General features: G+C 65.0%; 52 protein-coding genes and 1 other RNA gene (1 of these 53 running past the window's edge). 35 read left to right on the forward strand and 18 right to left on the reverse strand.

The window, feature by feature from the left end:
* Nucleotides 1-986 (reverse strand): serine/threonine-protein kinase (locus RMP10_RS05195; protein WP_310569338.1); only part of this gene is annotated, 986 nt, incomplete at its 3' end.
* A 95-nt stretch (nt 987-1,081) separates the two neighbouring features.
* Here RMP10_RS05195 and rpsO point away from each other — a divergent pair.
* The 18 genes from rpsO (at nt 1,082) to RMP10_RS05285 (ending at nt 23,294) form a co-directional block, all read left to right on the forward strand.
* Complete coding sequence (gene rpsO / locus RMP10_RS05200; RefSeq protein WP_345785775.1) at nt 1,082-1,351, forward strand: 30S ribosomal protein S15; 270 nt, start codon at nt 1,082-1,084, stop codon at nt 1,349-1,351.
* Nucleotides 1,352-1,429: 78 nt separating this feature from the next.
* Nucleotides 1,430-3,625, forward strand: a complete 2,196-nt coding sequence (locus tag RMP10_RS05205) for a polyribonucleotide nucleotidyltransferase (protein ID WP_310569340.1) — start codon at nt 1,430-1,432, stop codon at nt 3,623-3,625.
* Complete coding sequence (locus RMP10_RS05210) at nt 3,603-4,889, forward strand: pitrilysin family protein (RefSeq protein WP_310569341.1); 1,287 nt, start codon at nt 3,603-3,605, stop codon at nt 4,887-4,889. The genes RMP10_RS05205 and RMP10_RS05210 overlap by 23 nt, the downstream gene beginning before the upstream one ends.
* A gap of 28 nt (nt 4,890-4,917) precedes the next feature.
* Nucleotides 4,918-6,033 (forward strand): alanine dehydrogenase, encoded by a 1,116-nt coding sequence (gene ald / locus RMP10_RS05215; RefSeq protein ID WP_309669312.1) that lies wholly within the window; start codon nt 4,918-4,920, stop codon nt 6,031-6,033.
* 199 nt (nt 6,034-6,232) lie between these two features.
* Entirely contained in the window at nt 6,233-7,270 is a 1,038-nt protein-coding gene (locus tag RMP10_RS05220) for a rod shape-determining protein (protein ID WP_171224384.1), read from the forward strand.
* A gap of 7 nt (nt 7,271-7,277) precedes the next feature.
* Nucleotides 7,278-8,423 carry a rod shape-determining protein MreC gene (gene mreC / locus RMP10_RS05225; RefSeq protein WP_310569342.1) on the forward strand — a complete coding sequence of 382 codons (1,146 nt, stop codon included), beginning with the start codon at nt 7,278-7,280 and terminating at the stop codon, nt 8,421-8,423.
* Between the two features lie 25 nt (nt 8,424-8,448).
* The gene (gene mreD, locus RMP10_RS05230; protein WP_310569343.1) at nt 8,449-8,961 is read left to right on the forward strand and encodes a rod shape-determining protein MreD; all 513 of its coding nucleotides are present in this window, start codon (nt 8,449-8,451) and stop codon (nt 8,959-8,961) included.
* A 4-nt stretch (nt 8,962-8,965) separates the two neighbouring features.
* On the forward strand, nt 8,966-10,726 hold the full coding sequence (mrdA, locus tag RMP10_RS05235) for a penicillin-binding protein 2 (protein ID WP_310569344.1): 1,761 nt from the start codon (nt 8,966-8,968) through the stop codon (nt 10,724-10,726).
* 12 nt (nt 10,727-10,738) lie between these two features.
* On the forward strand, nt 10,739-12,004 hold the full coding sequence (rodA, locus tag RMP10_RS05240; protein WP_309669228.1) for a rod shape-determining protein RodA: 1,266 nt from the start codon (nt 10,739-10,741) through the stop codon (nt 12,002-12,004).
* Nucleotides 12,005-12,077: 73 nt separating this feature from the next.
* Nucleotides 12,078-12,944, forward strand: coding sequence for an acetyl-CoA carboxylase, carboxyltransferase subunit beta (gene accD, locus RMP10_RS05245; protein ID WP_309669229.1), 867 nt, complete (start codon nt 12,078-12,080; stop codon nt 12,942-12,944).
* 50 nt (nt 12,945-12,994) lie between these two features.
* Entirely contained in the window at nt 12,995-14,278 is a 1,284-nt protein-coding gene (locus tag RMP10_RS05250) for a folylpolyglutamate synthase/dihydrofolate synthase family protein (protein WP_310569345.1), read from the forward strand.
* A 9-nt stretch (nt 14,279-14,287) separates the two neighbouring features.
* Entirely contained in the window at nt 14,288-15,604 is a 1,317-nt protein-coding gene (hisS, locus tag RMP10_RS05255; protein WP_310569346.1) for a histidine--tRNA ligase, read from the forward strand.
* On the forward strand, nt 15,597-17,066 hold the full coding sequence (gene proS, locus RMP10_RS05260) for a proline--tRNA ligase (protein ID WP_310569347.1): 1,470 nt from the start codon (nt 15,597-15,599) through the stop codon (nt 17,064-17,066). The genes hisS and proS overlap by 8 nt, the downstream gene beginning before the upstream one ends.
* Nucleotides 17,048-18,358, forward strand: coding sequence for a diaminopimelate decarboxylase (gene lysA / locus RMP10_RS05265; RefSeq protein WP_310569348.1), 1,311 nt, complete (start codon nt 17,048-17,050; stop codon nt 18,356-18,358). The genes proS and lysA overlap by 19 nt, the downstream gene beginning before the upstream one ends.
* On the forward strand, nt 18,358-18,870 hold the full coding sequence (locus tag RMP10_RS05270) for a metallophosphoesterase (RefSeq protein WP_309669234.1): 513 nt from the start codon (nt 18,358-18,360) through the stop codon (nt 18,868-18,870). The genes lysA and RMP10_RS05270 overlap by 1 nt, the downstream gene beginning before the upstream one ends.
* Nucleotides 18,870-20,411: a glutamine-hydrolyzing GMP synthase gene (guaA, locus tag RMP10_RS05275; protein ID WP_310569349.1), complete on the forward strand. Its 1,542-nt coding sequence runs from the start codon at nt 18,870-18,872 to the stop codon at nt 20,409-20,411. The genes RMP10_RS05270 and guaA overlap by 1 nt, the downstream gene beginning before the upstream one ends.
* Before the next feature lie 4 nt (nt 20,412-20,415).
* Nucleotides 20,416-21,930 (forward strand): amidohydrolase family protein, encoded by a 1,515-nt coding sequence (locus RMP10_RS05280; protein ID WP_310569350.1) that lies wholly within the window; start codon nt 20,416-20,418, stop codon nt 21,928-21,930.
* A 47-nt stretch (nt 21,931-21,977) separates the two neighbouring features.
* Nucleotides 21,978-23,294: an MATE family efflux transporter gene (locus tag RMP10_RS05285; RefSeq protein ID WP_310569351.1), complete on the forward strand. Its 1,317-nt coding sequence runs from the start codon at nt 21,978-21,980 to the stop codon at nt 23,292-23,294.
* A 22-nt stretch (nt 23,295-23,316) separates the two neighbouring features.
* On the opposite strand, the gene RMP10_RS05290 is transcribed toward RMP10_RS05285, so the two are convergent.
* Nucleotides 23,317-23,769, reverse strand: coding sequence for a PTS sugar transporter subunit IIA (locus RMP10_RS05290; RefSeq protein ID WP_310569352.1), 453 nt, complete (start codon nt 23,767-23,769; stop codon nt 23,317-23,319).
* Between the two features lie 81 nt (nt 23,770-23,850).
* On the opposite strand from RMP10_RS05290, the gene dusB reads away from it, so the two are divergent.
* On the forward strand, nt 23,851-24,900 hold the full coding sequence (gene dusB / locus RMP10_RS05295) for a tRNA dihydrouridine synthase DusB (protein ID WP_310569353.1): 1,050 nt from the start codon (nt 23,851-23,853) through the stop codon (nt 24,898-24,900).
* Between the two features lie 84 nt (nt 24,901-24,984).
* Nucleotides 24,985-25,341, forward strand: a transfer-messenger RNA (tmRNA) gene (gene ssrA / locus RMP10_RS05300).
* Between the two features lie 36 nt (nt 25,342-25,377).
* On the opposite strand, the gene RMP10_RS05305 is transcribed toward ssrA, so the two are convergent.
* From RMP10_RS05305 to truA, 12 genes are read right to left on the reverse strand one after another with little or no spacing between them, the layout of a single operon-like run.
* Complete coding sequence (locus RMP10_RS05305; RefSeq protein ID WP_310569354.1) at nt 25,378-26,703, reverse strand: NAD(P)-binding domain-containing protein; 1,326 nt, start codon at nt 26,701-26,703, stop codon at nt 25,378-25,380.
* 2 nt (nt 26,704-26,705) lie between these two features.
* Nucleotides 26,706-29,366, reverse strand: a complete 2,661-nt coding sequence (gene ppdK, locus RMP10_RS05310; RefSeq protein WP_310569355.1) for a pyruvate, phosphate dikinase — start codon at nt 29,364-29,366, stop codon at nt 26,706-26,708.
* Nucleotides 29,367-29,398: 32 nt separating this feature from the next.
* Nucleotides 29,399-30,802: an amidophosphoribosyltransferase gene (purF, locus tag RMP10_RS05315; RefSeq protein WP_309669839.1), complete on the reverse strand. Its 1,404-nt coding sequence runs from the start codon at nt 30,800-30,802 to the stop codon at nt 29,399-29,401.
* Nucleotides 30,803-30,816: 14 nt separating this feature from the next.
* The gene (purL, locus tag RMP10_RS05320; RefSeq protein WP_310569356.1) at nt 30,817-33,144 is read right to left on the reverse strand and encodes a phosphoribosylformylglycinamidine synthase subunit PurL; all 2,328 of its coding nucleotides are present in this window, start codon (nt 33,142-33,144) and stop codon (nt 30,817-30,819) included.
* On the reverse strand, nt 33,141-33,845 hold the full coding sequence (gene purQ / locus RMP10_RS05325; RefSeq protein WP_310569357.1) for a phosphoribosylformylglycinamidine synthase subunit PurQ: 705 nt from the start codon (nt 33,843-33,845) through the stop codon (nt 33,141-33,143). Before purQ ends, purL begins: the two co-directional genes overlap by 4 nt.
* Entirely contained in the window at nt 33,842-34,099 is a 258-nt protein-coding gene (purS, locus tag RMP10_RS05330) for a phosphoribosylformylglycinamidine synthase subunit PurS (RefSeq protein ID WP_309669836.1), read from the reverse strand. The genes purQ and purS overlap by 4 nt, the downstream gene beginning before the upstream one ends.
* On the reverse strand, nt 34,096-35,007 hold the full coding sequence (gene pssA, locus RMP10_RS05335; protein WP_310569358.1) for a CDP-diacylglycerol--serine O-phosphatidyltransferase: 912 nt from the start codon (nt 35,005-35,007) through the stop codon (nt 34,096-34,098). The genes purS and pssA overlap by 4 nt, the downstream gene beginning before the upstream one ends.
* Entirely contained in the window at nt 35,004-35,180 is a 177-nt protein-coding gene (locus RMP10_RS05340) for a hypothetical protein (RefSeq protein ID WP_310569359.1), read from the reverse strand. The genes pssA and RMP10_RS05340 overlap by 4 nt, the downstream gene beginning before the upstream one ends.
* Nucleotides 35,180-36,136: a phosphoribosylaminoimidazolesuccinocarboxamide synthase gene (locus tag RMP10_RS05345; protein WP_310569360.1), complete on the reverse strand. Its 957-nt coding sequence runs from the start codon at nt 36,134-36,136 to the stop codon at nt 35,180-35,182. Before RMP10_RS05345 ends, RMP10_RS05340 begins: the two co-directional genes overlap by 1 nt.
* Nucleotides 36,133-37,572, reverse strand: a complete 1,440-nt coding sequence (gene purB, locus RMP10_RS05350; protein ID WP_310569361.1) for an adenylosuccinate lyase — start codon at nt 37,570-37,572, stop codon at nt 36,133-36,135. The genes RMP10_RS05345 and purB overlap by 4 nt, the downstream gene beginning before the upstream one ends.
* Before the next feature lie 4 nt (nt 37,573-37,576).
* Nucleotides 37,577-39,004: a trypsin-like peptidase domain-containing protein gene (locus tag RMP10_RS05355; RefSeq protein ID WP_310569362.1), complete on the reverse strand. Its 1,428-nt coding sequence runs from the start codon at nt 39,002-39,004 to the stop codon at nt 37,577-37,579.
* Nucleotides 39,005-39,020: 16 nt separating this feature from the next.
* Nucleotides 39,021-39,818 carry a tRNA pseudouridine(38-40) synthase TruA gene (truA, locus tag RMP10_RS05360; protein WP_310569363.1) on the reverse strand — a complete coding sequence of 266 codons (798 nt, stop codon included), beginning with the start codon at nt 39,816-39,818 and terminating at the stop codon, nt 39,021-39,023.
* 84 nt (nt 39,819-39,902) lie between these two features.
* Here truA and RMP10_RS05365 point away from each other — a divergent pair, with 84 nt between their 5' ends.
* Nucleotides 39,903-41,213 (forward strand): GAF domain-containing protein, encoded by a 1,311-nt coding sequence (locus RMP10_RS05365; protein ID WP_310569364.1) that lies wholly within the window; start codon nt 39,903-39,905, stop codon nt 41,211-41,213.
* Nucleotides 41,203-42,240 carry an anthranilate phosphoribosyltransferase gene (gene trpD, locus RMP10_RS05370; protein ID WP_310569365.1) on the forward strand — a complete coding sequence of 346 codons (1,038 nt, stop codon included), beginning with the start codon at nt 41,203-41,205 and terminating at the stop codon, nt 42,238-42,240. The genes RMP10_RS05365 and trpD overlap by 11 nt, the downstream gene beginning before the upstream one ends.
* A 13-nt stretch (nt 42,241-42,253) precedes the next feature.
* Here the strand turns inward: trpD and RMP10_RS05375 are convergent, their stop codons facing one another.
* A complete protein-coding gene (locus tag RMP10_RS05375; RefSeq protein ID WP_310569366.1) occupies nt 42,254-42,412 on the reverse strand; it encodes a S24 family peptidase in 159 nt (52 codons plus the stop codon).
* Nucleotides 42,413-42,417: 5 nt separating this feature from the next.
* A complete protein-coding gene (lexA, locus tag RMP10_RS05380; protein ID WP_310569367.1) occupies nt 42,418-42,861 on the reverse strand; it encodes a transcriptional repressor LexA in 444 nt (147 codons plus the stop codon).
* A gap of 89 nt (nt 42,862-42,950) precedes the next feature.
* Between lexA and RMP10_RS05385 the strand changes: the two genes are divergently transcribed.
* Genes RMP10_RS05385 through RMP10_RS05420 form a run of 8 tightly spaced genes read left to right on the forward strand, consistent with a single transcriptional unit; the run spans nt 42,951 to nt 50,709 of the window.
* Nucleotides 42,951-43,793, forward strand: coding sequence for an indole-3-glycerol phosphate synthase TrpC (locus RMP10_RS05385; protein WP_310569368.1), 843 nt, complete (start codon nt 42,951-42,953; stop codon nt 43,791-43,793).
* Nucleotides 43,790-44,491 (forward strand): phosphoribosylanthranilate isomerase, encoded by a 702-nt coding sequence (locus RMP10_RS05390; RefSeq protein ID WP_310569369.1) that lies wholly within the window; start codon nt 43,790-43,792, stop codon nt 44,489-44,491. The genes RMP10_RS05385 and RMP10_RS05390 overlap by 4 nt, the downstream gene beginning before the upstream one ends.
* Nucleotides 44,488-45,696: a tryptophan synthase subunit beta gene (gene trpB / locus RMP10_RS05395; protein ID WP_309669824.1), complete on the forward strand. Its 1,209-nt coding sequence runs from the start codon at nt 44,488-44,490 to the stop codon at nt 45,694-45,696. Before RMP10_RS05390 ends, trpB begins: the two co-directional genes overlap by 4 nt.
* On the forward strand, nt 45,693-47,393 hold the full coding sequence (locus tag RMP10_RS05400; protein WP_310569370.1) for a HEAT repeat domain-containing protein: 1,701 nt from the start codon (nt 45,693-45,695) through the stop codon (nt 47,391-47,393). Before trpB ends, RMP10_RS05400 begins: the two co-directional genes overlap by 4 nt.
* Nucleotides 47,390-48,850 (forward strand): HD domain-containing phosphohydrolase, encoded by a 1,461-nt coding sequence (locus RMP10_RS05405; RefSeq protein ID WP_310569371.1) that lies wholly within the window; start codon nt 47,390-47,392, stop codon nt 48,848-48,850. Before RMP10_RS05400 ends, RMP10_RS05405 begins: the two co-directional genes overlap by 4 nt.
* The gene (gene trpA, locus RMP10_RS05410) at nt 48,834-49,640 is read left to right on the forward strand and encodes a tryptophan synthase subunit alpha (RefSeq protein WP_310569372.1); all 807 of its coding nucleotides are present in this window, start codon (nt 48,834-48,836) and stop codon (nt 49,638-49,640) included. Before RMP10_RS05405 ends, trpA begins: the two co-directional genes overlap by 17 nt.
* A gap of 8 nt (nt 49,641-49,648) precedes the next feature.
* Nucleotides 49,649-50,209, forward strand: a complete 561-nt coding sequence (locus RMP10_RS05415; protein WP_310569373.1) for a hypothetical protein — start codon at nt 49,649-49,651, stop codon at nt 50,207-50,209.
* Nucleotides 50,206-50,709, forward strand: coding sequence for a LytR C-terminal domain-containing protein (locus RMP10_RS05420; protein ID WP_310569374.1), 504 nt, complete (start codon nt 50,206-50,208; stop codon nt 50,707-50,709). The genes RMP10_RS05415 and RMP10_RS05420 overlap by 4 nt, the downstream gene beginning before the upstream one ends.
* On the opposite strand, the gene rlmN is transcribed toward RMP10_RS05420, so the two are convergent.
* A complete protein-coding gene (rlmN, locus tag RMP10_RS05425) occupies nt 50,638-51,732 on the reverse strand; it encodes a 23S rRNA (adenine(2503)-C(2))-methyltransferase RlmN (protein WP_310569375.1) in 1,095 nt (364 codons plus the stop codon). The genes RMP10_RS05420 and rlmN overlap by 72 nt on opposite strands.
* Nucleotides 51,729-52,628, reverse strand: a complete 900-nt coding sequence (locus RMP10_RS05430) for a hypothetical protein (protein WP_310569376.1) — start codon at nt 52,626-52,628, stop codon at nt 51,729-51,731. The genes rlmN and RMP10_RS05430 overlap by 4 nt, the downstream gene beginning before the upstream one ends.
* Before the next feature lie 154 nt (nt 52,629-52,782).
* Between RMP10_RS05430 and aspS the strand changes: the two genes are divergently transcribed.
* The 5 genes in view from aspS to RMP10_RS05455 are tightly spaced (each overlapping or abutting the next) and all read left to right on the forward strand, a layout consistent with a single transcriptional unit that may run on beyond the window.
* Nucleotides 52,783-54,585: an aspartate--tRNA ligase gene (gene aspS / locus RMP10_RS05435; RefSeq protein WP_310569377.1), complete on the forward strand. Its 1,803-nt coding sequence runs from the start codon at nt 52,783-52,785 to the stop codon at nt 54,583-54,585.
* A complete protein-coding gene (locus RMP10_RS05440) occupies nt 54,582-55,553 on the forward strand; it encodes a PhoH family protein (RefSeq protein WP_310569378.1) in 972 nt (323 codons plus the stop codon). The genes aspS and RMP10_RS05440 overlap by 4 nt, the downstream gene beginning before the upstream one ends.
* The gene (gene ybeY, locus RMP10_RS05445) at nt 55,550-56,020 is read left to right on the forward strand and encodes an rRNA maturation RNase YbeY (protein ID WP_309669814.1); all 471 of its coding nucleotides are present in this window, start codon (nt 55,550-55,552) and stop codon (nt 56,018-56,020) included. The genes RMP10_RS05440 and ybeY overlap by 4 nt, the downstream gene beginning before the upstream one ends.
* Nucleotides 56,017-57,291: a hemolysin family protein gene (locus RMP10_RS05450; RefSeq protein ID WP_310569379.1), complete on the forward strand. Its 1,275-nt coding sequence runs from the start codon at nt 56,017-56,019 to the stop codon at nt 57,289-57,291. The genes ybeY and RMP10_RS05450 overlap by 4 nt, the downstream gene beginning before the upstream one ends.
* Nucleotides 57,291-57,671, forward strand: partial view of a CBS domain-containing protein gene (locus tag RMP10_RS05455; RefSeq protein ID WP_310569380.1) — the 5' portion only. It continues 567 nt past the right edge of the window; the window shows 381 of its 948 coding nt (coding positions 1-381); the start codon lies at nt 57,291-57,293; its stop codon lies off the right edge, out of view. Before RMP10_RS05450 ends, RMP10_RS05455 begins: the two co-directional genes overlap by 1 nt.

Raw genomic sequence — 57,671 nt, forward strand, 5'->3', positions numbered from 1 at the left:
CCCCTGGTGGGGGCGCTCCCGCGCCGCACAAACCCCGCCCCCCGGCGCCCCCCCACGCGGCCCCCCGCCCCGCGGGCCGCGCGGCGCTGGGCCCCGCCCACGGCGGGAAAGGCGTCGACCGTATGCGAGCCCGGATGCGGAGTGAATCCGTTGCGCACGGGAGCGCCGGGCAGGGCGCCCAACGCATCGAGCAACTGCGTAGCCGAATGGTATCGCTGCTCGGGTTGCTTGGCGAGCAAGCGGAGAATGACCGCTTCGAACTCCGGGCTCAGTTCCGGCGCGAACGTACGCGGCGGTGCCGGCGCCGTTTCGATGTGGTGCTTGGCGACGGCGTACCAATCATCACCCTCGAAAGGCAGGTGTCCTGTGGCGGCGCGATACAGCGTGACGCCGAGGGCGTAGAGATCACTGCGACCGTCGATTTCCTGGCCACGCGCCTGTTCCGGACTGAAATAATGAGGCGTGCCCATTACCTGGTTCGTCGCGCTCAGCGAGGCGGCACCGGCGAGCGCCCGGGCGAGGCCGAAATCGGCGACGACGGCTTCTCCCTCTGAGCCAAGCAAAATATTGTCGGGCTTGATATCGCGGTGGATGACGCCGCCGGCATGCGCGATCGAGAGCGCGGCGGCGACATCAGTTCCGATGCGGAGACACTCGGCTTCCGGCAACCGGCCAGCCAGCGCGAGTCGGCGTCCGAGGGTAAGCGGGTGGAGATCCATGGCCACGAACACCACGCCGTCGACCTGCCCGACGTCGCGAACCGTGACGATATTGCGGTGGCGGAGACGGGCGGCCGTGGCCGCTTCTCGACGAAAACGGGTTTCAGCAACGTCTTGTCCCGAAAATTCCGGACGCAGAATTTTGAGGGCGACCGGGATCTCCAGATCCTGGTCTATCGCCTCGTATACCCACGAAAAGGCCCCCGAGCCGAGCAGTCGGGTGACCTGATATTTGCTGATTATTTGCCCCAAATAGCGGTCAGGCACGTCGAGGTCCTTTACAGGCGGGGCAAGGTGGACTAAGCTTTTGTGCTTCCTACTATTGCGCGCACAAAAGGCTGCGCACGACACGCGCTGAGAATATTACGACGATGGCGTTCGATAAGGCACTCACGATCGACAAGTACCGGTCCCACGATGTGGACACCGGATCGACCCGGGTTCAGGTTGCCATCCTCACGGATCGCATCAACTACCTCACGGGACACTTTCGTACGCACGCGAAGGACCATCATGGTCGCCGCGGGCTACTCAAGATGGTGGGCAAGCGTCGCCGCCTGCTCGACTATCTGAAGCGTACGGACGTGCAGCAGTATCGCACGCTCGTGCAGGACCTTGGTCTCCGATACTAAGTCGGACCACGCCATGTCGTCGCGCGGGGGCAGTCATGCCTCCCGCGCGATTTGCGTTCTCATGAGGCTATTCAGCAGATGATGCATCGAATCGAGCGGACGTTCGCCGGTCGCCCCCTGGTCATCGAGACCGGTCGGATGGCGAAGCAGGCGGCGGGTTCCGCGATCGTACAATTCGGCGAGACGATGGTTCTCGCCGCCGTTACCGTGAGCGAGAACCAGAGTCCGCTCCCCTTCTTCCCCTTGACGGTTGAGTACAAGGAGAAGACCTACGCCGCCGGCAAGATCCCGGGCGGATTCATCAAGCGCGAAGGGCGTCCCCACGATCACGAGATCCTGGCGTGCCGCATCATCGACCGCTCGATCCGCCCGCTGTTCCCGGAAGGCTTCAAGAATGAAGTGCAGGTCTTCGTCTACGTCATCTCCGCCGACCAGGAGAACGACGCCGACGTGCTGGCGCTGCTCGCCACGTCGTTTGCGCTGAACGCCTCGAAGATCCCGTTCATGGGTCCGATCGGCGGCGTGCGCGTGGGTCGCGTGCAGGGACATTGGGTGCTCAATCCGACGTTCCAGCAACTGGCCTTCTCCGACATGGAGCTGATCGTCGCCGGTTCGCAGGACTCCATCGTGATGGTCGAAGGCGGCGCGCTCGAAGTGTCGGAATCCGACGTGCTCGAGTCGCTGCGCCTCTCGCATGATGGCATCCGCGAGCTGATCGCGATGCAGAACGAACTGCTGGCTAAGGTGCAGGTGCCGAAGATGGCGTGGACGAAGACGGAGTCACCCGATGCCGTCATCACCCGCACGAAGGCGCATGCGTCGGGTCGCGTTCGCGAAGCGCTGAATCAGAAGGACAAGCACACGCGCATCGAAGCGATCGAGAAGGTCAAGAAGGAAGCCGCCGCCGAACTGCTCCTCGAGTTCCCCGACAACGCGAAGGACATTCACAATGTCCTCGGCGATGTCGAGTACAACGAACTGCGTGCGCAGGTGCTGAGCACCAATCTGCGCGTCGACGGCCGCAAGCCCGACGAAGTGCGTGGCATCAGCATCGACAACAGCGTGCTGCCTCGTGCCCACGGCTCGTCGCTCTTCACGCGTGGCCAGACGCAGGCGCTCGTCGCCGCGACACTTGGCACCGCGAAAGATGCGCAGCGTCTCGATACGATCAACGAAGCGGGCGAGACCACGCGCTCCTTCATGCTGCACTACAACTTCCCGCCGTTCTCGACCGGTGAAGTGCGTCCGATGCGTGGCACCAGCCGCCGCGAAATCGGCCATGGCAACCTGGCCGAACGCGCCCTGCAAGGCGTGCTGCCCGACTTCGCCAACTTCCCGTACACGATCCGTATCGTGTCGGAAGTGCTCGAGTCGAATGGCTCGTCCTCGATGGCCTCGGTCTGCGGCGGCTCGCTCGCCCTGTTCGATGCCGGCGTGCCCATGAAGGCCGCCGTCGCCGGTGTGGCGATGGGTCTCATCAAGGAAGGCGATAAGTACGCGATCCTGACCGACATCCTCGGCACCGAAGATCATCTCGGCGACATGGATTTCAAGGTCGCCGGTACCAAGGACGGCATCACGTCGATCCAGATGGACATCAAGATCGAGGGGCTCGACCTCAAGATCATGGAAGAGGCGCTGCTGCAGGCCAAGGAAGGCCGCCTGCACATCCTCGCCGAGATGGACAAGGCGCTTGCCGCGCCGCGTGGTGATCTCTCGAAGTACGCGCCGCGGATCGTGACGGTGCAGATCCCGGTCGATAAGATCGGCGAGCTCATTGGACCGAAGGGCAAGAATATCCGTGGCATTCAGGAAGAGACGGGTGCCGAGCTCACGGTCGACGACGATGGTACGGTGACGATTGCCGCCGTCGGTGCCGAATCGATGGAGCGCGCGCGCAAGATGGTGGAAGGCATGACCGCCGAGGCGGTGGTGGGCGAGACGTACGAGGGCACGGTCAAGACCGTGACGGCGTTCGGCGCGTTCATCGAAATCATGCCGGGCACCGAAGCGCTCCTGCACGTCTCCGAGATGAAGTGGGAACGCGTGGAGAAGCCGGAAGACGTGGTCAAGAAGGGCGATCGCGTCACGGTCAAGCTGGTCGATCGCGACGAGCGTGGACGTCTCCGTTTGTCCATGAAGGCGCTCCTCCCGCGCCCCGAAGGCATGCCGGAAGAGACGCCGGGCGAACGCCCGCCGCGTCGTGAAGACAGCGGTGATCGCGGCGGACGCAGCGGCGGACGGAGTGGTGGTGGCGGTCGCGATCGGCGCTAATACGTCGGGCGCGCAGGCGCCCACGTTGCACCGCACGGATCTGCCCAATGGACTGACCGTGCTCTCGGAATCCGTTCCGGGAGCGCGGTCGGTTGCTTTCGGGGCATGGGTCCGCGCCGCAACGCTGCATGAACGTCCCGAACAGATGGGCGTATCGCATCTGCTCGAACACATGGTGTTCAAGGGCACGCGCACGCGCAGTGCCCAGCAGATCGCACTCGCGCTCGAAACCTTGGGTGGTTCGCTCGATGCGTACACCGAGCGTGAACACACGTCGTATCAGGCCCGCGTGCTCGATGAACATCTTCCGGAGGCCGCTTCGGTCATCGGGGAGCTGATCTTCGAGCCGTTGTTGCGTCAGGCCGATCTGGCCCTCGAGCGTAAGGTGATTCTCGAGGAGATCAGCATGGTCGACGACACGCCGGACGACATCATCTTCGACGTGCACAATCGTGCGGTCTGGGGTGATCACCCGCATGGCTTCCCGATTCTCGGGACCCGTGCCACGGTGAAGGCGCTGTCGGTGGCCGATCTGCACGATCTGCACGAGCGTGCGTACCATCCCGGCCGTCTCGTGGTCGCGGCGTCGGGCCGCGTGGAGCACGACCAACTCCTCGAGGTACTGCAGGGCACGGGGTGGAGCACACGGGAACGCGGTGACATGACGCCGTTTCCGCTCGATCCAGTCGAGGCAGCCGGCCCTCACGCCGAGCATGTGTCGCGCAAGGATATTGCGCAGACGCACATCGTGCTTGGTGGGCAGGGCATCGCCTTTGGTGACCACCGTCGGTACGCGTTCGCGCTGCTCGATATGCTCATCGGCGGCGGCATGAGCTCGCGCCTCTTTCAAAAGGTGCGCGAAGAATTGGGGCTCGCCTACAGTGTGCAAACGTTCAGCAGCTCGTACGCCGACACCGGCGCGCACGGTGTGTACCTCGCCAGCGCGCCGGAGACGGCGCAGGAAGCGCTGGATGCCGTCCGTGATGTGCTGCGCGACGTCGCCGTGAACGGTCTGTCTGAGGATGATCTCGCGGCCGGCAAGCGTCAACTGCGCGGACAGCTCGTAATGTCCATGGAGGGCGTGTCGTCGCGCATGTATCGGGCGGCGCTTACCGCGTTATACGGAGAACCGTACCGCAGCATCGACGAGCTGAAGGCGCTCGTCGATGCCATCGACCTGGAACTGGTGCGTGACGTCGCGCGCGAGTTCTTCGATCCCGATCGACAGATTCTCGTCAGCCTCGGCCCCAAGGCCGTTCGCTGACGCCTCACCTTTACCGGAAATCGCGACTATGCGCATCGGTGTACCCAAAGAGATCAAGACCAACGAAAATCGGGTGGCTCTCGTCCCGGCCGGCGTTGAAGCGCTGACGGCGTCTGGCCATCAGGTATTCATCGAATCGGGCGCCGGCATCGGCAGCGGCTTCGACGACGACACCTATCGCGCCGTTGGCGCCGAGATCGTTCCCGACGCTGCGACGGCGTGGGGCAATGCGGAACTGCTGCTGAAGGTGAAGGAGCCGATCGAGCAGGAGTGGGGTTTCCTTCGTCGCGATCTGACCCTGTTCACGTACTTCCACTTCGCGGCCGACGAAAAGCTTACCAACGCGCATTTGGCCAGCGGTGCGACCTGCATCGCGTATGAGACGGTCGAACTGCCGAACCGGGATCTGCCGCTGCTGATCCCGATGTCGGAAGTGGCCGGTCGAATGGCGGTGCAGGAAGGAGCGAAGTACCTGGAGAAGCTGTACGGAGGGCGTGGCGTGCTGTTGGGTGGCGTTCCGGGCGTGGCGCCGGCCAAAGTCGTGATTCTGGGCGGCGGCATCGTGGGTGTGAATGCGGCCAAGATGGCGGCCGGGCTCGGTGCCAAGGTCGTGGTACTCGACTTGTCGCTCGAACGTCTCCGTTACCTCTCGGACGTGATGCCGGCCAACGTGCAGCTGGTGCACTCCAACCGTCACAATATTCTCGAGCAGATCAGCACCTGTGATCTGGTCATCGGTGGCGTGTTGATTCCCGGAGCGAAGGCGCCCAAGCTCGTGCGTCGCGAGGATCTGGCTCGCATGCGTCCAGGCGCGGTCATTGTCGACGTGGCTGTCGACCAGGGCGGCTGTGTCGAGACCATCCACCCGACCACGCACGAGAACCCGACCTACACGGTGGATGGAATCATTCACTACGGGGTAGCGAACATGCCGGGCGCGGTGCCGCGCACGTCGACGCTGGCCCTGACGAATGCCACGCTCCCCTACACGCTGTTGCTCGCCAACAAGGGCTGGAAGAAGGCGCTCCGCGAGAATGGTGCCCTCCTCAAGGGGCTCAACATGACCGACGGCAAGCTCACGTATCAGGGTGTGTCCGATGCCTTTGGCATGGAGTTCACGGACCCGGCGACGTTCGTCGCCTGAGGCGGCCCGTCGGACCAGCAGAGGCCACCGGGACCAGCGTCCGGTGGCCTCTCGTCGTTTCCATCCCGGATCGCGTAACGTGTGCTAGGTCACGCTGCCGCAACAGCTTGTAACTGCTCTGGCCGACACGTACCTTACCGATCACTGCTGCCGCAGCATGCCCTTTCCCGGCGCTCCGCGCCGTCGAGCACATACCTGGATGTTCTGGCCCTTTAATAAGTCCAACTCGTTCTTCCCGGCGAATGCCATCGCAGTCGATCTCGGCACCGCCAACACCCTGATTTACGTGAAGGGCGAGGGGATCGTGCTGAACGAGCCCTCCGTCGTCGCGCTCGATCGCGAGACGAAGAAGCTCAAGGGCGTCGGTCTGGAAGCGAAGCGCATGCTTGGTCGCACGCCCGACGGCATCATGGCCGTCCGGCCGATGAAGGACGGCGTCATCGCCGACTTCGACGTGACCGAGAAGATGCTGCGCTATTTCCTCACGCTCGTGATCGACAAGCACGTGTTCAAGGTGAAGCCACGCGTGATCGTCTGTGTGCCGTCCGGCATTACCGAAGTGGAGAAGCGCGCGGTGCGCGACTCGGCGCTGGGTGCGGGCGCGAAGGAAGTTTTCATGGTTACGGAACCGATGGCTGCGGCCATCGGTGTTGGACTGCCCGTAGAATCACCGACCGGCAACATGGTGATCGACATCGGCGGGGGCACGACGGAAATCGCCGTGATCGCGCTGTCCGGCATCGTGAGCGACACGTCGATTCGCACCGGTGGTGACGAGCTCGATATCAGCATCGTGCAGTTCATGCGCAAGAATTACAACCTGCTGATCGGCGAGCCTACCGCCGAGCAGATCAAGATTCAGATTGGTTCGGCGTATCCCGTCGGTGACGAACGCGAGATGGAAGTGAAGGGTCGCGACCTGGTGTCGGGTATTCCGAAAACGGTGCGTGTACACTCGAGCGAAATTCGCGAAGCGATTCAGGAACCGATTCAACAAATCGTCGACGCCGTGCGTCGCGCGCTGGAGATCACGCCGCCCGAACTCGCGTCGGACATCGTCGATCGCGGTATCGTGATGACCGGTGGCGGTGCGCTGATTCGCGGGCTCGATGTGCTGCTCAGTCAGGAAACGGGCTTGCCGATTCACGTCGACGAAGATCCGCTGACGTGTGTGGTACGCGGTACTGGCAAGATCCTCGATGACGAGGAGAAGTACTGGTCCGTCCTCACGACCTGATCGCGCGGTGGCCCGAAGCGTCCGATCCGATGGGCGACTCGACACCGGCTTCGCGCTGGTGTGTGTCGTGTTGGCTGTCTTGGCGCTGATCCTTCCGCGTCGCACGCGTGAAGGATTCGCCGCTACGCTGCGCACGACGGTGCTGTCGCCGCTCGTTGCGCTAGAAGGGCGTGCGTCATCGGTACGGGCGGCGATCGTCGCGCGCAACGACGTGTTGGTCACGCGCGGACAGGTGGCCACGCAGGCGTTGCAGGTACAGGCCGTGGCCGATGAGAACCTGACGCTGCGCAAGTTGCTCGGCCTCTCGGCGCGCTTGCAGGATGGATTCGTGCCGGCCGAGTTGCTGCCGCCGCGCGGCGCTGGCGATGAATTCACCATCGCGCTGGCCACCGGATCCGATGCCGGTGTGCAGCCGTTCCTTCCCGTCGTGACGGCGGATGGACTCGTCGGCATGGTGCAGAGTGTGGATCGCGCCACGAGCTTCGCGATCACGTGGGCGCATCCCGACTTTCGCGTGAGCGCGATGAGCGTGGACGAAGGTGCATTCGGTATCGTGCAGCCGCATCTCGGCGCCGGCGCCGAGCGCTGGTTGCTCGAGATGCGTGGTGTGCCGTTTCGCGCGAAGCTCGAACCGGGCACGTTGATCGTGAGTTCGGGGTTGGGTGCGACGTATCCGCGCGGCATTCCCGTGGGCACGGTGCTCGGCGAGCTCTCCACGCCCGAAAAGTGGGCGCGCACGTATCTCGTGAAGCCGTCGGTGCTGCCGGAAGCGATCGGTCCGGTACTCGTGCTCTTGTCGTCGCGGGCACAACGCGGCGTGAACGGCGTGTGGACCACCGTGAACGCGGCCGACAGTGCGGCGCGCGCGGTGGCGGCTGCTGGTGACTCGCTGGCCAGAGCGGCGGCGCTCGACGAGCTGGCGGCGCGACGTGCCGCGCTCGACGCGGCCGCCGATACGCTCACTGATTCGACGCTGGCATTTGTGGCGAGCACTCGGGGCACGGTGGCGGACAGCGTGCGCGCGGACAGTCTGCGCATGCGCGTGCGCGCAGACAGCCTTGCTCGAGCGCGCGCGCGACCAGACACTACAAAGCCCCGTGTGGTGGCGCCGCCTCCGGCACCCCGCGCTGGCCCTCCACCGGCGGGTCGGTGATGGGGCTGGCGACATGGAACTGCGCATGAGTCGCCCGCAGCAACAGACGCCGGGAATAGGCAGCGCGATTCGCGCCTGGCTGGGTTTCGCGATTCTGCTGACGGCGCATTTTGCCGTGCGCCCGCTGTTCAACGGTCGCGCGAACGTCGATTTCATCATTATCGCCATTCTGTTCTCGGCCGTGCGCATGCGCCCGGGGTTGGCTGCGCTCACGGGGTTCCTGACCGGTCTCGCGGTTGACGCGCTGGCACCGGGATCATTCGGCGCGTCGGCGCTCGTACTGACCCTCGTGGCGTTCGGCGCGTCGTGGCTCAAGGCGGTGTTCTTCGCCGACCACGTGGCGCTCACGGGACTGTTCGTCTTCGCCGGCAAGTGGCTGTTCGACATCGCGATGACGTTGCTTACGGGCGGGGCGTCCGGCGCATCGCTCGTCGTGACGTTGTTGTTGTGGTCGCCGCTGTCGGCCGCGCTGACCGCGCTCCTGGCGGTGTTGTTGCTCACGGTGTTTCGTCCGCTGTATCGACCGCACACCACGTGATGTTGTGAGCTACCATCCGAATGCGATCCTTCGTCGCGCGCGACTTGCGCGTGTGCTGCTGTTCGCCTCGTTCGTGGCACTCGGCGGCGCGTTCTTCCGCGCGCAAGTGCTGCAGAACGCGGAGTACGTGTTGCAGTCGGAGAACAACCGGTTGCGCGAGGTGCCATTGCCCGGCGCCCGCGGTACGATCTACGATCGGCACGGTGAGGTGATCGCGGAGAATCTGCCGGGATACTCGGTGTCGATACTGAGTCCGACGGAAGATTCGCTGCGGTCGGCGCTCACCACGCTCTCGAAGGTGATTCAGATCGACTCCGCGCAGCAGGAACTAGCGGTGCGACGATTCCGTCGCGCCCGCACGCGGCCGGCCGTGATTTTCAACGATGCGTCGTTTCAAGTCGTGTCGGTGCTCGAGGAACGTCGTGTCGAGTTTCCGGGGCTCATCATTCAGAGCTCGCCCAAGCGGTACTATCCGGACGGCGCCGCGATGGCGGCGCTGATCGGCTACACCGGTGAGATCGCGGAAGACGATCTCTCGAAACCGAGATACGAGAGCTACAAGGCCGGACAGCAGGTTGGAAAGACAGGCCTCGAGTTGCAGTACGAGGCGCAGTTGCGTGGCAAAGAAGGTCGCCGGTTTGTGGAAGTCGATGCGCGCAATCGTGTGGTGCGCGATGCCGGCGTTCGGCCGGAGGAACAGCCGGAAGCACCGCCGGCATTGCGCACGAACATTGATCTCGATCTTCAACGATTCGCGCACGAATACTTCGGTGATTCGCTGCGTGGCGCGGTGGTGGCTCTCGATCCCAAAACAGGCGGTGTACTCTCGCTGTACAGCGCGCCGAGCTACGACATCAACAAGTTCATCGGTGGCGTGTCGAGCAGCTTCTACGAAAGCCTTCGGGTAGATCCGCACCGGCCGCTCGTGAACCGCGCGCTCTCGGGAACGTACGCGCCGGCGTCGACGTGGAAACTGGCCACGGCGATCATTGGTATGGAGCTGGGGTTGGTGACCATGGACACCCGCATGCAGACGCCGTGCACGGGCGGCTACTATTACGGTCGTGTGTTCAAGTGCTGGGACAAGCGTGGGCACGGTGATGTGACCTTGGCGCAAGCGATCGCGAAGTCGTGCGACGTCTACTTCTATCAGCTTGGGCTCAAGATCGGCCTCACGCGATTGCTGGCGGGGGGCGTGTCGCTGGGGTTTCGTGATAGCACCGGCGTCGACCTCCCCAACGAGCGCACACCGCGTTGGCCCGAATCGACCGCGTACTTCGATAAGCGGTACGGCTCACGTGGTTGGAATCGCTCGGTCGTGTTGAGTCTGGCGATCGGCCAGGCGGACAACGCGCAGACGCCACTCAGTATGGCGCGTTTCTATGCCGCGATGGCCACTGACGGGATGGCCCCCACGCCCCAAGTCGTCATGCGCGACCCGGAACGCAAGCAAATTCTCAATCTCGACAAGGCCCAACTGGCGAGCATTCAACTGGCGCTCGCCGACGTGGTCTCCCGCGGCACGGCTGCCGGCGCACAGATTCAGGGTTTGACTATCGCCGGGAAGACCGGAACGGCACAGGTGAACGGCCAGCTCGACAATGCGTGGTTTGTGGGATACGCGCCGGCGAACGATCCCAAGATCGTGCTGGCCATCATCATCGAGGAGGGGCTTCACGGGTCCACGGCCGCTCGCGCCGCCACCAAGATGATGGAACGCTATCTCAAGACGCGGTTGACGATGACCGCCATCGTCAACGACTGAGGCAGCGCGCACATGGCCGGTATTTCCGTTCTGCGCAGGCAGAGTATCGACGTTCCGCTATTGGTGATCGCGTTGCTGCTCACGGGCTTCGGCATCGCCATGGTCTTCTCGGCGGGGCAGATCGACAGCCCGACGCCGATCATCGAGAATGCATGGAAGCGGCAGCTCGGCTGGTTTGGCGCGGCGCTGATGGCCACGTGGGTCATCTCGCGCGGCTCGGTGCGGTTGATCGAATGGAGCGCCTGGCCGCTGTACGCCTTGAGTTGCACGCTGCTGCTGCTCGTGCTGTTTGTGGGCACTGGCGCCGGCACGGCGGCGAGTGTGAAGGGATGGCTCAGTATCGGTGGCGTGCGCATCGGTCAGCCGGCGGAATTGGCGAAGCTCGCGACGACGCTCATGCTCGCGCGCGTGCTCGCCGCGCGGCGCGAATCGATCCGTTCACTCGTGGATCTGTGGCGACCGCTGCTCGTGGTGGGCGTGCCGTGGCTGCTTGTTATGGCGCAGCCCGACCTCGGGACCGGCATCGTGTTCATCGGGATCTGCTTCGCCATGCTCTTCTGGGCCGGCGTGCCGTGGCCGCTGCTGCTGCTGTTGGCCAGTCCGGGCATCAGCCTCGTGCTTGCGTTCAGCACGGGCATCTGGGGCGCATGGTTTCTGATTCTCGTCGCGCTAGTGCTTTGGTATCGCCCATATCTCCTCGAAGGCGTCGTCATCGTGTTGATGAACGTGATCATGGGTGGCGTGGCGCCGATTCTCTGGGACAAGCTCAAGCCATATCAGCAGAAGCGACTGCTCGTGTTTCTCGATCCGAACGTCGATCCGCAGGCTTCCGGCTATCACGTCACGCAGAGCAAGGTGGCGATCGGCTCGGGGGGACTGTTCGGCAAGGGCTTCACGCTCGGCAGTCAGAAGCGGCTCAAGTTCCTTCCGGAGCGGCACACCGACTTCATATTCTCCGTGGTCGGTGAGGAGCTCGGATTCATCGGCGTGAGCATCGCGCTGTCCCTGTTCCTCGCGCTCTTCCTGCGCACCACGCGGGTGGCCTCGCGGGCCAACGACGCCTTCCCGAGTCTGGTCGCCTTCGGCTTGGTCTCGGCGTGGTTCGTGCACGTCATGGTGAATGTGGGCATGACACTCAACCTCATGCCCGTGACCGGTATTCCGCTGCCGTTCTTCAGCTACGGCGGTTCGTTCCTGTTGGTCAGTTGGACGGCGGTTGCCGTCCTCCTCCGCATCTCCGCCGAAGGGCGTGGTCAGCCGGACGCGATTGGTCTCTGAGCGATCGGGACACCAATCTCGGCTGTGCGCAAGGTCTAGCCTTCGAAGGCCGGACCGCCAACATTAGGAGTCTATGGCCTGGTTCCGGAAGGATAAAAAGCCCCGACAGCCGCGACGCGAGCGTCTCGAGATTCCTCCTGACACCTGGGAGAAATGCGAGGCCTGCGGGCATACGGATATTCGCGACAAGTTCCTGCGAAATCTCAACGTCTGCCCCGCGTGCGATTTCCATCGCCGTGTTCGGGCGTGGGATTACGCCGCGATGCTGCTCGATGAAGGCTCGACCGTTGAAGTGGGAAGCGAGCTGCGATCCGTCGATCCGCTCGGCTTTCCCGATTATCCTGCCCGCCTCAAGCGGGCCCTGACAAACGCTGGTGACAGCGACGCCATTCTCACCGTGACGGGGCTCCTCGAAGGGCTCCCCGTCGGGATCGGCATCATGGACTTCGCGTTCATGGGTGGCTCGATGGGCTCGGTCGTGGGCGAGAAGATTGCGCGCCTCGGGCAGCGGTCGCTCGAGAAGAAGCACCCGCTCGTCATCGTCTGCGCCTCAGGCGGCGCCCGCATGCAAGAGGGCATTCTCTCCCTGATGCAGATGGCGAAGACGTCGGCCGTGCTCTCGCAGTTGGCCGAACGTCGCATTCCGTACATTTCCGTGCTGACCAACCCGACCACGGGCGGTGTCAGCGCCAGTTTCGCGATGCTGGGTGATGCGATCCTGGCCGAGCCGGGTGCCGTGATTGGCTTCGCCGGACCGCGCGTCATCAAGCAGACGCTGGGGCAGGACCTCCCCGAGGGATTTCAGACGGCGGAGTTTCTTCTCGAGAAGGGCATGGTCGATCAGGTCGTGCATCGGAAGGAGCTGCGGGATACGCTTTCTCGGCTCATGCGGCATATGACTGGACGTCCCGCGTCGGCGGGGCACGCGCAGGAAAGCTGAGCTCGAACCCGCTGGCCCCACCGCCGCAATCGGCGGCTGAACGGGCTTCGATGGCCGATTCGGCATATCACGACGCGCTCCGCCGGCTGTTCTCGCGTACCGGCGGCGCCTGGCGTCTTGGGCTTGAGCGAGTCTCGGAATTGCTGGCGTTGCTCGGCGATCCCCACCGGACCTATCCTGTCTTTCACGTGGCGGGTACGAACGGCAAGGGCAGCACCGTGGCCACGCTCGATGCCATGCTGCGCGGTTCCGGCCTTCGCGTCGGTCGGTACACGTCGCCTCACTTGGTGGATTTCGCCGAGCGGGTGGTCGTTGATGGCGCGCCCATGCCACATGATGCCATCACCATGTGGTTAGACCGGTGGGAGCCGGAGATGACGCGTCTCGGCGCGACCTTCTTCGAGGCGACCACGGCCATGGCTCTCGACTGGTTCGCCGTTCAGCAGGTCGATGTGGCGATTGTAGAAGTCGGCTTGGGTGGGCGACTCGATGCCACCAACACCGTTTATCCGGTGGCGGCCGCGGTCACGCAAATCGGCTTCGATCATGTCGAGTTTCTGGGTGATACGCTGGTGTTGATCGCCGGCGAGAAAGCCGGCATCTACAAGCCCGGAGCGGTGGCCGTTGTCGGCGAGGCGCGGCCGGAGATTCGTGCGCTCCTCACGGATCGCGCCGAAGCGGTGGGGGCCGATCCCGTGCTCGTCACCGGTCGTGATTGGCAGGTGCGGGACATTTCCGTGGGCGGCGCCGGCACATCCTTCACGCTCGTGACGCCAGACGGCGAGCGTCAGTTGACGACGCCGCTGATCGGCGAGTTTCAAGCGCACAACGCGGGCGTGGCCTTGGCCATGCTCCGAGGCGCAGGCGGACGCTGGCTCGACATCGAGCGGAATGCGGCGGCGCTGCTGCCCGGGGTCCGGCTGTCCGGACGCTTTCATCGCGCCGGTCCGTGGCTCTTTGACGTGGCGCACAACGCCGACGGCGCGGCGACGGTGGCGGCCAATCTGCTCGAGGTTGGTGCGCCGTTACCCGTGAGCGCCGTTGTCTGCGTGCTCCGCGACAAGGATTGGGCGGGCATTCTCCGCGCGGTGGCGCGGGTCGCGACGCAGATCGTGGTAACCATGGCGCCCACGGCCCCGGTGGCGCGCGCGTGGAATCTGGACGAGGTCACGGCGTGGGCTGAGGCCGAAGGGCTGCCAGTCCAGCGTGTCGACGATTTCGCGCTAGCGCTCGAACGCGCTCGTCATCAAGCGGCCACCGTGCTGGTGACTGGATCATTTCATACCGTCGGTGATGCCATGGAGCGGTTGCAGGTCGATCCGCTCGCTCGGTAACTTTCAAGGATGCCTCCAAAGCTCCTCCCGGGTTTCCGAGATTTCTATCCCGAGCAGTTCGCCGAGCGAGCCCACATCTTCGAGACCTGGCGCCGCATCGTGCGGCGCTATGCGTTTCAGGAGTATGACGGGCCGCCGCTCGAGCCGCTCGAGCTGTATACGCAGAAGAGCGGCGACGAGATCGTCGGTCAGCTGTTCGAGTTCGTCGACAAAGGTGAACGTGCGGTCGCCATGCGTCCCGAGATGACACCGACGTTCGCCCGCATGGTCGGGGCGCGCGCGCAAACGCTGCGCAAGCCGGTGCGCTGGTTCTCGATGCCGCAACTGTTCCGCTACGAGCGGACGCAGAAGGGTCGCCTCCGCGAGCACTTTCAGCTGAACGTCGACATCGTCGGTGAAGCCGACGTCCTCGCCGATGCCGAACTGCTGTCGGTGGCCGTGGAGATCATGGCGGCGTTCGGGTTGACAGCGAGCGACGTGCGGGCGCGCGTGAGCGATCGCCGATTGCTGAACGGACTGCTCGCGCACCTCGCCATCGACGAGCCCACGTGGCCGGCGGTGTACGCTGTGCTCGACAAGCTCGAACGTCAGCCGCAGGAGATCTCGGCCGAGAAGCTGGCGGCCGCCGCATTACCGCCGGCGACCGTCGACGCGATTCTGGGATTCGCGACGCTGGACTTCGCCACGCTGCAATCGCGGTATGGTCAGGCACCCGAGGTTGCACCGCATGTGGAGCGATTTGCCCAGTACGTCGCGCACTGCGACGCCTTGGGCATCGCCGATTGGCTGCGCTTCGACCTCACGATCGTGCGCGGGCTCGCGTACTACACCGGCATCGTATTCGAACTCTTCGACAACATCGGCGAGTTCCGGGCGATCTGCGGCGGCGGACGGTACGACAACCTGCTCAAGTCGCTCGGCGGCACCGATCTGCCCGCGCTCGGATTCGGCATGGGCGACGTCGTGCTCGGCGAGCTGCTGAAAGCGCGCGGATTGATGAAGGCGCCGGCACCGTCGGTCGCCCTCTGGATCGCGCAGGCACCGGACAGTGCGTCGTATCCCAACGCAATGCTGCAGACGGCGGCGCGACTGCGGGCCGACGGACATGCGGTGGAGTTTGCGTTGCGCGAGCAGCGCGTGGAGAAGCAGTTGGAAGCCGCTCGGAAAGCCGGTAGTCTCGCCACGATCGTGGTGGATACGGCCGACGCCGCGCCGAGTTACCGCGCCCGCGCGGCCGGCGCGGAGGAAGCAATCGTGCGGACCCTTGATGCCCTGAGCACGTGGGCATCGTCGACGTTGAATCGAACGGATACCAGCCATGAGTGACGACAAGAAACTGACCACACGCGCCGACAACTTCAGCGAGTGGTACAACGAGTTGGTCCTGCGTTCGGAGCTCGCCGACTATTCGCCAGTGCGCGGGTGCATGGTCATCCGGCCGCACGGCTATGGCATCTGGGAGCGCATGCAGCGCGCGCTCGACGACATGTTCAAGGCGACCGGTCACGTGAACGCCTACTTCCCGCTGTTCATTCCGGAGAGCTTCCTCTCGAAGGAAGCGGAGCACGTGGAAGGCTTCGCGCCGGAATGCGCCGTCGTCACGATGGGTGGCGGCAAAGTGCTCGAGGAACGTCTCGTGGTGCGCCCCACGTCGGAGACGATCATCTACTCCATGTTCGCAAAGTGGGTGCAGAGCTATCGCGACTTGCCGTTGCTGTACAATCAGTGGGCGAACGTCGTGCGCTGGGAGATGCGCACACGCCTGTTCCTGCGCACCATGGAGTTTCTCTGGCAGGAAGGCCATACGGCGCACGCCACGCACGACGAGGCCGAGGAAGAGACGCGTCGCATGCTGGGCGTGTACCGTGAGTTCATGGAAGGCTACATGGCCATGCCCGTGATCACTGGGCAGAAGACGAACTCCGAGAAGTTCGCCGGCGCGCTGCGCACGTACGCCTGTGAAGCGATGATGCAGGACAACAAGGCGCTGCAGGCCGGCACGTCGCACAACCTCGGACAGAATTTCGCGAAGGCGTTCGACCTCAGCTTCCAGAACGAGCAGGGCGAACAGGCGTTCGCATGGAACACCAGCTGGGGCGTCTCCACGCGCATGATTGGCGGCCTCGTGATGACGCACGGCGACGACGCGGGACTTCGCCTTCCGCCAAAGCTCACGCCGATTCAGCTGGTGATCGTGCCGATCTGGAAGACCGAAGAGGAGCGCGCGGCCACCGTCGAGATGGCGAAGCGTATCGCCGATGATCTGGGCAGCTTCAAGCGCCCGGACCACGAGCGGATCCGCGTGCACGTGGACGACCGCATCGGGGTGAAGCCCGGCGCGAAGTACTATCACTGGGAGTTGCGCGGCATTCCGCTGCGCATGGAAATCGGTCCTCGCGATTTGGCGTCCAACACCGGCATGCTGGCGCGTCGCGACACCCGTGAGAAGCGCCCCATCAGCTTCGACACCCTGCGCACCGAATTGCCCGCCGTGCTCGATACGATTCAAGCGGACATGCTCGCCGCGGCCCGTGCCCGAGTGGAAGCGAACACGATCCGCGAGCGCATCAGCTACGACAAGTTCAAGGAAGTGATGGACGGCCCGGGCGCGTTCGTGTATGCCGGTTGGAACGGTGATCCGGCGGTGGAACAACAGGTCAAGGAAGAGACGAAGGCGACGATCCGCGTCATTCCCGATCTGGAATACCGCTCGCCGGAAGCACCCACGACGTGCATGGTGACGGGTGAGCCGGCGAAGTATGAGGTCGTGTGGGCTCGCTCGTACTGAACGACGCGATGCCTTCGTCGACCTCCGAACCGGCGTTTCCACGGCGGGGCGGTGTCTTGCACGCGGAGCAGGTGCCCCTGCCGGCCATCGCGGCCGCGGTAGGCACCCCCACGTACGTGTACAGCGCGAATACGATCCGCGCCCGCCTGCAGCGCCTCGAGCAGGCGTTCGCGAGCGTGCCGCACCGTATTCATTTCGCGATGAAGGCCAATTCGAATCTCGCGGTGCTGCGTTTGCTGCATGAGCTCGGAGCCGGCGTTGACATCGTGTCGGGCGGGGAGCTCTTCCGTGCCCGCGAAGCCGGATTCACCGGCCGCGATGTGGTGTTCAGTGGCGTCGGAAAGACGGTACGCGAGATCGAGCAGGCGCTCGAGGAACGCGTGCTGCTGATCAACGTCGAGTCGGAAGCGGAACTGGTCACCATCGACGCCGTCGCGGGCCGCCAAGGCGTCGTGGCGCCCATCGCGATCCGGGTGAACCCCGAGGTGACCGTCGATACGCCGCATGCGTACATCAAGACCGGCGAGAAGGGGCAGAAGTTCGGGATCCCGCGTGATGACGTGTCGCGTCTCGTCGCCATGGTGCACGAGCTGCCGCATGTCGCCTTGCGGGGCATGGGCATGCACCTTGGCTCGCAGATCGGCAACGCCGATCCGATGCGTGACGCGCTGCCGCGGCTGCTCGCGGCCATTGCATCGGCGCGTGCCGATGGTCACGCCATCGCATACATGGATGTCGGCGGCGGATTGGCCGTACCGTATCACGCCGATGAGCGCGATGCCGACGTGGACGACTATGCGGCGATCGTGCTCGCCGCCGCCCGCGAGACCGGGCTGACGCTGCTGCTCGAACCGGGACGATTTCTCGTCGCGGAAGCGGGCGCGCTCATTACGGAAGTGCTGTATCGGAAGCATGCGGCCGGCAAGGATTTCATCGTGACCGACGCCGGTATGAATGATCTCGTCCGGCCGGCGCTCTACCAGGCCTATCATCGCATTGACGCCGTGGAGTCGATCGAAGGCACCGTCGTCGCCGATGTCGTCGGCCCGATCTGCGAATCGGGGGACTTCTTTGCGAAAGACCGGCCGATGCCTGATGTGGCGGCTGGTGCCTTGCTCGCCGTACACACGGCGGGCGCCTATGGCTACACGATGTCGTCCAACTACAACTCCCGTCCGCGCCCCGCTGAAGTGATGGTGGACGGCGATCGCTTCGCCGTGATCACCGAGCGCGAACGCCTCGAAGACCTCGTACGCCATGAGCGTGCGCACCTCCAGTGGAGAACTGCCTGATGCGGATCGGCTTACTGTCGGATACCCATGACCGCGTGCCTGCCGTCCGCGAACTCCTCGAGCAGATGATTGCCGGTGGGGTGTCGATCGTGATGCACGCCGGCGACTACTGCTCGCCGTTCACGCTGCAGCCGTTTCACGATCTGTCGGTGCCGCTGCTCGGTGTGTTCGGACGCAATGATGGTGACCAGGACGCGCTTCAGGCGGCGGCCAAGTCTGGCTTCGGCGCCACAGAACTGTACGAATCGCCACACAGCTTCGACCTTGGCGGCAAGTCGGTGCTGCTCATTCACGATCTTGCCGATGTGCATCAGCGCTCCATCGACGGGCATGAAGTCGTGGTGCACGGCTTCACGCACATTCCCGAAATGAAGTCGCGCGGGGATACCATGCTGGTGAATCCCGGCGAAGGCTGTGGCTGGCTGCACGGCGCGCCCACTGGTGCCATTCTCGATCTCGACACGAAGGCCGTCGAGTTCCTCAAGCTTACCGGTCCGGAGTGGAAGTTCTGATGAACAGCCGTATTCTCATCCTCGATTGCGGATCGCAATTCACGCAGCTGATCGCTCGCCGCGTGCGCGAAGCCCGCGTCTATTCGGAGATTCATCCGCCGTCCAAGTCGCTCGAATGGATCCGGGCGTGGAAGCCGGATGGCATCATTCTGTCCGGCGGACCGAGTTCGGTGACGGATGTCGATGCACCCACGATTTCTCGCGCGCTGCTCGACATCGCGCCTGTGCTCGGCGTGTGCTACGGCATGCAGCTCATCGCGCATCTGGAGGGCGGTGCCGTGGTGGGCGGAGGCCGCCGCGAATACGGCCGCGCGGAAGTCACGATCGACGAGCCGACGGGATTGTTCAACGGCTTTGATGCCGGCGAGCGCACCACGGTGTGGATGAGCCACGGCGATCATGTGGAACAGGTACCGCCGGGCTACGTCGCGACGGCGCACAGCGGCCACACGCTGGCCGGCTTTCGACACACCACGCGTCCGATTCACGCCGTGCAGTTTCACTCTGAGGTGGCGCACACGGTGCGCGGCGCCGAGATCATTCAGAACTTCCTGTTCGGCGTCTGCGGATGCACGCCCGACTGGACGCCGGGCCATTTCATCGATCTGGAGGTCGCGAAGATCCGCGAGCTGGTCGGCGACAAGCAGGTGATCTGCGGCCTGTCCGGCGGTGTGGACTCCAGTGTCGCCGCCGCGCTGGTGCACAAGGCGATCGGTGATCAGCTCACCTGTATCTTCGTGGACACGGGGCTGCTTCGCCTGCACGAGCGCGAGCAGGTGGAACGCACTATGCGCGCACATCTCGGCATCAAGCTGATCACTGTGCGGGCGGAAGATCGGTTCCTGAACGGTCTCGCCGGCGAAGGCGATCCTGAGAAGAAGCGCAAGATCATCGGACACACGTTCATCGACGTGTTCGAAGATGCATCGGCGGAGGCGGGGCAGGGCGCCGAGTTCCTCGTGCAGGGTACGCTGTATCCCGACGTCATCGAGTCGGTGAGCGCGAAGGGCGGACCGTCGGCGACGATCAAGACGCACCACAACGTAGGCGGCCTGAAACCCGATATGAAGTTCCGGCTCATCGAGCCCCTTCGCGAGCTCTTCAAGGATGAAGTGCGAAACGTCGGCCGCGAGCTCGGTCTCCCTGAGGAGATGGTCGGCCGTCATCCCTTCCCGGGACCGGGACTCGCCATTCGTGTGCTTGGCGAAGTGACGCCGTACGCTGTTGATATTCTCCGGCGCGCCGACGCGATTTATCTCGAAGAGATTCGCGCCGCGGGCCTCTATCAAGAGATCTGGCAGGCATTCGCCGTGTTTTTGCCGGTACGCTCGGTTGGTGTGATGGGTGATGGCCGTACGTATGAGCATGTGATCGCACTGCGCGCGGTCACGAGCACCGACGGCATGACGGCCGACTGGTTCTCGTTCCCGCATGACGTGCTCGGACGCATTTCGAATCGGATCATCAACGAGGTTGATGGCGTAAACCGTGTGGTCTACGACATCAGCTCAAAGCCCCCGGCCACGATCGAGTGGGAGTAACCTCATGCGCCTGACGACACGTCGTACGATTCTCACGCTGGCCGCGACAACAATCGCGCTTACATGCAGTTTCTCCTTGTCGGCCCAGACGGCACCGTCACACGGCGTCCGTCCGGCGCGCCTGGTGATCCGCGGCGCGACGATCATCGAGGGCAACGGCACGCCGGCGGAGGGGCCTAAGGATATCGTGATCGAAGGGAACCGCATCGCGCAGATCGTGTCGCTCGATTCTGTCGCGATCAAGGACGGCACGGCGCGACGTCCCACGGGCGACGTGATCATCGATGCGACGGGCAAGTACGTGATGCCGGGGCTCATCAATCTGCACGGCCATGTGCAGGACGAGCGCGGTGGTATCGCGCAGCCGCTCGAGTATCAGATGAAGCTCTGGCTCGGCATGGGCATCACGACAGTGCGTGACGTGTCGAGCGAAACGCCGAAGACGATTCAGTTGCGGGCGCGCAGTCTCAGCGGCGACCTGATCGGCCCCCGGCTGTATGTCTACGCGCGTTATGCGTACATGCCGGTGCCGCGCAATGAGGTCGAGGCACGCCAGCGCGTACGTGACCTCAAGGCGCTCGGTGTCGACGGGCTCAAGCTGTTCGGCATGGACAAAGATGTCTATCCGGCGGTACTCGATGAAGCCCGTAAGCTTGGACTGCGCACGGCCCATCACATGGCGGTTGACGAGACCAATGCCTGGGATGCCGCCGCGGGTGGCTTGACGAGCATCGAGCACTGGTACGGCGTACCGGACGCGGCGATCACCGATGGACTGCAGAACTTTCCGTCGAACTTCAATTACGCCGATGAGGGCATGCGCTTCCGCTACGCGGGGCGGTTGTGGCGCGAGGCGGATCCGACGCGGCTGCAGGACGTGCTGAAGGCCATGGTGAAGGGCAACGTCGCCTGGAATCCGACGCTCGATATCTACGAGGCCAGCCGCGACCTGCAGCGGGCGGAAACGCAGCCGTGGTTCGCCGAGTATCTGCATCCCACGCTCGACAAGTATTTCAAACCCGATCCTTCGAACCACGGCTCGTACTTCGCGAATTGGAGCAGCACCGACGAAGCGTATTGGAAGGAGAACTACCGCATCTGGTTTCAGGCCGTGCGCGATTTCGAACGGTTTGGCGGCGTCGTCGGTGCGGGAGAGGACGCCGGCTTCATCTACCAGGTGTACGGATTCGGCTTGATCCGTGAACTCGAGCTGCATCAGGAGGCCGGATTCGCGCCGCTGCGCGTGTTGCAGCATGTCACGGCGAACAATGCCAAGATCCTTGGCGAAGAGTCGCGTCTTGGCCGCGTGCGCCCCGGGTTCGTGGCCGATCTGGTGGTGATCAACGGCAACCCGCTCGAAGACCTCAAGGTGTTCTATCCGCCGCGCGCGGATGCGGCGGCCGGTCCCGGTGGCGGTGTGGCGTGGACGATCAAGGACGGCATTCCCTACGATGCGCCGCGCCTGCTTCGCGAGGTGCGCGAGTTGGTGTCCTCGGCGAAGCGCACCAACGGCCGTTGAGCATCGCAGTCGATTCCAGCCGGGACTGGCGCGGAGATCTGCGTGACATGGCGCGCATCGCCATGCCGATCGTGTTCATCAATCTGGGTATTCAGGCCATGGGCGTGGTGGACGCGCTCATGGTTGGCAAGCTCGGTGGTGCGGCGATCGCTGCGGTTGCGTTGGGGAATTTCTATTTCTTCAACGCGAGCGTGTTCGGCATGGGGCTGCTTTGCGCGATCGATCCGGTTGTCGCGCAGGCGGTCGGCGCCGGTGATCACGAGGCCGTCGCGCGCGGCGTGCAGCGCGGGTTTGTCCTCGCGGCCCTCGTGTCCGTAGTCGTACTGCTGGCACTGTTGCCGGTTGAATGGTTTCTGCTGACGCTCGATCAGCCGGCCGATGTGGTGAAGGAAACATCGGTGTATACCTATCGTCGGGCGCTGGCCATCGTGCCGTTCTTTGCGTTCAACGTGTTCAGGCAAACGCTGCAGGCGATGGGGCCTGTCCGCCATATCCTCATCGCCGCGGCGGTGGCGAACATCGTGAACGTGTTCGTGAACTGGTTGTTGATCTTCGGCAATGCGGGTGCGCCGACGCTCGGCGTGGAAGGGGCGGGCTACGCGACCGCGATCTCGACGTGGGTGATGGCGCTGGTGCTGCTCGCGTTGGCGTGGCCACTGTTGCGTCCGGCCATTCGGCCGTGGCGCCGAGAGACGCTGCATTGGGCGCCGTTCCTGCGCATGCTGCGCATTGGTGTGCCGATCGGTGTGCAGTGGTTCTTCGAGAGCTTCGCCTTCGGACTCACGGCGCTCTTCATGGGATGGATGGGCACGGCATCGCTCGCCGGACATGAGATCGCGCTGAACATGGCGGCGATGACGTTCATGGTGCCGCTGGGGATTTCCGGTGCGGCGGCCGCCGTGGTTGGGCGCGCTATCGGCCGCGGCGACATGCCGTCGGCGCGTCGCGACGCGGTGGCGGCCATCGCGTGTGGCGGCGGTGTGATGTGCATCAGCGGCGTGATCTTCATGCTCGCGCCCGAGTGGCTCGCCACGCGCTACACGACGGAAGCCGCCACGGTTGCGGTGGCCGTGTCGTTGATTCCGCTGGCGGGCATGTTTCAGGTCTTCGACGGCCTGCAGGCCGTCACGAGCGGCGTGCTGCGTGGAACGGGCGACACCCGTGTGCCCGCCATCCTGCATCTGGTGGCGTTCTGGGGCGTGGGTATTCCGCTCGGGATGTACCTAGGGTTCCGCACACCGCTGCGCGAACGCGGACTGTGGTTGGGGCTCGTGGCCGGATTGGCCGCTGCCGCAGTCTTACAGAGTCTCCGCGTCGTAAATCGCTTGCGCCTGGATATCCGCCGCCTCGTCGTCGATCAGTGATTACTGATCGACGACCACGACGTTAAACGCGCTTCTCTTCGAGCAGGGCCATGAACTCCGCCGGAGAGCTGGTCTCCAGCAGGCGGCCCGGTACGTCGCTCTCCTTGCTGAACTGCGCGATCTTTCCCAGTACCGGCAGATATTGGTTCGAGACCTCGAGCGGCGGCGCGACAATGAGGAAGAAGAAGTTGACGGGCTTGTCGTCGATGGCCTTGAAGTCGACCCCGTCTTTCTTGCGGCCGAAGGCCACGCGCAGACGGTTGACGACAAGGCTGCGGCAATGCGGGATCGCGATTCCACGGCCAATGCCGGTGGAGCCGAGATTTTCGCGCCGCTTGAGCATCTTGAACAGCATGCCCTCGGATTTTTCATCGAGCTTGAGCAGCCCGATGAGTTCCTTGAGAATTTCGTCCTTGCTCGTACCCTGAAGCTCGAGCTGGACAGCGTCTTCGGAGAAGAACTCGCGCAGTTCCATAGCCTTGTATCCTAACCATGGGGACGCCGCTGTCAAACCTCTGCGTTGCTCGCCCGAGACCGGCCCGCTAAGTTCAAGCGCATGTCCCGTAAGACGTTTCCATTCCGTGTGCCCCATTCGGTGCCACTCTATCTCGCGCCGATGGCTGGCGTGTCGGAATCTCCCTTCCGACGGCTGTGCCATTCGCATGGCGCCGACGTGGTGGTGACGGAGTTCCTGTCGGCTGAGGGCATCCGTCGCGAGAACGAAGCCACGATCAGCAAACTGCGTTTTTCGCCCGATGAGCACCCGATCGGCGTGCAGATCTTCGGTGCCGATCCCGCCGCTATGGCCGACGCGGCCGCCGTGGTGACGGACCTGTTCATGCCGGACTTCGTCGATATCAATTTCGGCTGCCCGGTCAAGAAGGTCGTGCGCCGGAATGGTGGGTCGGGATGTCTGCGCGATTTGGACCTGGTACAGGAAATCATACGGGCTGTCTCGAAGGCCACGCCGCTGCCGGTCACGTGCAAGATTCGCAGCGGCTGGAGCGAGGAGATGCGCGACCCGGTTGGCATTGCGTTGCGTTGTCAGGACGCGGGCGCTCGCGTGCTCGCGTTGCACGCGCGCACCCGGACGCAGATGTACACCGGGCAGGCGAACTGGGACGAGATCGCCAAGGTGGCGGAAGCGCTCGACATCCCGGTGTTGGGTAACGGCGACATCAAGACGGCGGCCGACGCCAAGCGCATGCTCGACCATACGAAGGCCGACGGCATCATGCTGGGGCGCGGCTCGTACGGCCAGCCGTGGGTGTTCAAGCAGGCCCGCGCGCTCTTCGAGGGCCTGCCCGTGCCGGAAACGCCCGGTGTGCACGAGCGCTTCGCCATCGCGCTCGATCACGCCCGTTTGGTGCAGGGCTACGAGGTGGACGCGATCGGCGCCGCGCTCGAGTTCCGTAAGCACCTTGGTTGGTATGTGAAGGGGCTCCCGAATTCGGCCGACCTGCGGAAGCTGTTGCATCAGGTGCGCGACTTCAGCGAGGTCGAGGAGATCTTCTCGAATTACCTGCTCCACTACGAGGAGTACCGGGCGCAGCGGCTGGCGGCCAGCGACCCGGACGTGTCGGATCTGACCTGCGAAGCCGCCTGATCGCCGCTGGTACTCGGCGCCGTGGGCAGTTGCGGGAACCGCCGGTGCTCCCCTAGTGTACGGAGTGGTGCAGGACCGTTAGCCGGGGGTGACTGGCTTCGACGGGGTTGGTGAAGCTCTGGTTGCGTGCCCAGGTCCTCGAGCACCTGGTAAAACACTCGGGAAAATTCCAATCGCGAACAACAACCTCGCGCTCGCCGCCTAACCTTCGGGTTACCGGCAGTGCTCACAAGGCAGCCCGCCCGGGGCGGCATGTGAGTATCGCAAATCTGGGCTAGTCTGACGTCACGCCTGCGGGCGTTGGGCAAAACTTTAGCAGGCTTGTCTGGACGTGGGCTTTCTGTTGGCCAGCGGACAGAGACCTCAATCAACAGAATACGCACGTAGACGCTGGGGTCGATTCAGTCTCGGACAGGGGTTCGATTCCCCTCACCTCCACTTGGGCGCCTCACCGCAATCGCGGTGGGGCGCTTTTGTTTAGTCGACCGCCGCGGTCGCCGTGGTCGAGCGCCAATTCGCCGGCAGTTGCTTCAGCAGACGCGCCTTGAACTTGTGGTAGTCCACCGTGATCGTGTGGCGCGGCGTATCGAGCTGCGGATAGTCCGGATGGGCCAGTTCCTCGGCAATCGCCCCTTCGAGGTCTCTGGGTGGCACCCAGGCGCCGGACAGACGCCTCGCGAGCACCTTCGCCTGCAACTCGGCCGCTGGCCAGATGCAACCCAGCGGCTGAAAGAGGCCGACGAACGACAGCGTTGGAAATCGCGCGGGGAACATCCGCAGATACAGCGGAACCGGACCTTGGGAGAAGTCGGCGACGTCGGGGGAGAGGAACGGGTGCGCGATCCAGTATCCGGTGCACGCGACGATGATGTCGTAGTCGGCCTGCGTCCCGTCGACGAAGTGGACGGTAGGCCCATCGAAACGCGCGATATCCGGTCGAGGCGTGATGTGCCCGTGGCGCAGCGCGTAGAACAGCTCGGAATTCACCGTGGGGTGCGTCGCTCCGAACGCGTGATCCGGCTCGGGTAGCCCGTAGTCACGATTGGCGCCTTGCAACAGGCGCAGCAGAAATTGGTTGATGCGCGAACGTACCGCGCGAGGCATCCACTGCGTACGCTGCCCGACGACGTCACTCGGCTGGCCGAAGAGGAACTTTGGCACGATCCAGTAGCCGCGGCGCCACGACAGCTCCGTGGTGGCCGAAACTCGAGCCGTTTCCACGGCGACATCGCACGCCGAATTTCCGCCACCGATCACGAGCACCCGTTGACCGGTGAACGGCGCGGCGCGCTTGTAGCCATGCGAATGCATCGTGATGCCGCTGAACTCTCCCGGATACGACGGCATACGCGGGCGCCAATGATGCCCGTTGGCCACGACCACCGCGTCGAAAACCTCATGGAACTCGACATCTCCCGCGCGAACGGTCATCGCCCATTGCTCGCCTGGGAGCGGCGCTACGCGTACGACATCACTCCCGAAGCGCACGCGCGGCGTGACGCCAAAATGGTCGGCGTAGCTCTGGAAGTAGTGCGCGAGTTGCTCGTGCGACGGGTAGTCGGGGAACCACGACGGCATCGGAAAGTCGTGGTACTGCGACAGCGTCTTCGAACTGATGATGTGCGTCGTCTCGAAGACGCTCGAGTGCGACGTCTCGAGTCGGAAGAGCCAATTCCCGCCGACCGCCTCGTTGCGGTCGAAGCACACGACGTCGGTGAAACCCGCATCGAGCAGATTCTTGACCGCGGTGATGCCGGACGGTCCGGCACCGATCACGGCGATGCGTGCGCTTCGGGCCAACATGGTCAGCCGAGTGCGGCGTGGGCAGCGGCCAGGCGGGCGACCGGCACGCGATACGGCGAACAGGAGACGTAGTCGAAGCCAACCTGATGACAGAAGGCGACACTCTGTGGCTCGCCACCATGCTCGCCGCAGATGCCGACCTTGAGATCGGCCCGCGTGGCGCGGCCATCGCGCACGGCCCACGAGATCAGCTTGCCGACACCCTTTCGGTCGAGGACCTGAAACGGATCCTCAGCGAGGATACCCTTCTCGATGTAATGCGGCAGGAACCGACCGGCATCGTCGCGACTTAGGCCGAACGTGGTCTGGGTGAGATCGTTCGTGCCAAAGGAGAAGAAGTCGGCTTCGGTGGCGATCTCGTCGGCCGTGAGCGCCGCGCGCGGCAGCTCGATCATCGTGCCGATGAGATACGGTACGCGCTCGCCCATGACGCCCATCACCTGATCGGCCGCCCGCTCGATGATCGCCCGTTGATGACGCAGCTCGGTGACGTCGGAGACCAGCGGAACCATGATCTCCGGACGTACGTCGATGCCGCGGCGATGCGCGCGCACAGCCGCCTCGAAGATGGCGCGCGCCTGCATCTCGGTGATCTCTGGATACACGATGCCCAGTCGGCACCCGCGATGCCCAAGCATCGGATTGGTCTCGTGCAGCGCCGCCACGATACGAGCCAGCTCTGGGCGAGAAAGCCCCAACGATTGCGCCAGCATCGTCGACTCTTCGCCACCATGCGGTAGAAACTCATGCAGCGGCGGATCGAGGAGGCGGATGGTGACGGGAAATCCGTCCATTGCCTGGAAGATGCCCTCGAAATCCGCGCGCTGCATCGGTAGCAACTTTTCAAGCGCGCGTCGACGTCCATTCAAGTCGCGAGCGACAATCATCTCACGCATCGCGGTGATGCGCTCGCCCTCGAAGAACATGTGTTCAGTGCGGCACAACCCGATCCCTTCGGCGCCAAAGTTACGCGCCACGCGCGCATCGCGCGGGGTATCGGCGTTTGCGCGCACACGGAGCCGACGATCTTCGTCAGCCCATCCCATGAGCTTCGCAAATCCCTGATAGGTCGGCGCGTCGACCGCCGCGAGTACGCCGTTGTTCACGCGCATCACTTCGCTCGGCTGCGTGGGCAGATCACCCGCGAAGACGCGTCCGGTACCGCCATCGAGCGTAAGCCAATCACCCTCGTTGATCACGTGCTCACCGATGCGCATCGACCGCTGCTCGTGTGAGATCTCGAGTGCCGTGCATCCTACGATCGCGCACTTGCCCATGCCGCGCGCGACGACGGCCGCGTGGCTGGTCATGCCGCCACGGGCCGTGAGGACAGCGCGCGCTGCGACGATGCCGTGGAAATCCTCCGGCGTCGTCTCTTCGCGCACCAGAATGACTTGCTCGCCGGCCGCATGACGCCGCTCGGCCACATCGGGATCGAACACGACGATGCCGCTGGCTGCGCCGGGGCTGGCCGGCAAGCCGACCGCGAGTGCCGTGGCCCGTACATCCGAACTGATGACGGGGTGCAGAAGCTGATCGAGCTGATTCGGCTGCATGCGCAACACGGCCTCGCGCTGCGAAATCAACCCTTCGTCCACCATATCGAGCGCGATGCGCAACGCGGCTGCAGTCGTGCGCTTCCCCGTGCGCGTCTGCAGCAGATACAGTGTGCCGCGCTCCACCGTGAACTCGATGTCCTGCATGTCGCGGAAATGCTGTTCGAGGCGATCCTGCGTGGCCATCAGTGCGGTGTATGCCGCGGGCAACATGGTCGCCATGTCGTCGATGTGGAGCGGCGTACGGATGCCTGCGACCACATCCTCTCCCTGCGCATTGACCAGGAACTCGCCGTAGAAACGACGCTCACCGGTGGACGGGTCGCGGGTGAACGCGACACCGGTTCCCGAGTCGTCGCCCATGTTCCCGAAGACCATCGACACGATGTTGACGCCAGTGCCGAGCGTGTGCGAGATGCCGTTCACGCGCCGATAGTCGACGGCCTTCTTCAACGTCCACGAATTCCACACGGCCTCAATCGCGCCCCACAGTTGCACCTGCGGATCCATCGGGAAATCGTGTCCCGTGGTGAACCGGATCAGCTGTTGATACTCGTGCACGAGCGCGCGAAGTGCATCGGCACTGAGTTCACTGTCGGTGGTCACACCGTTCGTGACGCGCTTGCTGCTGAGCAACTGCTCGAACTTGGCGATCGGTACGCCGAGCACGACGTCGGCGTACATCTGCAGGAAGCGGCGGTAGGAGTCGTACGCGAAACGCGCATTCCCGCTCGCCTTCGCCAAACCTTCCACCGTCTCGTCGTTGAGACCGAGATTGAGGATCGTCTCCATCATGCCGGGCATGGAAACGGACGCACCGGAGCGCACCGAGACCAGCAGCGGATTCGCCGCATCGCCGAAGCGCTTGCCGCTGACGACCTCGAGACGCTCGAGGGCGCGCGTGACTTCCTCGCGGAAGGCATCCTCCACCAGCCCATCGGCGAGATACGACACACACCGATGGGCGGCAATCGTGAACCCAGGGGGTACAGGAACGCCGAGATTCGTCATCTCGGCCAGATTGGCTCCCTTCCCCCCCAGTATCGTCTTCATGTCCCGCGTACCGTCAGCGCTGCCGTTTCCGAAGAAATAGACGGAGCGGGTCATTCAGTTCTCCCTTGCAGTGTGTGGAACGACGATCACGCGATGCCGATCGAAAGACCGGCGCCTCCGCCGGCACGTAACAGCTCGGGCTCGCTGGGTGTCGCGGTCGGATACTTCCCCGAGAAGCAGGCGTGGCAATAGCCATCCGGACCTTCAGGCATAGCAGACAGCATGCCATCGATGGACAGGTAGCCCAACGAGTCGACGCCGAGATGCCGGACCAGCTCGTCATGCGTCATCTGCGCCGCGATCAGCTCCTCCCGACGCGGCGTGTCGATGCCGTAGTAGCACGGGCTGATGATCGGCGCGCTCGAGACACGCATGTGCACTTCGCGCGCTCCCGCCGCGCGAACCAGCGACACGAGACCGCGCGTCGTGGTACCGCGAACGATCGAGTCGTCGACCATGACCACACTCTTCCCCTCGAGCAGTTCGCGCACGGGATTGTACTTCACCTTGACCTTCGCATCGCGGCCGGCTTGCGTCGGCTGGATAAAGGTCCGCCCGATATAGTGGTTCCGGATCAATGCCAGTTCGTACGACGTGCCGGATTCGTCGGCGAAGCCGAGCGCGGCCGAGTTCGAGGAGTCGGGTACCGCGAAAACGATATCGGCGCCCGGTGCCGGGCATTCGCGCGCCAGCTGTCGACCCAACGCGCGTCGGGAGCGGTCGACGGAGCCGCTGAACACTGCACTGTCCGGGCGGGCGAAGTAGACATGCTCGAACACGCAGCGATTGATCGGCGCCGCCGGCAGCGCGTGAATCGAACGCAGACCCTGCGCATCGACCGCGATGATCTCACCCGGCTCGACTTCGCGTTCGTACACGGCGCCAACGATGTCCAGTGCGCACGTTTCCGATGCGAAGACCCAGCCATCGCCGAGTCGACCTATCACGAGCGGGCGCCAGCCGTGCGGGTCACGCGCGACGAGTACCGTTTCGTCCAGTACGATCAGCAGGCAGTACGCGCCCTCGACACCCTGCAGCGCGTCCGCGACACGGGCTTCCGGCGTTGCGCCGTGCGCGCGGGCGATGCGATGCACAATCGCCTCGGAATCCATGGTCGACGAGAAGATCGCGCCGCCATCTTCCAGCTCACGCCGCAGTTCGACGGCGTTCGTCAGATTGCCGTTGTGTGCGAGCGCGATGTGGCTCCGGCGCACGCGAGCGAGGATCGGCTGCGCATTCTCGATCGCCGATGCACCGGCCGTGCTGTAACGCGTGTGGCCGATCGCAATCGGTCCACGCAGTGCGTCCATTTCCTCGTCACCGAAACCTTCAGAGACAAGTCCCATCGCACGACTGACTCGCGCATGCCGCGCGTCATCGACGGCAACGATGCCCGCCGACTCCTGCCCGCGATGCTGCAGCGAGTACAAGCCGAGTTGCGTAAGTGCTGCTGCGTCCCGAACTCCATAGACGCCGAAAATACCACACATGGGAAAACTCCCGATCAGTCGTTGGTAGGAGCGTGCGAGGAGACCACCGCATGCTCAGCCGGCGTCTCGCCATCCATGGCGAGCGGAATTGCCTCGTGAAACGCCTTCGCGAGCCAGTCGATCGGCGCCGAGAAGGTGTCGTCCGACATCGTGAACTGCGCACCGCTGTCGGCCGTGGTGACGGCACCGATCACTCGCGCCGGTACGCCATGGCGCTGCGCGATCTGCAGCACCGCCGCGCTGTCCGCAGTGGAGACGATCACACGTCCATGCGCTTCACCGAACAGCAGCGCGCGGTGTGGGAGCGTAGCCCATGCCGAGAGATCGACCGTGAATCCGAATTCGCGATTGCGATCGGCCATCGCGCACTCGGCGAGCGCGACGGCCAACCCGCCATCGCTGCAATCGTGCGCTGAGCGCACGACACCGCCGCGGATCGACTCCAGCAGCGCGTCGATCAAGGCGCGCTCACGCGTCGGGTCACACACGGGCGGTTCGCCAATGGTCAACCCGTGAATCTCGAGCAGGTACTCACTCGCCCCGAGTTCATCGGTGCAATCGCCGAGCAACACGATGTCGTCGTCGGCCTGCTGGAAACCTGACGGCGTGACATGAGAAAGGGATTCGATGAGTCCGACCATGCCGATAGTCGGCGTGGGATGGATCGCGCCCTGTGGGTTTTCGTTGTAGAGCGACACGTTGCCACCGGTCACCGGCGTTTCGAGCACAGTGCAGGCTTCCCCCATGCCGGCGATCGCTTCGCTCAGCTGGAAATACACTTCCGGCTTCTTCGGATTACCGAAGTTGAGATTGTTCGTGATCGCCATCGGGCGTGCACCCGTGCATGCGACATTGCGCGCGGCTTCGGACACGGCCGCGCGGCCGCCATTGCGCGGTGACAGCGCCACGTGGCGGCCATTGCCGTCGATACAGAGCGCGATGGCCTTGTCGGTGCCGCGGAGCTTTACCACGGCCGCGTCGCTGCCCGGGCCGCGCATCGTGCTGGTACGCACCGTCGAGTCGTACTGCTGCCACACCCACTTCTTGCTGGCAATCGTCGGCGACGAGAGCAGGCGCTCCAGCGTCCATGCGTGATCACGTTCTTCCTCGAGTGCCGCGACGGCGTGCGCCGATCGACCCCGCGCAGCCTTCAGCGCTTCGCTCTCCTTCGGCTCGAGCACGTACTGCGGGCACTCGGTGACCAGGCGGGAGCCGGGGAACTCGGCCACCACGCGCTCGCCTTCGGTCACGCGATACACCGGCTCCGCGATCACCTCACCGATCACGGCGGCTTCGAGATCCCACTTGGCGAGAATGGCGCGCACGTCGTCTTCGTGGCCGAGCTTCGCGACCACGAGCATCCGCTCCTGAGACTCCGACAGTAAGATCTCGTACGGTGTCATCCCCTGTTCGCGCACCGGGACCTTCGAGACGTCGATCGTGACGCCGACATCACCGCGCTCGGCCATCTCGGCCGACGACGAGGTGAGACCCGCCGCGCCCATGTCCTGGATCGCGACGATGTGCCCGCTGCGAATCAACTCGAGCGACGCTTCGAGCAGCAGCTTCTCGGTGAACGGGTCGCCGACCTGCACCATGGGCCGCTTCGCTTCGCTGGACGCCGACAGATCCTCCGAGGCGAACGACGCGCCGTGAATGCCATCGCGACCAGTGCGTGCGCCGACGGCCATGATCGGATTACCGACGCCCGACGCCACCGCGGTGATCAGCTCGTCTTGTCGCATGAGGCCGACGCACATCGCGTTCACGAGCGGATTGCCTTCGTACGACGGATCGAACACGACTTCGCCGCCGACCGTCGGTACGCCGACACAGTTCCCGTAATCGCCGATACCCTTCACGACGCCGGCGAAGAGCCAGCGCACGCGGCTCGACGTGAGCGGACCGAAACGCAACGAGTTGAGCAACGCGATGGGGCGTGCCCCCATGGTGAACACGTCGCGCAGAATGCCACCGACGCCGGTCGCCGCGCCTTGGTACGGCTCGACGGCGGACGGATGATTGTGTGACTCGATCTTGAATGCGACCGCCCAGCCGTCACCGACGGAAATGACGCCGGCGTTCTCACCGGGCCCCTGTAACACCCACGGCGCCTTCGTGGGCAGCGTCTTGAGCATCGGACGCGAATGCTTGTACGAGCAATGCTCACTCCAGAGCGCGCTTACGACACCGAGCTCGGTGAACGTCGGCGTGCGCCCCAGCATCGCGATCAACCGCTCGTACTCGAACTCGGTGATGCCGTGCTCGGCCACCATAGCCGGTGTGATCACCGGGTCGCCCGGACGGGATTCGACGGGACGTGCGTTGGACGCGGCGGTCATGCCTTCACCTCGGCGAGCATCGATTCCAGGATTGAGGCGAACAACGGCACGCCGTCGGTTGAACCGAGCGTCGCATCGAGCGCCCGCTCAGGGTGCGGCATCATGCCGAGCACGTTGCCCTCGGCGCTGACGATACCGGCGATGTTACGCAGCGAGCCGTTCGGATTGGCCACCGCGGTGGCCTGGCCCTCGGCGCTCACGTACCGGAACACCACCTGGCCCTCGCCTTCGAGGCGAGCCAGCGTGTCGGCATCGGCCGTGTAACGACCGTCGCCGTGGGCCACGGGAATGGAAATGACCTGACCGATGTGGTACTGCGAGGTGTACCGGGTCGCGATCGACTCGATACGCAGGTGCGCCGGGGCACTCACAAAGCGCAGACTCGCGTTTCGCAGCAGGGCCCCGGGCAGCAACCCGGCTTCACAGGCGATCTGAAACCCGTTGCAAATGCCGAGCACCGGCCCGCCGCGCTTGGCGAAGGCGATGACTTCCTGCATGATCGGACTGAAGCGCGCGATGGCGCCGGCGCGCAGGTAGTCGCCGTAGCTGAATCCGCCGGGAAGGATCACCAGATCGACGTTCTGGAGGTCGTGATCCTTGTGCCACAGATAGACCGCCTCCTGACCGAGGTGGTCGGCGATCGCGTGAAATGCGTCTTCGTCGCAGTTGGAACCGGGAAACCGAACGATCCCGGCCTTCACGCGTGCTCCACCGAGGCGATCTCGAAGTCTTCGGTGACCGGGTTGGCCAGCAGCTTCTCGCACATCGCCGTGATGCGCGCGCGCGCCGCATCGGCGGTCGCCGCTTCGGTCTCGACGATCACGTGGCGCCCGACGCGCACGTCACTCACGTCGGCGAACCCGAGTGAGTGGAGCGCATCAGCAACCGCCTTGCCCTGGGGATCGAGGATCCCGCGACGCGGAACGATGTGGATGGCGCAGCGGAAACGGGTCATGCCAAGGGCTCCTCGCGACCGTCGTCCGGCGCGATGTTCTGTCGTGAAGGACGACGGCGTCGACGACGACGTCGGGGATCGAGGGATTCGTCGATGTCATCCTGGGCCGCGTCGTCATCCTCACGCGCGCCGGGAATGCGATCGAGCAACCCGAGAAAAACGGTGCGGCCTATGCCGTATAGCACATAGGCCATCAGGGCAGGGAAGAAGAACTTCTTCGGTAGAAAAATGACGCCGACGAAGGTGCCGACGACCAACAGAAATCCGAGGATACCGTTCAGCGTGCGAAAGTTCACCGTCGGTACCTTGGCGTACTGCACGTTGCTGATCATGAGCATGCCGAGACCGAGCATGACCCAGCGCAGCATTTGATGCCAGGGCAGGTCGCCGATCATCGTCTCGGTGTACAGCGGCGTCTGGCTGAACCAGTAGTACGTCGCGAGCGTCATGCCCGCGGCGGGACTGGGCAGACCCGTGAAGTGCGTGTTTTTGGTGCCAGCCTGCTCGACGTTGAAGCGCGCCAGCCGCATCACGGCGCACGCCGTAAAGAAGAAGCAGAAGATCCATTCCCACCGTGTACTCTGGAACACGGCGAAGTACATGATCAGCGCGGGCGCGGTGCCGAACGAGATCGCATCCACGAGTGAGTCGAGCTCCTCACCAAAGCGCGTGCCCGACTTCGTGGCGCGCGCGATGCGACCGTCGAGCGTGTCGGCGATCGCACCGAACACGATGAATCGGGCGGCGGCATCGAAATCGCCGCGAGACGCGGCGACGATCGCGAAGATACCGAAGAAGAGGTTGGCCAGCGTGAAGCCGTTGGGGAGGGCAACGGCGGCGCGAGGACGCGGACGGCGCGGACGTTCTACGCCATCGGTACCGGTCCCGCGGGTATCCGGGCGGCTCATGTGGGTGTTCCAACTGAGGTACGATAGACCCAGGCCACCACGAGGGCCGCGAGCGTGAGGACATATCCGGCCAGCCACCACGGCCACGAACGAAAGCGTAACGCGGCCGCGAAAGTCAGCGCGGCCAATCCGGCGGCGCCAAGCAGCAGTGGATAACCCTCACGCGCAAACATCAAAGCGAATCCTCGAGCAATCCGAGGCGTCCCAGGTCCATTGGTGCGCCGGTGAGACGAGCGAAGGCATCCCGGTAGCGGAAGCTGGTCGCGCCGATGACATCATCGGGAAGCGTGGGAGCCGGCGCTTCACCATTCCATCGTCCGGCGCGGCGTTCCACATCGAGCCAGTCCCGAAGCGGCTGCTTGTCGAAGCTGGGCTGACCGCGGCCCGGTGTGTAGCTGTCGGCCGGCCAGAATCGTGAGCTGTCCGGCGTGAGCACTTCATCGATCAACAACAAGCGTCCGTCACGCCGGCCGAACTCGAACTTGGTGTCCGCCACGATGATGCCGCGCGGTTCCGCCGTGGCGCGTCCGAACTCGTACACCGTGCGCGCCAGACGCTCGAGTGTGGCGGCCGTATCGGACCCCACGCTGTCAATCACGCTGGCGATCGTGATGTTCTCATCGTGGCCCGTCTCTGCTTTCGTGGCCGGGCTGAAGATCGGCGGATCGAGGCGATCGCTCTCACGCAGTCCGACCGCCAAGGCCTCACCGGCCAGCGTGCCATGTGCCTGGTACTCTTTCCACGCGGAACCCGTGATGTAGCCGCGGATCACGCATTCGATCGGCACGACATCGGCGCGCACACACAACATGCTGCGGCCGGCGAGCGCGTCGCGATACGGCGCCAGCGATGGCACCTCGCGTACGATCTCATCGGTGTCGGCAGAGAGCAGATGATGCTCCACGACGCTCGACAGCTGGGACAACCACCACGCGGTGAGCTGCGTGAGCACAACGCCCTTGTACGGAATCGCTTCGCTCATGACGATGTCGAACGCGCTGATGCGATCGGTCGTCACCAGCAGCAGCCGATCGTCGTCCACGGCGTACACGTCGCGCACCTTGCCGCGCCGCACGAGCGGCAACGGCAATGCCGTTTCGATCATTGCTGCGGGCCGTCCCGTGCTCATACGCGCACCTCTTCCACTTCGACACCGGTGCGGTCACGAGCAAGCCACGGTGCCACGTGTTCGTCGAGGAACTCCACGACTTGTTCCGGCGACCGTCCGACGAAGCGCCTCGGCTCCGTCACGGCCTGCAAATCTTCCAAAGGGATACCGAAGGCGGGATCGGCCGCGAGCCGCTCCAGCATGTCGTTGCGCGCTGCGCCATCCTTCACGGCACGCGCGGCGTCGATGCTGTGACCGCGAATCAGCTCATGGGCTTCCTGACGATCGCCGCCGGCGCGCACGAAGCGCACGATGATCTCCTCGGTGGCCATGAACGGGAGTTCGTCATCGACGCGACGCCGGATCCGAGCGGGATGGACCTCGAGCCCGCGCACGACGTTCTGCATCAGCACCAGAATCGCGTCGGTGGCAAGGAACGATTCAGGGATCACCAGACGACGATTCGCGGAATCATCCAGCGTGCGCTCGAAGTACTGCACGGCGTGCGTCTGATTGGCGTTCGGCTCGAGCGACAACACGAACCGCGCGAGCGACGCGATCCGCTCGGAGCGCATCGGGTTCCGCTTGTACGCCATCGCCGAGGATCCAATCTGGTTCTTCTCGAACGGCTCCTCGATCTCGCCGAACGCCTGCAGCATGCGGATGTCACCAGAGAACTTCGACGCGGTGGCCGCGATGCCGGCGACGACGCCAAGCACCTGCGCGTCCACCTTTCGCGAGTATGTCTGCCCGCTGACCGGGATCGACGTCGCGAAGTCCATGCCGGTGGTGACAAGTCGATCGAGCTCGCGCACCTTTGCATGATCCCCGTCGAACAGCGAGAGGAAGCTCGCCTGCGTACCGGTGGTGCCCTTCACACCGCGGAACGGCAGCTGCGCGACGCGGTACTCGAGATCCGCGAGGTCAAGGAGGATGTCCTGCATCCACAACGTCGCGCGCTTGCCGACCGTGGTGAGCTGCGCCGGCTGAAGGTGCGTATAGCCGAGGGCCGGTTCGTCCTTCCACTCGCGCGCGAACCCGCCAAGGGCATCGAGCGAATCGATCAGCTTCTCGCGCAGTAGGTGCAACCCGCGGCGCATCAGAATCAGCTCCGCGTTGTCGGTGACGAAGCAGCTCGTGGCGCCGAGGTGAATGTACTTGCGGGCCGCCGGCGCCACATCGCCGAACGCGTGCACGTGGGCCATGACGTCGTGACGGAACTTCTTCTCGTACACGGCGACGGCATCGAAGTCGAAGTCATCGAGATGCGCGCGCATTTCTTCGAGCGCGGCATCGGGAATCGCAATGCCGAGACTCTGCTGCGCTTCGGCGAGCGCCAGCCACAACCGGCGCCAGAGGCCGTACCGCGTCTGCGGGCCCCACAGCGTGAGCATGGCGCGCGACGCATAGCGGTCGGCGAGCGGCGAGGCGTACGAAGTGCGGTCGGGTGCGGTCACGGAATCAGCGGAGAGAGAACGACGTCTGGAGATACTGTCGATTGCGCTCGAATACCACATACACGGGACCGCGAGCGCCATATCGGTCGATGGCAGCCGACGCCGCCTCGGCCGAATTCACTCGCGTCTGTCCCACCTGCACGATTACATCGCCGTCCTGCAGGCCGATTTCATCGCGAATCCGATCGGACACGCGATACACGAGCGCGCCAGCGTTCGACGCCACGCCTCGCTCCTGGCGAATGACGTCGGTGAGCGACACCAGTTGCAGTTCGCGTAGCACGGTGACCTTGGGTGCGCTTACCTCCGGCGCGTCGGCGACCTGCAGCGAGAAGCGCTGTTCGCCGCTGCCACGGCGCACGGTGACCGCCAGCTGCTCACCAACACGCAGGTCGAGCAGCCGCGCTTCCCAGTCGAACGGATTCTTCACGGGCCGCGTGCCGGCGGCGATCACTTGATCACCCGCGCGGACTCCAGCGCGATCCGCGGGGGATCCCGGAACCACGCGCGCCACGATGGCGCCGACCGCGGCCGCTTCGCGCGCGCTCTGCACGTCGGGCGTCTGTAGGCGAATGCCCACCCACGGCTGACGCACCGAACCGTGATCGAGCAGGTCTTCCACGATCCGCTTCGTGCGGTCGATCGGGATCGCGAATCCGAGACCCACCGATCCACCGCTCGGCGAATAGATCGAGCTGTTGACCCCGACCACTTCGCCCGACGCGTTCACCAGCGGGCCGCCGGAATTCCCGGGGTTGATCGCGGCATCGGTCTGGATCATGTCGACGTACACGCCGCCGCCGTCGCCGCGCCCTGCGAGATTTCGACCAACGGCACTCACGACGCCCACCGACACGCTGGGTTCGCTGTTCCCGAGCACGAAACCGAACGGATTGCCGATAGCGATCGACCACTCGCCAACGATCAACGTCGACGAACTGCCAAGGGGCGCCACCGGCAGATCCTTGGCCTTGATCCGCACCACCGCGAGGTCGTTCGTCTCATCGATGCCGACCACGGTGGCGTCGTACGACGTTCCGTCGCGCATGCCGATGGAGACCTTCGTGGCGCCCGAGATCACGTGGGCGTTGGTCACGATGATGCCGTCACTACGCACAACGAAGCCGGAGCCGATGCCGGCGTTGCGGCGTTCACCGGTGCGCCCGCCCATGAAGTATTCGAAGAAGTCGACCGGGACCTTCTGCACCGTTTCCGTCTGCACCGTGACGACGGCTGGGGCTACGCGTTCCACGGCCGTCGTGATGGCGGTCCGACGCGATCCATCGATGGTCTGCGCGGGAACGGGGCCGACCGGCTTGCCGGGGGCAGGCGGGAGCGTGCGGGTCTGCGCATTCGACGTGCTGGGGTTCGCCCCCTCGCAGCCGATGAGGGTGAGCGCGACCAGCAGAATGAGCGTAGAACGTTGGACCATCAGGAACATCCTCTGGTCACGAGGCATCGACGTAAAGCTCTGCGGGATACGTCACCTCGCGCAGCGACAGACCGTGAGCCGGTGCCGGAGCGGGCGTGCCCGAATTGTCGGGTGCGACGAGGAGCCGCGCGATCGTACCGCGCGGACGCCGCCCCTGAGCCACCTCAACCATCGTTCCGACTAGAAAACGCACCATATGATGGAGAAAACGGTTCGCCGCAACTTCGAACACCCAGCCGCCGTCGCGCTCAACCCACCGCGCATGCTGAATAATGCAGCGGTGGTGATCATCGACCGGCGCCGTGTGAGCGACGGCGAACGCACGAAAGGTGTGTTCACCCAACACACTGTCGGCTTCTCCCTGTAGCGCCGCCGGGTCGAGCGGGTGTCGGATCGCCCACTCGAATCGCCGACGGAATGGGGAGCGTGCCGCCTCATCCGTCCCGATAAGATAATCGTATCGACGCGCGATGGCGCTGCGGCGCGGATGAAACTCCCGCACCATCCGGTGCGCCTCCGCAACCCAGATATCGTCGGGGAGAATGGCATTCATCGCCCGGCGGAGGGTGGCGGGCGTCCATCGCTCCGGTACCCGGACGCCGACGCCCTGGCCATGCGCGTGGACCCCGGCGTCGGTCCTCCCGGCGCCAATGGCGGGAACGGCGGTCGCGCACAAACGCGCGAGGCCCATTTCCATGTCGCCTTGCACGGTGCGGACGACGGGCTGACGCTGCCAACCGGCGAAGCGCCCCCCGTCATACTGCGTTACCAGGAGGATCGGTCGCGGGTCCATGACCTGGAGGAAGCTAGGCACCAGACGCGTTCGCTTCAACTGATTCGCCTTCAAAGGCGCTCGACTATTGCGCTGTCGCGTCCGCTGACGTTTCCTCCACTCGCCATGCCTCCTCGCTCACTTGCTTCGCTGGCGTACGCGCTCTCCGCCACATCCGATCTCGACGGTGCCCTCATCGCTCTGGGGGAGTGCCTCGCCGAGTTGGATCGCGGTGCGTCGGTCGCCCTGCTTCAGTACGACGCCCGCCGCGACATGCTGCGAGACCGGCTCACCCCAGTCGGCGCGCAAGTCGTTCGGACGTCGATGGAGACCACCTTCGATCACCTGCCGAAGGCCGCCCGCGTCAAAATTCTGGCCGGTGGGCCCTTCGTCGACGTCAGTGACCGGTCCGCGGACTACGCCCGCCTGTGCGGCTTCACGGCCTCGCTGGACGGCGGCATTCTGGCCGTCCGCGGCCTGAAGGTCGAGGGTCTGCTCGGCGCCGTTCTGGCGTTGTACGAGCCGCGCAAGATCTTCGGGACTCGTACGACCGAGCGCCTGTCGCCGGCCGTTGCGCTGTTCGATTTGGCCTACGTGCGCCTCGCCGAGCGGGATGCCCGCGAAGAAGCCGTCCGCACGCTGGAGGACGTGACGCAGCGGGTGCACGGCGAATACGTGCGGAAGCTCACGGCGTTGGAAACGGAGCTGCGTGAGGTGCGCAACACTCCGCAGCACATCACGGCGCTCAATCCGGCGGAGGCGATCGCGATTCAGGCGGATGCCGCACGGTCGGGCGAAGAGGCTCGTCGGGCGCTGCGTCGGGCCGAACTCGCCGACCAGCAACTGACGTCGGCCGTGGGTCAGCTCGAGCAGGCGCACGTCGAGCTGCATCGGCGCAGTGAAGCCCTGCGGCAGCGGACCCGTACGCTGTATCTGCTCGACCGCGCGCTCTCGCTCGACGCCGAGACGACCGAGGCCCGGAAACTGGTGGACGGTCTGCTGGCGTTGGTCGGCGATGACATGCAAGCACAGCGGTGCTCACTCATGCTGCGAGCGCCCGAGCCGGACTACCTCTACCTCGCAGCGGCGCGTGGCATCGCGCCGAACATTGTGGAGGGGATGCGTATCCGCATCGGCGAAGGCGTCGCTGGCCGGGTCGCCGCCGCGCGCGAGCCGTTGCTGGTACAGGATGTCCGAGAGGCTGCGCAGCACCCGCTGCTCCGTGACCAGTACTTCACGACGGGAAGTTTCATCAGTTTCCCACTCGTGTATCACGACGAGTTGGTCGGCGTGCTCAATCTTACGAATCGCGCCCAGCGTGGCATCTATACTGACGAAGACGTCGAGCGCGTCCGACTGCTGGGCCTCGTGATCTCGCTCATCATGTCGCGGAACGCGCTCCCTGAACGCTTGCTCGAGTCGATCAATGTCCGCTGAACCATTGACCCAGGCGATTCGTCGCCTGGCGGCCCATGAGTCACTCGACGCGGCGAGCGTGCGTCGCGCATTCGGGGTCATCATGCGCGGCGAAGGCACACCGGTGCAGGTGGCTGCACTCTTGATGGCGCTGCGGGTGAAGGGGGAGACGCCCACCGAGGTGGCGGGTGTCGTTGAGGCGCTCCGCGAGGCGATGGTCGTGCTGTCGGCCGAGCGCCCCGACGAGTTGGTCGATACCTGCGGAACGGGCGGCGGGGCACTGACCACTTTCAATATTTCGACGGCCGCGGCACTCGTTGCCGCCGGTATGGGTGTGCGCGTCGCGAAGCATGGCAACCGGTCGTTTACCTCGCGCTCAGGGAGCGCTGATGTGCTCGAGGCGCTGGGCGTCGTGATCGATACGACGCCGCCGGCTATGGCCGCCACGCTGGCCGACGCGGGCATTGTGTTCATGTTCGCGCCGCTCATGCACCCCGCGCTGCGTCACGTCGGCCCTGTGCGCCGGGAGCTTGCGGTCCCGACGGTCATGAACATCGTGGGTCCGCTGGCCAATCCGGCTCGCGCAGGGCGGCAGGTCGTCGGCGTCGCGGAACGCGCGCGTCTCGAGCTACTCGCCGACGCGCTCTCGGCGCTGGGAACGGTCCGGGCCATGGTCGTGCACGGCGAGCCCGGCCTCGACGAGATCTCGCCGCTCGGCCCGACGCACGTGATGGAGGTTCGCGACGGACGCGCCACCTCGTGGACGATCGACCCCGGAGCGCACGGGATTTCGGGAATCGTACTCGACGATTTGGTCGGCGGCGATCCGGTACACAATGCAACGCTGATCGAGGACGTTCTCGGCGGCGGCGGCTCCATCGGGGCGCAGTCAGCGGTATTGCTGAACGCGGCCGCCGCGTTATATGTGAGTCGCGATACCGGTAGTTACTCGGATGCGGTGGACACGACACGGCGGGCGATGGCCGAAGGAGTCGGCCTCGCCGCACTACAACGCCTGCGCGTGGCGTCCAACGCGACCCGAGGGTAATCGGGTCGCGCGGTCAGTAGCGACGCAACACGCCGACGACGATGCCTTGTATCCGGACATCGTCTTCATGCACGAAGAGCGGCGACATCGTTTCGTTGGCCGGCTGCAGGCGAATCCGTCCGTCGCGCTCGCGATAGTAGCGTTTGACCGTCGCACCGGATCCGTCGAGCATCGCGATCACCATCTCGCCGTTGTCGGTGCGTTGCGATCGTTGATGACCACATAATCCCCGTCCTTGATCTGCTCCTCGATCATCGAGTCGCCGCGAACCTTCAGGACGTAGTGGCTTCCGCTGCGACGCAGGAAACCATCCGGCACTGACATCGTTTCACCCGTGTGCATGGCCTCAATGGGGGCACCCGCCGCCACGGAGCCGAGTAACGGCAGCTCCACCGACCGCTGAAACAGCTCGGAGGGAAGGATCTCGATGGCGCGACTCTCGTTGTACGAGCGTTTGATGTAGCCCTTGCGCTCGAGATTGGTGAGGTGCTCGTGCACCGTTGCCAGCGAGTTATAGTTGAAGCGCGATGCGATCTCTTCGAAACTCGGGGCGTATCCGTTCTCTTCGTTGTAATCGGAGAGATAGGACAAAATTTCCCGCTGTCGCTTGGTGAGCGGCATGGTTGCTCCACGAAAGGGGACCTACAGACCCGGACCCCCGAATGCAGGCCGAATCCACCAAACGCCACGCTAACCGAACACAGGCCGAAGTGCAAGCATTTTCTTCACGACCGGTGTGGACCTTCCCGACGGGGACCCTCGGCGACCTCACCCGCGCCTCCCACGAACGGGCCCGCGCCGTCCTCTCGACCCTGCCGGAGCTTCGGAGTGCGGCCCGCGACATTCCACCGCCGTTCGGTGCCGAGGCCTTTGCTGGTGCCCTCCGGGGCCCGGCGATCCGGGTGATCGCCGAGGTAAAGCGCGCCTCGCCGTCGAAGGGCGCGATCAATCCGGGCATCGATGCCGCGACACAGGCCGCGTACTACGTCGCGGGCGGGGCGGCGGCCATCTCCGTGCTCACCGAGCCCACCCGTTTCGGTGGCGCGCTCGACGACCTCTCCGACGTCGCCGCGCGCGTGGCTGTTCCGGCCATTCGCAAGGATTTTCTCGTGCATCCCGTGCAGCTGTGGGAGGCACGCGTGCGAGGTGCTGCAGCCGCCCTGCTGATCGTGCGTGCCTTGTCGCCAGCCGAGCTGCCGATGTTGATGGACGCCGCCCGTGAGTGCGGGTTGGCGACGCTCGTCGAGATCCGCGATGAAGCCGAGTTGGAGCGGGCGCTCGAGGTCGGGGCGACCGTTATCGGAGTCAACAATCGGAATCTCGAAACGCTCATCATCGATCCCTCCACTGCGCCCACGCTCATTCCGCGCATCCCGTTGCACTGTGTTGCCGTGGCCGAAAGTGGCATGCAGACGGCCGATGATGTCGCACCGTCCGCGCTCGCCGGCGCCGACGCGATTCTCGTGGGCAGCGCCATTTCCGCGTCGACGGATCCGGCGGCGTCGGTGCGCGCCCTCGCGGGGTTTGCACGATCGACCTCGGCGCGGCGGTGAACGTCGCGGCCGCCGCCGGCCCCGATCGCGCCGTCCCGCCCGAGGTCAAGATCTGCGGGCTGACACGGGAGCGTGACGCGCAGCACGCGGTGACCACCGGCGCGTCCTACATCGGTGCGATCATGGCCGGCGGTCCTCGACTGCTTACCATGGATCGCGCGCGTGCGGTGCTGGGCCCGCGTCGTCACGATGTGCAGCGGGTTGTGGTCTTCGGCGACCAGCATCCCGATGATGTAATCGTCACAGTCCAGACGCTCGATCTCGACGTCGCCCAGTTACACGGCGCGTACACCGCGGCATCGATCGACACGATTCGTCGGGAAACGGGTCGCATGGTTTGGCCGGTGCTTCGTGTCGCGGGAACGATGCTGCCCGACGATGCCGCCGCACTTGGTGCCTCCGCGGGAACGGTGGTGCTCGATGCGCATGTGGTCGGGCAGCTGGGAGGAACCGGTGTCGCTTTGGACTGGTCTGGACTGCGGAATGCCGTCGGGGCGCTTCGCGAGTCTGTACCGGGGATTCGAATCATCCTCGCTGGCGGATTGCGTCCGCGGAATGTGATCGAGGCCATCCGATTGCTTTCTCCGGACGTCGTAGACGTATCTTCAGGAGTGGAGTCCGAGACGGGTCTCAAGGACCCGATGTTGGTCGAACAGTTCGTCGCGGCCGTACGCTCGGCCGCAGGGATGCAGCGATGACCATGGTGGATACAACGAACGGCGCGACAGCGCCGACTGATCGTTTCGGCCCGTTCGGTGGACGGTACGTTCCGGAAACGCTGATCCCGGCGCTCGATGCGCTCGAGGCGGCGTTCGACGAAACGCGTCACGATGCGGCGTTCCAGGCGGAACTCGATGCGTTGCTGCGTGAGTATGTCGGGCGGCCGACGGCGCTCTCGTTTGCGCCGCGGCTGAGCGCACGGATCGGCGCACCGGTCTGGATGAAGCGCGAAGACCTGTGTCATACGGGCGCGCACAAGATTAACAACACGGTCGGGCAGGCCATGCTTGCGCGCCGGATGGGGAAGCGCCGCATCATCGCCGAAACCGGCGCCGGACAGCACGGCGTCGCCACCGCGACGATCTGCGCGCGCTTTGGCCTGGAATGCGTGGTGTACATGGGTGAGGAGGACATGCAGCGCCAGGCGCTGAATGTGTTCCGCATGCGTCTCCTCGGGGCCACTGTCGTACCCGTTCTGTCGGGGACGCGGACGCTCAAGGACGCCACGACCGAAGCGATTCGCGACTGGGTCGGATCGGTGAACGACAGCCACTACATCATCGGATCCGTCGTCGGCCCGGCGCCGTACCCGCGCATGGTGCGCGAGTTTCAGTCGGTCATTGGACGCGAGGCCCGCGCCCAGATGCTCGCGCGCGCCGGCGTGCTGCCGAAAACGGTGGTCGCGTGTGTCGGCGGCGGCTCGAACGCGATGGGTATCTTCGCCGGCTTTGTCGGCGACGCTGGTGTGGAACTTGTCGGCGTCGAGGCGGCCGGTGAGGGACTGCATACCGAGCGTCACAGTGCGTCGATCACACGCGGAACGCCTGGTGTGTTGCACGGGTCGCTCAGCTATCTGCTACAGGATGCGAACGGACAGGTGCATCCTGCCCACAGCATCTCGGCGGGACTCGATTATCCCGGTGTCGGCCCCGAGCACGCGTGGTTGCATGACAGCGGTCGGGCTGAATACGTGTCGATCGATGATACCGAAGCGCTGCGCGGCGTCGCCTTGCTGAGCCGGCTCGAAGGCATCATCCCGGCGCTCGAAACGGCGCACGCCGTCGCGTGGATCGAACGGGAAGCGGGGCGCTGGTCGGAGCAGGAGCCGGTCCTGCTCTGTGTGAGCGGCCGCGGTGACAAGGACATCGGCACGATCAATCAGTACACGCTGCCCGAGGTATGACGACAACTGGGCACGAAGTAGCCGTCTCGCCGCCGGCGGTGGCGGCAATCGAGGATGCGTTACGCGCATTCGCGAAGGCGCTTCGTGCCATTCAGTTGTACCTGCCGAACAATCCGACGCGCGCGACCGCCATCGAGCAGGCGCGTACGGCATTCGGCAAAGTGTGGCGCGTGGCGAGCCCGCTCGAGATCCAGATCAAGGAAGCGTCGTTCGCGTGGGAAGAGCGAACGGTGTACCTCGATGCGGAGCGCGGCACCGACGGATTGCCGTGGTTGCTGTATCGCGATGGCTTGCGGTCGCTGCAGCTGCACAGTGGATTCGAATCCACCGATCTCGAGGCCCTGCTCGCCATTCTGCACAAAGCGCGCACTGCGCTTCCGGATGATGATGATCTCGTGACCCTGCTGTGGGTCGCCGACCTGGCCACGGTCGAGTATCGACACGTCGAGCACGATGCGGTGGGCGATATGCCGGTCATGGCAGGTACCGATCGCCCGGGCGTCGCGGTGTTCGCGGCCGGCGTGGCGCCGCTGGCGGTGCCGTCGGCGGAATCGGCAGCGCCCGGCGAGGGGCCGCCTCCGGGCATGGTCCGGGTCGAGGACTTCGACACCACGCTGTATTTCCTCGACACGCGTGAAGCGACCTATCTGCAGGACGAACTCAAGCGCGAATACGCCGAGGATCATCGCAAGCTCGTGTTGGCGAGCCTGTTCGATGTGATCGAAGGGCAGGCTGCCGTGGAGTCGCAGTTGGAGGCGCTGCGTACGGTCGATCAGCTGTTGATCGAGTTTCTCACGCTCGGCGAGTACGAGCTTGTCGCGTTGGCGTTGCGCGAGGCGTCAACGGCGTCGCGGCGGCTCGCCGCGGAGGAGCGCGTGATGACGGCGCTCCGTGACCTGCCGGCCCGCTTGAGTGAGCCCGCCGTGATGTCGCAGCTGCTTCAGGCGCTCGACGAGAGCGCACGGACGCCGGTGGCCTCGCTGCTCGAGGGGCTGTTCGTGGAGCTTCGGCCGTCTGCGCTCGAGCCGCTTGTCGCGTGGCTCGGTGTCGCGACGTCCTCGCCGGCGCGGGCGTCGATCGAACGCGCCTCGGCACGATTGGCGGGCGCGCACACGACGGAACTCGCGCAGCTGCTCGAGCATGAGAACGAGTTCGTTGTACGTGGGGCGCTGCGACTGGCCGCGCAGCTGGCAACGCCGGCCGCGGTACCTGGCCTGGCCCGGTTGCTGCGCGGCCGCGACTCGAAGCTGCGCGTCGAAGCGCTGAGCGTGCTTGGTGAGATAGCCTCGCCTGCCGCGCTGCAGGCCGTCGAGCGCGGCATCGAGGACAGCGATCGCGACGTACGCGTCGCCGCGTTCCGCGTGATCGCGACACGGCTGCACACGGCCGCGCTTCCCCGACTACTCGACGCCGTGCGGCGCAAGGAGCTGCGCTCGGCAGATCTGAGTGAGAAGATGGCGCTCTTTGAAGCCTTTGGCAGCATGTGCGGTGATGCCGGCGTGCCAGAGCTCGACGCGCTATTGAATGCGCGCGGACTTCTTGGAGCACGCGAGCCAGCGGAGCTGCGCGCCTGCGCCGCCCGCGCGCTCGGCATGGTGGCGACGCCGAAGGCTTCGGCGGCCTTACAGCGTGCCGCCGACACGAAGGATGTCGTCGTGCGCAGCGCCGTCGCGCGCGCCATGCGAGGCAGCGCGTGACGGCACCGCTTTCGTCCATCGGCAGTGATCAATCGGGTGATCCCCAGGCGCAGCGTACGGCGCGCGGATTCGTGGTCGCCGTGCATGGTGCGGTACGCGCGGTGCGCCTCTATCCCATCGAGAACAGCGCCGTGCAGAAGGCGATTGCCGAGCTGGTCAACGCCGCCGAGCGCGTCGAGTTGGCTGACGGGCAATGTCGTCTGCGACGGATCGGTGATTACCTGTTCGTGAATGAAACGCGACTGCGTCTCACACTCGACAACTACGCCGCCGTCGCGTACGTGCTCGGTCTGCTCCGCGAGGCAGGGCTCGGCGGCTTCGCGATTATCGCGCCGACGAGCCCGCGGGTGTGGGTCGTGCTGCTCGCGTTTCTGCAGTCGCCGCCGCTCGAGTATCCCGAAGAAGATCGACTTCAGCAGGTCTCGACGCGCGTCGAACAGGCCGGCGTTGCGTGCTTCGAATTCTATCCGCCCGTCGAGGAAGCCGATCAGCAGGAAACGGAACTCGACGCGAAGGAACGCGCCCGTCAAACGTATGTGCGGTCGCTCGACGTCACCCGCGATGTGATGACATCGGCACGACTCGGGCGCAGCGCGGGACTCAAGCGGGTCAAGCGTGCGGTGCAAGGTATCGTCGACGCCATTCTCACCGATGCCGCGTCGCTGATCGGCCTGACCACGCTCCGCGAGTTCGACGAGTACACGTTTGTGCACAGCGTGAACGTCAGTATTCTCTCGGTGGCACTCGGACGCCGGCTCGGATTGACGAAGCCCCAGCTGTTGGACCTCGGGCTGGCGGCGCTGTTGCACGACATCGGCAAGTCGCGTGTCCCGCTCGAGCTGCTCAACAAGCGAGGGTCGCTGGATGACGAGGAGCGGGTCATTCTCCAGACGCATACATGGCAGGGCGTGCTCGCGATGTTCGCCATGCCGACCGGTTCGGCGCGTCCCTGGCGCGCCATGACCTCGGCGTACGAACATCACATGCGTATCGACCTCACGGGCTATCCCAGGTCGTTGCGGTCGCGTCGGCTGACACTGTACAGCAAGATCATCGCGGTGGCAGACGGCTTCGATGCCGCCACGACCACGCGCGTGTATCAGGACGTGCCATGGACGCCGGCGGACGTGTTGCGAGGCATGCGAGACAACACGCGCCTCGGACTCGACCCCGTAGTCGTGAAAGCGTTCATCAACCTCACGGGCATCTATCCGGTCGGCACGCTTGTGGTCCTCGACTCCTTCGCGCTCGCGATGGTGGTCGCGGCCAATCCCGATCCGACCGCGCTGTCTCGTCCGCTCGTGCGCATGATCACGGACGCCCAGGGCAACCGCGTTCAGGATCTCCAGATCTACGACCTGACATCCTGCGACGCGTCCGGCCAATTTGCATACACTATCATTCGGACCGAGGACCCTCAACGCTATGGCATCAACATCGGTGATTACTTCGCCTGACGTTTCCGTCCCGTCCGCCTCACGACTGTCGGCGCGCTTTGCGGCGCTGGCGTCGCAAGGGCGTCGGGCGCTTGTCTGCTATGTGACGGCAGGGCATCCTGACCCCGAGCAGAGCGTCACGCTGCTCCGTGGCATTGCGGCGGCTGGCGCCGACGTGATCGAGGTCGGCGTACCGTTCTCTGATCCGATGGCTGACGGTCCGGTCATCCAGCTGAGTTCGCAGATCGCCCTCGACCACGGCGTGAGCCTCGAGCGCACGCTGGAGATCGTGCGCGACGCTGCGCTCGACGTGCCGGTGGTGTTGTTCAGCTACCTCAATCCGATCATCGCCGGCGGACCGGATGTGCTCGCGCGCGCGCGCGCTGCCGGTGTGGATGGTGTCTTGGTCACCGACCTGCCGGTCGGTGCCGATCCCACGCGCGAAGCGTGGTTTGGTGAGAGCGGGCTCGACTTCGTGCGGTTGGTCGCGCCGACCACGCCGGCCCCGCGCATGGAGGAGATTGCACGTCATGGCGGCGGATTCGTGTATCTGATCAGCCGCTTGGGCGTGACCGGAGAACGGGCGTCCCTGCCCGATGATCTACCGGACACGGTGGCGCGGCTCCGATCGTCGACGGCACTGCCGATCTGCATCGGCTTCGGCATCTCGACCCCGGAGCAGGCCAAGGCGGCGGCGCTGTTAGGTGATGGTGTGGTCGTCGGTAGTGCGCTCGTGCGAGCCGCGGGACGTTCGGTGCAGGAGGCCATCGACCTGACGGCGGCGCTGCGCGCTGCAATCGACGAGATCTGACGACCGCTGTGACGGCCGATTCACTCCGCCACGGACCGCGCCTCGCGCTGCCGGCCTGGTCGATCGTGACCGACAAACGGCGCGCGCATATCGGGCGCGTCGTGACGCTGTTGCGGTCGTGGGCCGAAACGCTTGCGCTGCCGGCGACAGACACGCAGGCCTGGGTGGATGCCGGCACCTGGCACGATGCACTGCGCGACGCTGATGAACATATGCTGCGCACCGTGACCAGCGACCACACGCGTCCGTTCGGCATGCTGCACGGCCCGGCGACGGCGATCCGTCTCGCCGCGATCGGTGAGACGCGTCAGGACGTGCTCGACGCGATTCGCTGGCATACCGTCGGTCAGTCCGACTGGTCGCGGGTTGGTCGCGCGCTGTACATGGCCGACTTTCTCGAGCCGGGTCGCTCGTTTATGCAGGCCGATCGCGCATTTCTCGCCAGCTGCGTGCCACTCGCCTTTGACGACGTCTTCCGTCAGGTAGTTCGTATGCGTCTCGAGTGGGCCATCCGCGAAGGGAAGGGGCTCGCGCCCGAGACGGTCGCGCTCTGGGAGACCGTGCGATGAGCACGTCTTCTGGGTGGCCGTCGATGCCAGCAGCGGACGCGCCGCGGCGCAAGCGGCGCGGTTTGCTGATTCTTGCGCTGTTGGCCGTCGTGACTCTCGGCGCCGGCGCGGCGTGGTGGCAATTGAAAGCGACTCCTATCATCTCGTCCGCGAACGGCACGATGGCGGCCGTCGATGATTCGCTCGCGCGTGCGCCCAGTGACAGTCGCGTGCGGGTTCGCGTGCTCAATGCGTCGGGCACGCGAGGGTACGCGCGGCGCGCGACCATCGAATTACGCGATCGTGGCTTCGATGTCGTCGAGTACGACACCGAGCGTGGCAAGCCTCGCAATGGCACGCTCATCGTCTCACACACCGGACATCGGGATTGGGCCGACCGGCTCCATCGTGCGTTCGGCACGGGCGCGATCGAGGAACGCCCGGATTCGCTACGCTACGTGGATCTCACCATCTTCGTGGGTCGTGACTGGAAGCCGTCGACCGAGACGCTCCGTCCGTAGCTGACCGCAGGCGGCGGCGATATCGAGCCCACGACTGCGACGAACCGCGGTCTCGACCCCGCGCGCGCGAAGCGCCCGGGCAAAGGATGAGATCACCGATGCGGGCGAGGGGACAAAGCCCATCGTCCCACCAGGGTGGAGAGGAATCAAATTCACGAAGGCGCGGCACTCGCGTGCCAACTGCGCCAGCATCGCGGAGTGCGATGGCTGGTCATTGACGCCACCGAGCATCACGTATTCGAACGTCACGCGTCGATCGAACTTTGCCGCGGCCGCAATGACTTCAGACAGCGGATACTTCGTGTTCACCGGCATCAGCGATTTGCGTAGCTCATCGCTGGGCGCATGGATCGAGATCGCCAGTCGGAACTGCTCAGGGCGTTCGGACAGCGCCACGATGCCCGGCAACACGCCGACGGTGGAAATCGTGATGTGTCGCGCACCGATGCCCAGCGCGCGGGGATCGTTGAGCAGCGAGAGGGTGGAATCGACCGCCTTCCAATTCATCATCGGCTCGCCCATGCCCATGAACACGATGTTCGTGGGAATGATCGGCGGCGACAGCAGGCGAAGCTCGCGCACTTGTCCGGCGATTTCCGACGGCGTCAAGTTGCGCTGAAAACCCATCGCGCCCGTGGCGCAGAACGCGCATTGGAGCGCGCAGCCGGCCTGCGACGAAATGCAGAACGTGATGCGGTCGCCATCGGGGATAGACACGGTCTCGATGAGTTGACCGTCAGCCATTCTGAACAGGAACTTCTCGGTGCCGTCAGTCGAGGTCTGGCGCGTCGAGAGGTCGAGCTGGGGGAGCGCGAACGACTGCGCGAGTGCCTCGCGAAGCGCTTTGGGCAGCTCGGTGATCTCGTCGAACGAGCGGACCGGACGCTGCCAGAGACGCGCGAAAATCTGCGCCGCCCGATACGACGGCTCACCGCGCTCACTCAGCCACGCGAGGAGGCGCGACAGGGCCGCATCAGGTGAAAGGTCAAGCAGGTTTTCGGTCGCCATCGTGTCTGACATCATTCCTTGAGGATCGAACTGAGCGTGAACTGATAAACGGGTCCGAGCCCGGAGATGCCTTCCTCGCGTGCGACGCCGACCACGTACCGTGCATAGTACACCGCCAGCCCCGAGCGGATGCGCGTGACGGAACTTCCGCCCGCCGAGGCGCGCACGATCGCGGCTCGTGCCTCCAGTCGATCCAGTCGCCCCGACAGGAACGGTCCGCGCTCCGTCGCCCCGCGGTTGACGTTGTTCTGGCTCAGTCCAAGCCGGAGCTCGCGGGAGGCCGAATCGCCGACCACTCGCGCGTCAACCGCCGCCACGAACGCCGGTCGATCATCAATTTCGCGGCCTGGACGCCACAGGAAGCTGGACAAGGCGAGGCGCGCGTTCTGCCATGGCAGATCGTGGATTACCACACCGAGGTCGGCGGCGATCGCCGTGTTCACCTGCTGGTCGGCCCGCCCTTCGCGCCAGCGCGCCGCCAGTCCGGCCGTGACATGCGGCATCAGCGTTTTGGCCGCCGTGGCACTGACCAGCACGCTGGCGTAGCTGATGTCACCGACGCTCTGCGGATCGCTCTCGGTTCGCACCAGCCCCGCCACGGACGTTCGGGCCACCGACACGCCGAGCGTGGTGCCCGATGCGCGGCGAAACGACGCGGAGATCAATTGCCCGTCGACGCCTTGCTGCGCGCCGGTCGACAACGACGCAACGCCAAGCCGCATCCGCTCGCCAGGGCGGAGCGCCGACGCCGCCGGATTCCACAGGCCGGCCCCAGGTTCCGCGGCCAGCGCCGCCGGCTCGAGCACCGCGCCGAGCGGAAATTCCCAAAGATCGCGCGCGGGCACTGGCTGCGCGGCGAGCCCGCGGGCCCAGCAACACGCGGTCATCCCGCAGATGAGCAGGCGTCGCATAGGGCACTCTAACGGCCCGCGCCTTGGCGGGTCAAGCGAATGCCTCTGGGCAATCGCTACCGAGACCGACGTAAATCGTTTAACTTTCATCGTTTGCGGCCGTTCATCGGCCCACGTACTTCCCTGATGTGCCCCGTCCGGAGCGCCGCGCGTAATGTCGTCTTTGCCAGAACAGTCCGTGCTCGCCACGACCCTTCGTACCGACACCTGTGGCCTCCTGCGCGCGCCGGATGTCGGTCGCACCGTTCGCTTGGGCGGATGGGTGCACCGGAGCCGTGATCTCGGCGGCCTTGTGTTCATCGATCTGCGCGACCGCACCGGTCTGGTGCAGTTGGCCTTCGGGCCGGCGTGGAGCGATACCGAGACGCTGCGCATCGCGGCGGCCGTGGGTGTCGAGTCGGTCGTGTTGTGCGAAGGGGAAGTCGTTGCACGCGAGCCCGAACGGCTGAATCCGGATATGCTCACCGGCACGATCGAAGTGCGGGTGACATCATTGCGTGTGGTCGGTCCCGCCGTCACCCCGGCGCTGCCGGTGGCCCGCGGACGCGGCGAAAAGATGGCGGCCGAAGAGCTGCGCTTGCGTCACCGCTATCTCGACCTGCGCCGTCCGGAATTGCAGGAGAATCTGGTGCTGCGTCACCGGCTGTTGCAGGTGTCGCGCCGCTTCCTCAGCGATCGTGGCTATCTCGAACTCGAGACGCCGATTCTCACCAAGCCGACACCGGAAGGCGCGCGCGATTACCTCGTGCCGAGCCGCGTCCATCCGGGCGAATTCTACGCGTTGCCGCAGTCGCCGCAGATCTACAAGCAGCTGTTCATGTGCTGCGGCTTCGATCGGTACTTCCAGATCGCGCGCTGCTTCCGCGACGAAGATCTCCGCGCCGATCGGCAGCCGGAGTTCACACAGATCGACATTGAAGCGTCGTTCATCGAGCGCGAAGATATCCTGGCGCTCGCCGAAGGGCTGATCGGTGCGCTGTGGACCGAAGCGGGCCACACCATCCCGGCGCACTTCGATCGCATGAGCTATCGCGATGCCATGGAGTTCTATGGCTGCGATCGCCCCGATCTGCGATACGACCTCCGGCTGGCTGACTACACGGCGGTGTTCGCCGGTCTCGAATTCGCGGTCACCGCGAGCGCGATCGCCAACGGCGCGCGCGTGCGCGGACTCATCGTGCCGGGTGGTGCCGCCTGGAGCCGCAAACAGGTGGATGAGTTGGAAGCGCTCGCCAAAAGCGCCGGCGCGGGTGGCCTGCTGCGTCTACGGCACGCCGACGGCGCCTACGACGGTCCGTTGGCCAAGTTCCTCACCGACGACGCGCGCGAAGCCTTCGCGCTCGCCGATGGCGATCTCGCCCTGTTCGTGGCTGCTCCCGATCGTGTGTCCAGTCCCGCGCTCGATCGCGTGCGACAGGAGTGCGCGCGCCGCCTCGATCTGGTCGACGACACGCGGCCGCGCTTCATCGTGGTGATGGACTTTCCGATGTTCGAGGAAGATCCCACCACTGGGGCGCTCGCGGCCGTGCACCACCCATTCACCGCGCCGCATCCGGAAGACATGCAGGCGTTTCCTGACCAGCCGGCGCGTTGGCGTGCCTTGGCCTACGATGTCGTCCTCAACGGCACGGAACTCGGTGGTGGCAGCATCCGTATCAGCGATCCAGCCATGCAGTCGCGCATGTTCTCGTTGCTGGGTATCGGTGATGTCGCCGATCAAGAGCGGCGTTTCGGCTTTCTGCTCGAAGGCCTCCGGGCCGGTGCGCCGCCGCATGGAGGAATTGCCTTCGGCTTCGATCGTATCGCGATGCTGCTGTCGGGCGCGCCGTCGCTGCGCGACGTGATCGCGTTCCCGAAGACCACCGCGGCGCGCTCGCTCTTCGAGGGCGCGCCGGTGGCCGTGGCAGCGGAAGATCTGGCGGAGTTGCACCTCACCGTCACCGGGACCGGCACGTGAGCGGCAACGATCGCGCCCCCGAGACCGTGACGACGCGCGTGTCCGTCGAAGGCGCGGACATGCAGATGCTCGCCGGTGCCAACGACGCCAATCTCGTGGAACTCGGGCGCGCCACGGGCACGCGCGTGGCGCTGCGCGGCGACAGCCTCACGATCACCGGTGATCTCGACAACGTCACCCGTGCCGAGCCTATCGCGACGGCAATGGTCATGCTCGTGCGCGAGGGGAAGACCCTGAGTGCCGACGACGTGCTGCGGCTGTCCCTGACCGAGCGTCCGGCCGATGCGCCGGCGGCCACCAACGGCGCCCTCGTGCTGCCGGGGGCGCGGCGCGGCGTCCAGCCGAAAACGCCTGGGCAGGCCGAGTACCTCAAGCAGATCGGCGAGCACGATATCGTGGTCGGCGTTGGTCCCGCGGGCACGGGCAAGACCTATCTTGCCGTCGCCGCGGCGGTCGATGCGCTCATGCGGAAGCGCGTGCGGCGCATTGTGCTGGCGCGTCCGGCGGTGGAGGCGGGCGAAAGTCTCGGGTTTCTGCCGGGGGACATGCAGGCCAAGATCGATCCGTATCTCCGCCCGCTGTACGATGCCCTCGACGATCTCATTCCGGTCGAGCGTCTGCAAAAGCTCATCGAGACGCGCACCATCGAAGTGGCTCCGCTGGCCTTTATGCGCGGGCGTACGCTCAGCGATTCGTTCGTCATTCTCGACGAAGCGCAGAATGCGACCGGCCTGCAGATGAAGATGTTTCTCACGCGGCTGGGCGTGAGTTCGAAGATCGTGATCACCGGCGACAAGACACAGGTCGACCTGCCGCGCCGCGAAGACTCGGGCCTCATGCAGATCGAACGTATTCTGCACGGGATCGAAGGGATTTCGTTCCATTACTTCACCGATGCCGACGTCGTGCGACATCGCTTGGTGCGAGACATCATCCGTGCCTACAACGCCGATGCGGCCGGCGCATGAGCAGCAGGCGTGAGAATCCCCGCGCCGTGTCGGTGCAAGCCGATGGGGTTCGCGTACCGGTTGCCGCCGATCGTCTGGTCGAACTGTCGCGCAGCGTGCTGCGCGCGCTCAAGGTGCCGCGCGCGATGATCAGCGTCACGTTCGTGTCGTCACGCACCAGCGCGACGCTCAATCGACGGCATCTCGGTCATCGCGGACCGACCGACGTAATCACGTTCGCTTTGGGCTCCGATCCTGCGGGGACCGTCATCGCCGACATCTACATCAGCCCGGATGTCGCGCGCCGGCAGGCGAAGGAGTTTGGGGTCGGCGTACGTGAAGAGATTGCGCGCCTCGTGGTGCATGGTATGCTGCACGCCTGCGGGTGGGAACATCCCGACGGCGAGGAACGGATGACGTCGCCGATGTGGCGACGCCAGGAGCAATTGCTGCATCGCTTCTGGATGACGCCGACCCGTACCGCATGAGTGCAGTCGCGTGGGGGCTGGCGACTGGCGGAGCCGTTGTTGCCGCACTCGCCGCCGTCGCCGACGGTGCGCTGCTCTCCGAGCCGCCACAGTCGTCGATACCCGTCGAGCGTTCTACGCTCGCGCCCCCGGCCCCGGTGGTGCCGCGACCCGTGCCTTCGCGCGAGCGGACACACCGCGCACTGGCCTTCGCGCGCGTGCTCGGACATCTCGCGGCTGGCTCCGGTATCGCCGTCGGCTTAGGCCTGTCCGGCCGTGCGACGCTGTCCACCGTGGCCTTGCTGTTCGGGCTGGGGCTGGTGGTCGTGCTCGCTGCCGAAACCACCGCGCGCGTGATCGGCGATGCGCTCGGCGAGGATGCCGAAGATCGTCTGGCCTGGTTCTCCACAGGGGCAGAGAAGCTCTTCGCGCCCGTCGTGCGACTAGGGAATTGGGTCGAGGCGGCGTTTGCCGAAGTCGTCTCCGACGCCGACGCCACCATCGAGCGTCGCGAGGAAGCCGCGGCCCAGTTCCGCGAAGTGATCACGAGTGAAGCCGACGTCTCGCGCGACGAGCGCGACCTGCTGCTTGGCGTTTTCGAATTCGGCGAGACCACCGTCGAGGAAGTGATGGTGCCGCGGGTGGACATCGTCGGCATCGAGCAGGAGACGCCGTGGTCGGAGATGCTCGACCGCGTGCGTAGCGCCCAGCATTCCCGGGTGCCCGTCTTCGAGGATACGGTCGACGAGATCGTCGGTATCCTCTACGTGAAGGATTTGCTGCCGTCGGTGTTGGCAGACGATGAGCCGGACGGTGGCTGGCAAACCTTGCTGCGTCCGCCCGTGTTCATTCCGCCGTCGAAGCGCATTGCGGATCTCCTGCGCGAGTTTCGCGTGGCGGGTCGACACATTGCGGTGGTGGCGGACGAGTACGGCGGCACCGCCGGTCTCGTGACGATCGAGGATGTGCTCGAAGAGCTGGTCGGCGAAATCCGCGACGAGTACGATCAAGAGGAACGGCAGGTCGAAACTGAAGAAGGCGTGCGTTTTTGGGTCTCGGGCCGCCTCACACTCGATGATCTCTCGGAAGCGTTGTCTCACGACTTCCGCCGCGACGACGTGTCGACCGTCGGCGGGCTGGTGCTCGAACTGCTGGGGCGTGTGCCCCGCGCGGGTGAGACGCTGGCGGTCGGCCCGTTCAAGGTGATCGTCGAGCGCGTGGTGCGCCGCAAGATCGAACGGGTCTACCTCGAGCGCGTGCAGCCGCTCGATGCGGCCGCGGGAGACAGCTGATGCCTCTGCTCATCACGCTGTTCTCGGTTGCCATCGTGGGGACGCTCACACTGTCCGCGACGGCTGTCCGGGCGGTGAGCCGTCTGTGGCTCCGGCACTGGATCGAGCGACGCCACGGCGGCACCGGTGCGATGGCACGCTATCTCGAGCGTCCAGCCCGTCTGCTGCACGCCGCGGCCACGGCGAGCATGTTGATTGTGTTTGCGACGGGCTCGATGATCGCCATGGCGGATGGATTGCGCGCCTGGGAGTTTCTGGTCGACGTGCTCCTGTATCTCACGCTGCTGGTGCTGGTGGGGCAGCTGCTGCCGCGCGCGGTGGGGCGTCGGTGGGCGCCGCAGCTGGTGCCCGTGCTGGTACCGCTGTTGCGCCTCGTCGAT

Origin of the sequence: Gemmatimonas sp. (assembly GCF_031426495.1) — a bacterium.
GTDB lineage: Bacteria > Gemmatimonadota > Gemmatimonadetes > Gemmatimonadales > Gemmatimonadaceae > Gemmatimonas.

Excerpts from the sequence above, each read along its gene's own strand:
- RMP10_RS05340 (WP_310569359.1), bottom strand. The coding sequence starts at position 35,180 with ATGTTTGCGCGTGAGGGTTATCCACTGCTGCTTGGCGCCGCCGGATTG.
- RMP10_RS05430 (WP_310569376.1), bottom strand. The coding sequence starts at position 52,628 with ATGCGACGCCTGCTCATCTGCGGGATGACCGCGTGTTGCTGGGCCCGC.
- RMP10_RS05450 (WP_310569379.1), top strand. The coding sequence starts at position 56,017 with ATGAGTGCAGTCGCGTGGGGGCTGGCGACTGGCGGAGCCGTTGTTGCC.
- RMP10_RS05220 (WP_171224384.1), top strand. The coding sequence starts at position 6,233 with ATGTTCTGGCCCTTTAATAAGTCCAACTCGTTCTTCCCGGCGAATGCC.
- purL (WP_310569356.1), bottom strand. The coding sequence starts at position 33,144 with ATGACCGCCGCGTCCAACGCACGTCCCGTCGAATCCCGTCCGGGCGAC.
- RMP10_RS05290 (WP_310569352.1), bottom strand. The coding sequence starts at position 23,769 with ATGGAACTGCGCGAGTTCTTCTCCGAAGACGCTGTCCAGCTCGAGCTT.
- RMP10_RS05365 (WP_310569364.1), top strand. The coding sequence starts at position 39,903 with ATGCCTCCTCGCTCACTTGCTTCGCTGGCGTACGCGCTCTCCGCCACA.
- RMP10_RS05305 (WP_310569354.1), bottom strand. The coding sequence starts at position 26,703 with ATGTTGGCCCGAAGCGCACGCATCGCCGTGATCGGTGCCGGACCGTCC.
- mreD (WP_310569343.1), top strand. The coding sequence starts at position 8,449 with ATGAGTCGCCCGCAGCAACAGACGCCGGGAATAGGCAGCGCGATTCGC.
- trpD (WP_310569365.1), top strand. The coding sequence starts at position 41,203 with ATGTCCGCTGAACCATTGACCCAGGCGATTCGTCGCCTGGCGGCCCAT.
- RMP10_RS05400 (WP_310569370.1), top strand. The coding sequence starts at position 45,693 with ATGACGACAACTGGGCACGAAGTAGCCGTCTCGCCGCCGGCGGTGGCG.
- accD (WP_309669229.1), top strand. The coding sequence starts at position 12,078 with ATGGCCTGGTTCCGGAAGGATAAAAAGCCCCGACAGCCGCGACGCGAG.
- pssA (WP_310569358.1), bottom strand. The coding sequence starts at position 35,007 with ATGAGCCGCCCGGATACCCGCGGGACCGGTACCGATGGCGTAGAACGT.
- RMP10_RS05420 (WP_310569374.1), top strand. The coding sequence starts at position 50,206 with ATGAGCACGTCTTCTGGGTGGCCGTCGATGCCAGCAGCGGACGCGCCG.
- ppdK (WP_310569355.1), bottom strand. The coding sequence starts at position 29,366 with ATGACCCGCTCCGTCTATTTCTTCGGAAACGGCAGCGCTGACGGTACG.
- trpB (WP_309669824.1), top strand. The coding sequence starts at position 44,488 with ATGACCATGGTGGATACAACGAACGGCGCGACAGCGCCGACTGATCGT.
- RMP10_RS05280 (WP_310569350.1), top strand. The coding sequence starts at position 20,416 with ATGCGCCTGACGACACGTCGTACGATTCTCACGCTGGCCGCGACAACA.
- ybeY (WP_309669814.1), top strand. The coding sequence starts at position 55,550 with ATGAGCAGCAGGCGTGAGAATCCCCGCGCCGTGTCGGTGCAAGCCGAT.
- RMP10_RS05205 (WP_310569340.1), top strand. The coding sequence starts at position 1,430 with ATGATGCATCGAATCGAGCGGACGTTCGCCGGTCGCCCCCTGGTCATC.
- rlmN (WP_310569375.1), bottom strand. The coding sequence starts at position 51,732 with ATGATGTCAGACACGATGGCGACCGAAAACCTGCTTGACCTTTCACCT.
- purF (WP_309669839.1), bottom strand. The coding sequence starts at position 30,802 with ATGTGTGGTATTTTCGGCGTCTATGGAGTTCGGGACGCAGCAGCACTT.
- RMP10_RS05355 (WP_310569362.1), bottom strand. The coding sequence starts at position 39,004 with ATGGTCCAACGTTCTACGCTCATTCTGCTGGTCGCGCTCACCCTCATC.
- RMP10_RS05375 (WP_310569366.1), bottom strand. The coding sequence starts at position 42,412 with ATGCTCGACGGATCCGGTGCGACGGTCAAACGCTACTATCGCGAGCGC.
- RMP10_RS05285 (WP_310569351.1), top strand. The coding sequence starts at position 21,978 with ATGGCGCGCATCGCCATGCCGATCGTGTTCATCAATCTGGGTATTCAG.
- RMP10_RS05270 (WP_309669234.1), top strand. The coding sequence starts at position 18,358 with ATGCGGATCGGCTTACTGTCGGATACCCATGACCGCGTGCCTGCCGTC.
- ald (WP_309669312.1), top strand. The coding sequence starts at position 4,918 with ATGCGCATCGGTGTACCCAAAGAGATCAAGACCAACGAAAATCGGGTG.
- RMP10_RS05345 (WP_310569360.1), bottom strand. The coding sequence starts at position 36,136 with ATGAGCACGGGACGGCCCGCAGCAATGATCGAAACGGCATTGCCGTTG.
- hisS (WP_310569346.1), top strand. The coding sequence starts at position 14,288 with ATGCCTCCAAAGCTCCTCCCGGGTTTCCGAGATTTCTATCCCGAGCAG.
- purS (WP_309669836.1), bottom strand. The coding sequence starts at position 34,099 with ATGACCCGTTTCCGCTGCGCCATCCACATCGTTCCGCGTCGCGGGATC.
- dusB (WP_310569353.1), top strand. The coding sequence starts at position 23,851 with ATGTCCCGTAAGACGTTTCCATTCCGTGTGCCCCATTCGGTGCCACTC.
- aspS (WP_310569377.1), top strand. The coding sequence starts at position 52,783 with ATGTCGTCTTTGCCAGAACAGTCCGTGCTCGCCACGACCCTTCGTACC.
- proS (WP_310569347.1), top strand. The coding sequence starts at position 15,597 with ATGAGTGACGACAAGAAACTGACCACACGCGCCGACAACTTCAGCGAG.
- lexA (WP_310569367.1), bottom strand. The coding sequence starts at position 42,861 with ATGCCGCTCACCAAGCGACAGCGGGAAATTTTGTCCTATCTCTCCGAT.
- rodA (WP_309669228.1), top strand. The coding sequence starts at position 10,739 with ATGGCCGGTATTTCCGTTCTGCGCAGGCAGAGTATCGACGTTCCGCTA.
- RMP10_RS05250 (WP_310569345.1), top strand. The coding sequence starts at position 12,995 with ATGGCCGATTCGGCATATCACGACGCGCTCCGCCGGCTGTTCTCGCGT.
- guaA (WP_310569349.1), top strand. The coding sequence starts at position 18,870 with ATGAACAGCCGTATTCTCATCCTCGATTGCGGATCGCAATTCACGCAG.